This is a genomic window from Microbacterium sp. 22179, from assembly GCF_052045715.1.
Lineage (GTDB): Bacteria > Actinomycetota > Actinomycetes > Actinomycetales > Microbacteriaceae > Microbacterium > Microbacterium galbinum.
This window is the reverse complement of record NZ_JBQEPJ010000004.1, coordinates 55,145-111,230: the sequence shown is the minus strand read 5'-3', so window position 1 is coordinate 111,230 and position 56,086 is coordinate 55,145. Positions and strand designations below refer to the sequence as shown.

The window sequence follows — 56,086 nt, the reverse complement described above, 5'->3', positions numbered from 1 at the left end:
CCTCGAAGAGGTCTGGCGTCGGGACTCACGGCGGCCCGACGACCTTCTCGCCGCCGTCTCCGCGGTGGGCCTGACCGTCGACGACGACGCCCGCATCGCCGCGGTACGGCCGGCTGCACCCTTCCGGTTCCGGCTGGCGGAGGCGGGAGAGGCGACGCTCGAACGCAAGCTGAGAGCTGCCGTCACGAAGCGCCTGGGCAAGGCATCGGGCGACGACCGCGCCTGGAACATCGGCCGCTTCCGTGCCGGACTGATCGCCTCGGCGACGCGCGTGGAGGTACGCCTGTTCGCCGTGTACGCGGTGACCGAGATGCGTGCGGCGGCGGTCGAATGGCTCGAGGGAACGGATGCCGAGGACTGGGCGATCCGCCACCGCTTCATCGATGGCCGCTCGCCGTCGGAGCAGGCGGCCGACGCCTCGCGTGAGCACTTCGTGCCCCGCTCGTACCTCGACCTCGACGACGAGGAGAGCCCGCGTGTCACGCTTCTCCTCCCGGCCACCACGCGTGCGCCCGGCTCCCGTGCGGCCGATGATGCGGGTCGTCTCGCCGACATCGAGAGCTACGTCACGGAGGCGCTCGGCCCCGCCACGGAAGAGGGGCGATGGGCGCGGGGCACCCGCGAGTTCACCCTTCGACCCGGCGCCCCGACGAGTCGACGCCCCTACGTCAATGCGGCGTTCGCCACAGTCGCCACGGCGGGCCCGGTCGCCACGGCGAGCCCGGCGGCGGCGGCGAGCGACGCACCCCCGGCGACCGCGCCGGAGTCCGCCCGACCGAAGGCGCCGGAGTACTCCCCCGACCACCTGCTGACCGCGATCCCTGCTCTGATCGACGACCTCTGGCGACGGGAATCGCGCGACGCCGACGCGATCCTCGCGGCTTTCGAGGCGAACGGCCTGGCCGCCGACGACGTACGACCGGAGCTCTCGTCGCTGCATCCGTACGTCCATCTCGTCTTCACCGCCGAGCCGGATGCCGGCTTCGAGCGGCGTCTGCGCGCCTCGATCACGAAGCGGGTCGGCAAGCCGTCCGGCACCGACAAGCACTGGAATCTCGGGCACCTCACCGCCGCGGTCACCGCCACGAACCGCAGTCTCGGCCTGCGCCTGTCGCCGGAGTACTCGGCGATCGAGCTGCGCGACGCCGCGGCCGACTGGCTCCAGGGCGCGGAGGCCACCGCCTGGGCAGCCCGCCACCGCTACCTCGACGATCGCTCCCCGCTCGACAGGGCCGCCGATTCACCACCGCGCTTCTTCCCCTCGGCGGTGCACGTGTACCTCGACGCGTCGCCCGGCCCGCGCGCAACGTTCTTCATGGCGCCGGGCACGCGCGCGCCGGGCACCCGGCCGGACGATGACGACGCGCGCTTGGCGTCGGTGGAGCAGTACCTGACGGAGGCACTGGGGCCGGCCGAGGGTCCGGGGCGCTGGGTGCGCGAGAACCGTGTCTTCACGATCCGCCGCATGCGCAGCCGCACCCGATCGATCGAGTTCAGAACGCTCTGAGCGGCGGGTGTCCGACCCGACGGATCAGCGGTCCGAGGGTGTGATCCGCCGCGTCAGCGCCGGCGGCAGCGGGTAGGCACGCTCCGGGGGTAGCAGGCGCCGCGCGCGATCGGCCTGACCGCTCTGCACGAGCGTGGCGATCTTGCGGACGGTCGGCGTGAGGTCGTCGATCCCGAGCGTCCACTCGTCGGCGAGCGTGCGGATGAGCCCGCGACCCACGCCGACCTGGATGCTGTAGTGATTGAGTGCCGCACCGCGGATCGAGCGCTCGGGGTCCCACTGCACGTGAACGGCCGCGTCGGCGACGGCATCCGGATGCGAGGTCGTCAGCACCGATCGCGAGAGGGCGGTCTCCCACCCCTCCCTGCTGAGGCGCACCGCCAGGATGCGTTGCTGGCCCGGCTTGCGCGCCCAGTTGCTGCGGTGCATGAGCCAGAGGAACGACGGCTTGATCCACGTCATCCGCGTGAACGAGAAGGGGGCGACGAAGCGGCCGTTCGCGAGCGCCGCATCGGCGATCGCGTCGGAGTACGCCTGGTACATCACGATGCTGTCGGTGTCGTGATCGGCGCGGATGCCGTACATGCGCGGCGACTGAGCCATCGGCCCTGCTCCCCTCCACGGCACGCCGAATGCGTGCGCCCCAGGAAGGAAGACGAGTGAGTGCCCGAAATGTGACGCGGATGCCGTGCCCGACGACGCGAAGAGCCTGGGTCCCTGAGCCTGTCGCAGGAACCCGCACAACTGGGTCCCTGAGCCTGTCGAAGGGATCCGCACAACTGGGTCCCTGAGCCCGTCGAAGGGATCCGCACAACTGGGGCCCTGAGCCCGTCGAAGGGTGCCGCCCGAGACACCCGTCTCCTCACCGATCGGCGAAGACCTCGATGCGGTCGCCGCGCATGATCAGTTCGAGGCCGGTGCCGTCGCCGAAGCGGTCGCGCAGCGCCTGGGGCTGAGCGGACGTGACCTCGATCCGGATCACCGGCGGGAACGACCCGGCGTCACACCCCCACGCCGCGATCTGGAAGCCTCCGGAGTCTCCGAGGAGCTCCTCCGTGTCGATCGCGACGATGCACATCGCGTCCGATTCGTCGAACGACAGCCACTCCACGCCGCGGGCGATCGTCAGACCGGCGAACTCCTCGAACAGCGCCGCGTCGGGCCCCTTCTCGCCGAACGACTCGGGCCACGAGGCATCCGGGTCGACCGAGATCTCGGCCACCAAGCGCGGGTCGGCCGACCGCACGGCCACCGCGATGGCCGCGGATCCGAACGCGGCGAGCGCGATGCACGCCGCGCCCAGCCACAGCCAGGGTGCCGACGGCCGCGGCGTTAAGAGGGTGCGCAGGAGGGAGGGCGACGGATGCTCGGGCTCCGCGTTCTCGGCGTCGATCGCCGGCGGCTCACCGGTGCGAGGGAGTTCGCCGTTGCGGCCGAACTCATCGGGCCCAGCATCCGTCACAGCCTCCTCGACCGGCGGCGCGGGGGCGACCGAAACGACGGGAACCTCACGAACCGGCGCCGTCACGACCAGCGCCGCCGGCGCCGCCTGCGCCTCGAGCGCGCGCAGCCGGGCGATCGCTGCGGGGTCGCCGTCGATGTCGGCATCCCGCCCGTAGGCCCGCGCGCGCAGGGCTCGCAGCTCGTCGTCGATCATGCGTCGGCCCGTCCTCCGAGCACGACGACCGAGTCCGCGCGCGATCGGGCGGCGCGCAGGGCCACCGCCCCCAGCACGCCGGTCGCGACGATCCGGGTGAGCAGGAGGACGTTGGCGACGAGCACGATCGCGTTCATGTCGGTCACCGCGCCCGAGAGCAGGAAGAACTCCATGAGCGAGGCGAGCACGACCGCGGCGAGCACGACCGCCGGGGCGTATCGCCACGGGTCGGGCAGGGTGCTGCGAGTGAAGCCCGCGACGACCACGCCGCTCAGCGCGATCTTGACGATCGCGTCGATGAACACGGGCGCCGAGGAGGACACCCCGAACACGGCGAGCAGCAGGGGCGGCCCGGCGACGATCCAGACGGCCAGAAGACCCAGGGCGACGATCGCGCTCCTGCGCAAACCGACCGACGGATGCCGCACCCCGGCGATCGCCGCGGCGATCAACGCGAGGCCGAACCCCGCCGACGTCGCCACGCTCAGTGCACTGAGCACGCCCCCGTCGAGCGTGCCGGGCAGACTGCGATACGCGGCGAGCAGGGCCGTCAGCAGGAACAGCGCTCCCGAGGCCACCCACCAGCGCGACCAGCGCACCGGTGCACTCTCGACGGCGATCGGCGGGGTCTCCGGTCGGCTCATCGCCCATCACCGTCCTTGGTCATGTGTGCTCGCAGCTCTCTCCCGAGCGTACCGATGCGCCCGGCCTGCGGCTCCCCTCAGAACCCTGCGGCGCCCCTCAGAACCCCTCGGCCTCGCGGGGCGTGTAGGCGCTTTCGAGCGCGTCGATCTCGGCGGGTTCGAGACGGATGCCGACGGCCGCGACCGCGTCGTCGATGTGGGCCGCGCGGGTGGCACCGACGATGGGCGCGGTGACCGCCGACTGCTGCGCGACCCAGGCGAGGGCGATCTGCGCGCGGGAGACGCCCCGATCGGATGCCACGCGGGCGACGGCCTCGACGATCGCCCGGTTGGACTCCTCTTCGCGGTGGTAGAGCGTCGCGCCGAAGGCATCCTTCCCCGTGCGATTCGTCGTCTCGTCCCAGTCGCGGGTCAGGCGTCCCCGCGCGAGCGGCGACCACGGCAGCACTCCGACGCCGGAGTCGAGGCAGAACGGATGCATCTCCCGTTCCTCTTCACGCTGCAGCAGGTTGTACTGGTCCTGCATCGAGACGAACGGGGTCCACCCGTTCTGCACGGCGACGTGCTGCGCCTTCGCGAACTGCCACGCCCACATCGACGAGGCGCCGATGTACCGCGCCTTGCCCGAGCGCACGACGTCGTGCAGCGCCTCCATCGTCTCCTCGATCGGCACCTCGGGGTCCCACCGGTGGATCTGGTACAGGTCGACGTAGTCGGTGCCGAGGCGCCGCAGGCTCGCGTCGATGCCCGAGAGGATGTGCCCGCGGCTGAGGCCGGCCTGGTTCGCGCCGGGTCCCATGCGCCCATGCACCTTGGTGGCGAGCACGATCTCGTCGCGGCGGGCGAAGTCGGCGAGCGCACGGCCGACGAACTCCTCGCTCGTGCCGTCGGAGTAGACGTCGGCGGTGTCGAACGTCGTGATCCCCGCTTCGAGGGCCTGCCGGATGAGGGGTCGGCTCGACTCCTCATCGAGCGACCAGCCGTGCGCGCCACGATCCGGGGCGCCGAAGCTCATGCATCCGAGCACGACGGGCGAGATGCGCAGCCCCGATCGTCCGAGTCGTACGTGGTCACCGGGCTCGATCATGAGTTCTTCCTTCTCGTGGGTGTTCGACGGATGCCGGACGGCGACTACTCGATCTGCCCGATCGGCTCGCGCTTCTCGGCCTGGAACTGGTCCTCGGCGCGACCGCGCGCCCAGTACGCCGAGATCGAGAGCGACTCGCGGGGCACCTCGCGCTGCTTCAGCAGGGCGCGCACCTCCTTGATCGTGCCGCGCTCCCCGTGGGCGAAGACCCCGGGGGTGCCGTCGGCCCAGGGCAGGTCGGCGAGGGCGGTGAGCAGTTCCTCATCGGTGTCGGTCCAGCGCACGTTCACGCCGGAGGGCGCCGCGGGCAGCACCCGGTCCGACGGGTCGGCGACGGTCAGGAGCACGTGGCCGACGGCATCCGCATCCATCGCTTCGATCGCCGAGGAGATCGCCGGCAGCGCCGTGTGGTCGCCGACGAGAAGATGCCAGGGCGTCGACGGCTCGGGTCGATACCCGCCCCCGGCACCGCTCACGACGAGGGTGTCGCCCGGCTGCGCCTGGCGGGCCCACGGTCCCGCGACGCCCTCGTCACCGTGCACGACGAAGTCGATCACGATCAGGCGCGCCTCGGGGTCGGCCGAACGGACCGTGTAGGTGCGCCGCGTCGGGAGCTTCTCGGGGCTCTCCTCGCGCAGCCGCGCCAGATCGTACGGTGGCACGAGGCCGTGACGGGGGTCGGCGAAGAGGATCTTCACGTACTTGTCGGTGTAGACGTTGTCGGTGAAGTCCGCGTAGCCGTCGCCGCCGGCCGTGATGCGGATCAGATCGGGACTGACCTGCTCGACCTCCTGCACGGTGAGGACTGCTTGTGCGGGTGGCTTACGAGGCTGGTCGGTCATCTGCATCTCCCGAAGTATCGAACGTTCCCTCCAGTCTGCCCGGGATGCGAGGGGTGAGGGCGCCCTGACATGATGAGCGGGTGATCTTCCGGCCCCGACGCGGTGTGATGACGGGCGCGGTCCTCCTGGCCGCAGCCGTCGCGCTGAGCGCATGCGCGGCCACGCCCTCGCCCGCAGCCCCGTCGGATGCCCCGGCCGCCGAGACACCGATCACGGCCTCACCTCTCCCGAGCGCAACGCCGTCCGGCGACCTCGGCCCGGTCGAGAGCTTCCTCGCCTGGCTCGAAGCCTCGCGCGCCCCCGACGCCGAAGCGGCGTGCGCCGGCCTTTCCCCCGAACTCGCGGCGCGCATGATCGCCGAGCTCAACGGCAGCGGCGCGTTCACGGTGAGCACCTGCGCCGAGATGATCACCGCCACCGCCGACCTGTATCGCGCGACCGCGCAGAGCAGCGAGGTCGATGTGACGATCCAGGAGCAGACCGAGAACGACGCCACCCTCTTCGTGACCTACCTCGCCTCCGGCGATTGCGGCACGGTCGTCATGACGCGCGAGGCGACCGGTTGGATCATCACCGAGAGATCCGAGGAGTGTGCCGTCTGATCGGTTCGCGCTGATCCGTTCGCGCTGATCCGTTCGCGGCTCACAGCATCGCGGTGAGCACGCCTCCGTCGGCGCGGAGGGCGGCACCGTTCGTCGCCGAGGCGACGGGGCTCGCGAGGTACGTGACGAGGCTCGCGATCTCGGTCGGGTCGAGGAAGCGCTCGAGCAGCGTCGTGGCGTTCTGGCCGATGATCGCCTGCTTCATGGCGTCGGCGGGCAGCGACTGCGCTTCGGCCACCGCCGCCACGGTCGCGGCCACCCCGTCGGAGTACGTGGGTCCGCCGAGCACCGTGTTCACGGTGACCTCGGTGCCGCGGGTGAGCTTGGCGAGGCCGTTGGTGAGGGCGATCATCGCCGCCTTGGTCACGCCGTAGTGCACCATGTCGGCGGGAACGTTCACGCCGGACTCGCTGCTGATCGAGACGATGCGCCCCCACCCGCGCTCGAGCATGCCGCCGAGCACCTGCCGCGACAGGCGCACGGCGCTCATGAGGTTCACGTCGAGGTAGCGCGACCACTCGTCGTCGGAGGTTGCCGAGAAGTCGGCCAAGCCGAACAGTCCGACGTTGTTGACGAGGATGTCGACGTCGCCGAGGTCGGCGAGAAGGCGCGCGACCTCGTCGGGCTTCGCGAAGTCGGCGACGAGACCGTTCGGGTGGGATTCCGGATGCTCCGCCCCGAGCCGCGCGACGGCGCTGTCGAGGCGCTCGGCGTCGCGACCGTTGAGCGTCACCTGCACGCCCTCCGCGGCGAGCGCTGCGGCGATGGCGTAGCCGATCCCCTGGGTCGAGCCGCTGACGAATGCCTTCTTGCCTGCGAGTCGCAGATCCATGTTCGATGCCCTTTCACTTGCTTGAGCAAGTCACGGTACAGGCTTTCACTTGCTCAAGCAAGTCAACTCGGGATAGCCTGGGGCCATGCCGAACACGAACGTTGACCAGGGGCTGAGCTCCGACGAGCTCGCGATCTGGGCCTCGCTCGCCACCCTGCTCGAGCGCCTGCCCACCGCCCTCGACGCGCAGCTGCAGCGCGACAGCGGGCTCACCCACTTCGAGCACGGCATCCTCTTCGCGCTGCACAGCGCCCCCGAGCGCACCCTACGTCTCAGCGTGCTCGCCGCCTACGCGAGCTGCACCCTGTCGCGCCTGTCGCGCGCGGTCTCCCGACTCGAGACGAAGGGGTGGGTGCGTCGCGAGATCGACCCGAGCGACGGACGCTTCACGCTCGGCATCCTCACCGACGCCGGCGCGCAGGTGGTCGCCGAGTCGACCCCGGCCCACCACGCGCTCATCCGCAGCCTCGTGTTCGACACCCTCACGGATGCCCAGGCGCGGCAGCTGGGGGTCATCAGTCGGAAGGTGGCGGAGGCCGCGGGGCCGGGCGGTGTGTGGAGTCCGGGAGCCGACACCTGAGCGAGGAGGTGAAACGGGCGGGGCGCTCCCCAGAACGCCCCGCCCTCCCGCAGACGGATCGGTCGCTCCCCCCGGAGCGCGTCGATACCTCTGCGCGGAGCACCGCACCCTCCGATCCCGATTCAGAAGCCTTGGCACCGCCCACAAGACCCCGTGAGAGGCGGATCGTGACGCGAAACCGTTCGCGCGATCTTGACGTTCATTCACTCGCGCTTTCCGCGTCACGATTGGCCCCGCCCGGTGTCTAGGAGGTGTGGGGTTACGCAAGTCCCCACCGGCATTCCCATCCCATGCCGACGCCTCGCTCTCCTCCCCGAAGCGGGGCGTGCGGGGGAGGAGCGTCCCCATCGCTCCTCCCCCTCCTCGAGGAGGTCTCCATGGTCGCAACTCCGGTGTTCGTGCACATCGAAGACGCACTCGTCACCGTCGCCGCGACCGGTGCCGCCCTCGCCGTGCTCTGCGCAGCCGCCGGCGCCATCGCGCTCGGCCTCCGGGCCACCGGTATCGGGGGAACGCTCGCCATCTCGTGGCTGGCGGGTGTTCTGCTCAGCGTCGTGTCGATCGCGGTGCAGACCTGGTGGCCGCTGGCAGTGGCGGTCGGTGGTGCTGCCATCGCCGTCGCCCTCGGCGCGGTCGCTCACCTCGCACGCACCTTCGTGCTGCGACCGCGGTACCGCCGGACGGGCGTGATTACTGGGCCGTGACAGTGATGGCCGTCCACGGACCGATGTCGCCGGTCGCCGGGTTCGCGAACCGCACGCGGATCGTCTGGGCTCCGACGGGTACTGCGACCCGCTCGTTCCAGGCGCCGTTGCTCGGGGTGCGCAGCGTCTGCACCGCGGTGACGCCCACGATCTCGCGCTGCAGTACGGTTCCGGCGGGCGCCGTGAAGGCGAAGGTGAAGCTCGATGCCGAGACGACCGCTCCGTCGAGAGGGGCGGCGAGCGCGGGTGGCGGCGTCGTCGTGTACGCCATCGCCGCGCTCGAGGGTGACGTGCGCCCCGCGAGGATCTGACGCGCGCGCACGGAGTGCTCACCGCTCTGCCCCTCGGTGATGACGGCGCGCCAGGTGCCGTCGGCGCGAGCGGCGCCCGTTCCCACGACAGCTCCGCCACCGTCGACGAGCTGGATCGACGCCCCGGGGGCTGCGCCGGCCCCGCTCACGCGCGGATACATCCGAGCGTCGGCCTGGGTGAGTGTCGCCGTCGGCGCCGCCAGCGGGGTCTCGGCGGATGGCTGGTCGCCTCCACCGGTCGACGGCTCGGCACTTCCGCCGGGCACGCCGGGGCCGCCAGCCGGCGGCACGGCCGAGCGGGTCGGATCATCGGATGCCGGGGGCGCAACGGCATCCGTATCGGCATCGGTATCGGCATCCGGCGTCGCGACGGGTGTGGGCGTCGGAGTCGCCGTCCCGGTGGGCCGCGGCGTGGGACTCGCCAGCGGCGAGCTCCCGGCCGGAACGGGCTCACCCGCGATCGGCGGTGTCGCGGGGTTGCCGAGGACCAGCGCGACCCCTCCGCCGACCACGAGCAGCAGGAGGAGCAGCAGGGCGGCGGGGAGAAGACCCTTTCGTCGACGCTCGGACTCCTCCTCGACCACCGGCTCCACCCCCATCGCGACGAGTGCCTGCGGCACCGCCGGCGCCCCGAGTTGCGCGGCGTAGCCGGCCGCTCCGGCGACCCCGGCCACGACGGGCAGAAGCACCAGGGTCAGCTGGAACGCATGACGCGCTTCGACGAGCGCGGCCGGGCAGCTCGTGCAGGTCGCCAGATGCGCGTCGACCGCGGCCGTGGCGCGCGCGGAGAGTCCCCCGCGCGCGTAGGCGCCGAGATCGCCGATGACGGGAGCGCAGTCCGGCGTGGTCGCCTTCGCCAGGTGCGCCGAGACCCACGCGTCCTTGAGGCCGCGCTTGGCCCGGATCAGCAGCGCCGAGACGGCGTTGGGCTGGATGCCCAGGTAGCGCGCGATGACGCCGGGCTTGTACCCGTCGACCTCGCTGAACCACAGCACCTCCTGCCACCGCGCGGGCAGGGCTTCGAAGGCCGTGAGCATGACGCTGCTCTCGAAACTCTCGACCGCGCGCACCTCGCCGTTGAGGGTGTCGGAGCCGTGCCGATCGAAGTCGGTGTCGACGAGGGTGGGTTCGCGCACGTACTGCGAGCGGCCCAGATTGCGCACGGCCATCGTGATGTACGGGCGGAACGCCCCCGTCGGGCCCCCTCCGGCACGGATCGCACCGAGCACCTTGGCGAAGGCCTCGGAGACGAGATCGTCGGCATCGAGCGAGGCGAACGATCGCGCGACACCGTACGCGGGGCCGGCATGACGCTGCCACAGCACGGCGTACGCCCCCGACTCACCGCCGCGCACGCGCGCGATGAGCTCCTGGTCGGACTCCTCGTGAAGCGGGAGGGGGGAATCGTTCATGAGATCTCGCGGGGTCGAACGTTCATACGGGGAGGATGACGTTCGCCCGGCTCGGAGGGACCGAGCCGGGCGAGTGCCGCTGGTTCCCGACGGCCGCAGTGGGCCGCCGGGAACCGTGCATCAGATGTCGGCCGTCGTGCCGACCGTATCGCGGCGACGTCGCACCGTGAGCCACAGCCCGAGTGCGAGGAAGGTCGCACCGGCGATGCCCCCGGCCCACCACATCTCCCCACCGGTGATGGCGAGCGGCGGAACGATCCGCGTGAGCGTCACGCAGTCCGGGTCCTCCGACCCGACCGAGCAGTTCGCTCCGCTGCCGTCCGGGGTGACGACCACGTTGCGGATCTCGCCGACCTTCGTCACCGTCACCGAGTAGGTGATGGCCCGCACGTCACCGACGTCCAGGTCACCCGCCCAGCTCAGAACCGGCTCCGAGTACACCGCTCCGCCGGTCGCGTCGCCGTTGTACGTCGCCACCTGCAGTGCCGAGGTGAGGTCATCGGTGAAGGATGCCGGCCGCTCAGCGGTATACGGCACCTGGCCGGTGTTGCTCACCGTGATCGTGAACGTGACGCGGTCGCCGATCGTCGCCTGCTCGGTCGACACCGTCTTGATCACGCGGTAGCTCGCGATCGGGGTGTCGGTCTCGCAGTCGCCGGCCTCCGTGCAGGAACCGCCGGGGCCGGTGGGCAGCACGGTGTTCACCAGTCGGCGATCGCCCGTGCCCGGCTGGTTGACCGTGACCGAGTAGGTGACCGTCACCGTCTCGCCGATGGGCACTGCGCCGCTCCAGTCCAGGGTGTTCCCGGTGACCGTCGCGCCGTTCGAGGCGTCGCCGTTGTAGGTGGCGTCGTCGAGCACGCCCGACAGGTCGTCGGTGAACGTCGCGGGGACGGCGTCCGTGTAGTCGACCTGACCGATGTTCGTCACCGTCACCGAGTAGGTGACGACGCCGCCGAGCACCGTGTCCGCGGCATCCGACGTCTTGTTCACCGTGTACGCCGCGATGGGTGTGTCGATGATGCAGGCCCCCTCGACGCACTCGCCACCGGGCGAGGTCGGCGCCACGACGTTGCGCAGGGTGAAGTCACCCTCCACCGGGTCGTCGACGGTGACCGAGTACGTCACCTGGAGCGACTCGCCCACGGCGAGCGCACCCGACCACGTCAGCGTCGTTCCGCTGACCGCGCCGCCCGGCGACACGTCGCCGTTGTAGGCGGCGTCGTCGAGCACGCGCGACAGGTCGTCGGAGAAGGATGCCGGATCCTCATCGGTGTACGCGACCTCGCCGGTGTTGGTCACCGTCACCGTGTAGGTGACGACGTCTCCGGGCAGGGCGGTCGTCGGGTCGGCGGTCTTCTCGACCGTGTACGAGCCGCTGGGCACGTTCGCGACACAGGCGGGATCGGTCGATCCGGGCTCGCAGTTGCCGCCGACGCCCGGGGGCGTCACGACGGTGTTCTCGAGACGGTCGTCGCCCGTGGCCGGGTCGTTGACGGTCACCGAGTACGTCACCGTCACGGTGTCGCCGATGGCGAGCGGTCCCGACCAGCTCAGCACTGGTGCGGCGTAGGCCGCTCCCGCGCCCGTCGAGCTCGTGGCGTCGCCGTTGTAAGCCGCGTCGTCGAGCACGCCCGAGAGGTCGTCGGTGAAGGATGCCGGTGCGGCATCCGTGTAGTCGACCTGACCGGTGTTGGTGATCGCGATCGTGTACTCGACCACGCCGCCGGGGAGCACCTCGGTCGACTCGGTGCTCTTCACCACGCGCAGCGCGCTGATCGGGGTCTCGGTCTCGCAGACCTCGGCGCACGACCCGCCGGGACCGGTCGGGGTCACCGCGTTCCGCAGCACGAAGTCGCCGGTGACCGGGCTGTCGACCGTCACCGAGTAGGTGACCGTCACCGACTCGCCGGCCGGCAGGGCACCCGACCAGGTGAGCGTCGGTCCGGTGACCGAACCGCCCGCCGAGACGTCGTCGTTGTAGACGGCGTCGTCGAGCACCCCCGAGAGGTCATCGGTGAAGGTCGCAGGCCGTGCGTCGGTGTAGTCGACCTCACTGGTGTTGGTCACCGTCACCGTGTAGGTGATGGTGCCGCCGGGCAGCACGCTCTCGGCGCTCGCCTCCTTCGCGACCGTGTACGAGCCGACGGGGGTGCTGGTCGCGCACTCGCCGTCCGCCGTGCAGGTGCCGCCGGGAGCGGTCGGGATGACCGTGTTGAGCAGGTCCTTGTCTCCCGTGATCGGGTCGTTGACGGTGACGGAGTACGTCACCTCGACGGTCTGGTCGACCGCGAGCGCGCCCGACCAGGTCAGGGTGTTGCCTGTCACCGCGCCGCCGGTCGACACGTCGCCGTTGTAGGTCGCGTCGTCGAGCACGGCGGTCAGGTCATCGGTGAAGGATGCGGGAGCATCCGCGGTGTAGTCGGCGGTGCCGGTGTTGGTCACCGTCACCGTGTAGGTCACGACGTCGCCGGGGAGGGCGGTCGCGACATCTGCGGCCTTCGCCACGGTGAACGAGGCGATCGGCGTCTCGACGATGCACTCGGCCTCGGGGTCGCACTCGCCGCCGGGCACGGTCGGCACCACGGTGTTCGTGAGCACCTGGTCGCCCGTGACGGGGTCGTTGACGGTCACCGAGTAGGTGATCGTGACGGTGGCTCCCACGGCGAGCGGACCCGCCCACGTGAGCGTGTTGCCGGTCACGGAGCCGCCCGCGGTCACGTCGCCGTTGTACACGGCGTCATCGAGCACCTCGGTGAGGTCGTCGGTGAAGGCGACAGGGTCGGCGTCGGTGAAGTCGACCGTTCCCGTGTTGGCGACGGTCACCGTGTAGGTGACGACGCTGCCCGGGTTCGCCACCGCGGTATCCGCCGTCTTCGAGACCGTGTAGCCCTGGATCGGGGTGGACGTGCACTGCCCGTCGGCCGGGTCGCACTCCGCCGGCGGCGTCGTTCCGGGCGGCACCAGGAAGTTGTTCGCGGTGCTGTCACCGCGCTCGGACTGGGCCTTCACGGTCACCGTGTAGGTGATCGTCGCGGTCGCGCCGACGGCGAGGTCGCCGCGGATCGCGAGGATGCCGTCGGTCGGCCCGTCGAGGGTCACCGAGGAGGTGTCGGATGCCGGGGCGGTGGTGAGATCGGCGTCGTCGAGAACATCCGTGAGGTCGTCGTCGCGGACGACGTCGACCACGGCCGCACCGGTGTTGCGCACGGTGATCGTGTAGGTCAGCTCGGTGCCCTCGACGACGGGCGTCTCGGATGCCGCGACCGCCTTCGTGTACGCGACACCGGTGATCGGAGTCGTCGTGCAGTTCGGGAAGTCGGCGTCGGTCGGGACGCACTCGGGATCGGTCGGGGGCTCCTCGCCCGGAGCGAGCAGGAAGTTCGACGCGATGCTGTCGCCGCGCTCGTCATCCGGCAGCACGGTCACCGTATACGTGACGGTGTACCGCTCGCCCGCCGGGACCGTGCCCGTGATCGAGATCTCGGCACCGTTACGCACCACGGTGAGGCCGTCGGCCGAGGTCGGCTCGGTGGTCACCTCCGCGTCATCGAGCACGTGCGTGAGGTCATCGACGGCATCGACCGTCGCACCCGCCTCACCGTCGTTGTCGAAGAACAGCGTGTACGTGATCGTCGACCCGGCCACGACCGGGTTCGACGACGGAGCAGCCGTCTTCCACTGCTGCAACGCCGCACCGGGGATCCGCACCACGTCACACGGCAGGAAGCCCGGCGCGACATCCGACTCGGGAACGCAGGCGCGGTTGCGCAGCACGTTATCGCCGTCACCGGTATAGGTCACGGTGTAGGTGATGGTGGCGGATGCTCCGGCCGCGAGCGGACCGGTCCACGACAGGGTGTCACCCGCCCGCGTCACCGTACCGACATCGGAGGCCAGCGACGCATCATCGAACGTGGCATCGTCGAGCACCTCCGACAGGTCATCCGTCACCGTCGCCGGTGCCGTCACCGAGTAGTCACCCGGGCCCTCGTTCGTCACAACGACCGTGTAGGTCACCTGGTCGCCCACGGCGGGGAGCTCGGTGCGGTCGGCGGACTTGTCGATCGACAGGCGCGGCAGATCGGTCACCGTCGAGGCGCAGTCGCCGACCGCGAAAACTCCGCCGCCACCACCCCCTCCGGCCGAAGTCCCCTGATCCAGGCACGCGACGTTCTCGACGTGACCGTTCCCTCCGCTGACGAGGGTCACGGAGTACGTGAAGGTCGCCGTCTCGCCGGCCTTGAGGGCGCCGCTCCAGGTCAGCTGCGTACCGCTGAGCACGGGCGCGGCTCCTGTCGTGCCGTTCGAGAAGACGACCGTCGCGTCGTCGTTGTAGGTGGCGTCGTCGAGCACGTCGGAGAGGTCGTCGGTCAAGACCGCGGGGAACACGTCGGTGTAGTCCTGCGTCCCGGTGTTCGTCACATCGACGGTGTACTCGATCACGTCACCGGGACGCGAGTCCGCGGTGCCGGTCGACCTCTTGGCGATCTCGAGGTCGGGCTGCGAGTAGAACTCGACGCTCGCGCAGTTCGGAAGGTCGAGACCGACGACGGCCGTGATGTTCGCAGCGCAGTTCGTGTAGGTCTTGGGCGACGGCTCATCGGGCAGCGGCGTACTCGACGTCACGTCGACGGTGACGGTGCACGAGACCTGCCCCGCGGTCAGGGTGCCGTTCGCGATCGAGATCGATGTCGCACCGGCTGCTGCGGTGGTCGTTGCGGCGCAGTTTCCGCCCACGTTCGGAGTGTTCGCGACGACGAGGCCGCTCGGGAGGGAATCGGTGAACGACCAACCCGCCTTCGCGGCGAGCTCCGAGGTGTTCGTCACCGTGAACGTCAACGTCGACACTCCGCCCACGGGCACGCTCGTCGGCGAGAACGACTTGTCGAGCTGCGGGGTTCCGTCGAGGATGCGGATGTTGTCGAAGGCCGCGTCATTGCCGGCGCCCGAACCATTCGCGTTGCGCAGGGAGACGCCGAGGGTCGAGCCGGAGAAGAGGATCGAGCCGTTCGACGAGGAGGTCTTCGCGACGGCCGGAATGGTTCCGGTCCCGCCTCCTGCCGCCGGCACATTGATGACGGTTCCGTCCTGACATGCGTTGATCGTTCCACCGACGGGCAGCTCGGATCCGTCGGATCGGATCAGACTGAACTGGTGCTGCGGCGCCGAGGCGAAGCAGTTGACGGCGGCGGAGTCCACGCTGAACGTGACGTAACGCCCGTTCGCGCTCGGCAGTGAGAGCGACGAGTTCGTCCGGAACTGCACCAGGTTCGCGCCCGGGTTCGCCCCGTGCGTGTAGGCCGCCACCGAGTGGTTGAGCGCCGGATTGGCCGCACCGTTCAGGCTGCCGAGCGCCCACGACAACTCGCGCAAGCGCAGGTAAGCGATATCGCGGCTGAACTGATCGGCATCGACGAAGTTGGTCGGTTCGCAGTTGTTGATCGCCGGGCCGAATTGGTCGGAGTTAGGGGAGGTGTATCGAAGAACAGCTCCGTTACAGTTCTGCAGCCACGCCTGGTTCGCCGAATAGGTCATGCCTGATGCACCCACGTAATTGGTGAGAAGCACAGGAGTACCCGCGACGTTGTTCTCGAAGTTCTCCTCGTAGAGAACGCCGGGATCGGACGGAACCCCCGGCTGTCCGGCGACGAGCGGCATGAAGGATCCACCTCCGGGTGCCGCGGACGCACTTGCGGTGGGCTGAAGCAGACCACCGAAGACGAGCATTCCGGCGATGAGGGCGACCACCGTGGTCGCTCCTCCCCATCGCATCTTCCGAGTACCGAGCATGAGGTTCCTCCCCGTTTACGCGCGTAGAACGCGCTTCCCGCCCAGCCAGACACGACATCCCCCGGAACGTGACGCGAAACATCGGAATATCTTTCGCACGATGCGTGTGGGGGACACCAGCAGGGCGTAGCGGACGCGAACCTCCCGAATCGCGGCCACCACCTCCAACCTACGGATGCCGCGCCACGCGGGCCTGTCCCCGTCGAGGACACTTACCGGCGGCATCCGAACGTCCCGGGGTGAGCACGCGCTTCCCGACCGAACGAAACTGGGCCTTTCAGTACCAGGATGAATCCGGGCGCGCGAGATAACGTTCAGGAGTGCATCCGCCCTCTCCGGCACTCATCGATTTCATCGGTGGCCATCACGACATCACGATCGCCGTGGACCGACGCACGACCATCCTCGCGGCGAGCCCGGCGGCGACAGCCGCGTGGCCCTCTTTTCACGCCGGGCAGAATATCGCTCGCACGGTCTTCCTCGACCCCGAGCTCGACGGCATCGTCGAAGATCTTCCCGACGCGATCGCGCAGACCGTGTCGCTCCTTCGCGAAGGACTCGCGGCCGGGGATCCCGACGCAACCGATATCACTTTCCTCGGTGAGCTCATGAGTCGCAGCTCCGTCTTCGCACGGCTCTGGGCGGCCCCCGAACCGCTGCGGGAGACGGGTACGCTCCAGACGGTCGAGGCCGACTCCTCGTGGACGCACTACCGCTACGTACTGTCCGCCTGGGCGACCGAACCCGGGGTCCGCATCCTCACGTGGAAGCCGACGCCCCCGTAAAAGAGCTCGCCTCCGTCGGAGTGCTCGTGCGGCGCGCGCGTTCGTCACCGATCGTCTGCAGGTAGGCCATCGCCGCCCGCCCCGCCGCGTCGTCGGCGCCGGCGATCGTCACGATGGCGTGATCGCCCGTCGGCAGGAACATCATCTGGCATTCGAGCGGGACCGTGCCGAGCGCGTCCACGACGACCGAGGCGGGGAACCGTCCGGGTTGACGCACGTCGTGACGGGCCCACAACGCCGAGAACGCCGGGCTCGACACCGACAGCGCGCCGACGATCTCCTGGAGACGCGCATCATGGGGATTGCTGATGAAGCGCAGCACCGGAAGCAGGTGCGCGATCACGCGATCCCGCCGCTTCGCCGGTCGCCCCGCGCTCCGGGAGAGCTCGAGGAGCACGTTCCGGCCCTCTCCGACGAGGCCGGGGAACAGCGCCGAAGCGACCGAGTTCATGCTCACGACATCGAGATTCATGTCGAGGAGGAGCACCCCCACGTTCCGTGAGTGACGCACGAAACTCATCGTCGCCGTGTCCGGTGCCGCTACCGGACCGCGCTTCGAGACGTCCTCGAGGTGTCGGGCGAGGCGCCGCAGGTAGGCGACGGCATCCGCATCGAGGCGCAGGGCCTCGGCGAGCGAGGAGAGCACCTGGTGGGAGGGCTGCCGCGCGCGCCCCTGCTCGAGGCGCAGGTAGTACTCCGCGCTGATCCCCGCGAGGCGAGCGACCTCCTCGCGGCGGAGGCCGGTCACGCGCCGCGACGGATCCCGGGCGAGACCCACATCCTCCGGTTGCACGACCGCACGACGGGCCCTCAGGTACTCACCGAAACGTGATCGATTCTGAAGCATCGCCCGCCTCCCCGTGACTGCGCCTCTCCCCCGATGCTAGGGCGTCACGTCGTCCGCACGCGAAAGGCCCGGTTCCACAGAGGAACCGGGCCTTTCAACTCGCTGTGCGCGAGGGGGGACTCGAACCCCCACGCCCGCAAGGACACTGGCACCTGAAGCCAGCGCGTCTACCATTCCGCCACTCGCGCGAGTGTCTCGTTCCGAAGAACTCAACCTCGTAAGGCTATCACGCGTCGCGACCCCACGAGAAACTCCCCCCGTACCCCAGAAAACCCCGGAAATCCGCGACTCCGAGCCCGTCGCGGGGCGGATCTTCAGCACACCTGGCTACGATGTCCCTACCAGTTGGCATGCCAGAGGAGCCCAGTGGGACTACTTGACAGCTTTGAGAAGGGTCTCGAGCGCGCCGTGAACGGCGCGTTCGCGAAGACCTTCCGCAGCGGCATCCAGCCGGTGGAGATCGCTTCGGCGCTGCGGCGCGAGGCCGATACGAAGGCGGCGGTCGTCAGCCGCGACCGCATCATCGCGCCCAACAACTACGTCGTGCGCCTCAGCGCCGACGACGCCGAGCGGATGCGCGGACTCGGCGGCGCTCTGACCGACGAGCTGCACGCCCTGCTCACGAAGCACTCGAAGTCGCAGGGCTACAGCTTCGGCGGCCCGCTCTCGATCGTGCTCGAACCCGACGAGAAGGTGTCGACGGGTACGGTGCGCGTCAGCTCCGGAACGGTCGAGGGCCGTGTGAGCTGGGAGGCCGTGGTCGACGTCGACGGTCGCCGGCACCGCATCACCCGCGCGCGCACCGTCATCGGACGCGGCACGGATGCCGACATCACCATCGCGGATGCCGGATCGAGCCGTAAGCACGCCGAGATCCTCTGGGACGGCGAGCGCGCCATGATGCGCGACCTCGGCTCCACCAACGGCACCAAGGTGAACGGGCAGAAGCTGCGCGAAGCGGCCCTCCCCTCCGACACCACGATCACGATCGGTCGCACCGATCTCGTCTTCCGCGTGGTGCCGCAGACGGTACCGGCGCGTGTCAGCGACGCCACCCGTGCGTTCGGAGGCATCCATGAGTGAACTGGTCCTCCTGCTCCTGCGCATCGGTTTCCTGGTGCTGCTGTGGTTCTTCGTGTTCGGCGTGGTCTACTCGCTGCGCGCCGATCTCTTCGGCGTGAAGGTGCGCAAGCTCCCCGCCGAGGCCGCTGCGGGTGCCCCGGCATCCGGCTCCGCGGCTCCGGCCGCCCCCGTCGCGAAGCCGGCCTCGGCGAAGCCCGCCTCCGCCAAGCCCTCCACGGGTCCGGCGACCGTTGCGACCGCCCAGCGCCTCGTCATCACCTCGGGTCCGAAGGCGGGGCTCGAACTCCCCCTCGGCAACGACACCCTCACGATCGGCCGCTCGAGCGAGTCCGCGCTCGTGATCCGTGACGACTACACGTCCAGTCACCACGCCCGCCTGATCCTCCGCGGCGACGCGTGGGCGGTGCAGGACCTCGACTCCACCAACGGCACGTTCGTCGCGGGCCAGCGCGTCGGCAACTCCCCCGTCTCGCTGTCGCTCGGCACCCCCATCAAGGTGGGCGCCACGACCTTCGAGCTGCGAGCCTGACGCCGGCATGGTCTTCGAGGGCTCGAGCGCCGCGATCTCCCATACGGGCAAGATCCGCTCCAACAACCAGGACTCCGGCTACTCCGGAGCCAACCTGTTCGTCGTCGCCGACGGCATGGGCGGTCACGCCGGCGGAGACGTCGCATCGAGCCTCGCGATCCAGCGCCTCGAACCGCTCGATCAGGCGTACGCCTCGACCGACGACGCACAGGCATCGCTGCAGGCGGCGGCGACGACCGCGGCGGGCGATCTCATTCGTGCCGCGAAGGACCGCCCCGAACTCGCGGGCCTGGGCACCACGGTCAGCGCGATCATCATGGTCGACGAGTACGCGGTCATCGGCCACATCGGCGACTCGCGCATCTACCTGTACCGCGACGACGCCCTGACGCAGATCACGGCCGACCACACCTTCGTGCAGCGGCTCGTCGACTCGGGCCGCATCACGCCCGAGGAGGCGCGCTACCACCCGCGTCGCTCGGTGCTCATGCGCGTACTCAGCGACATGGACTCCGACCCCGAGCTCGACATGTTCGTCATGCCGACGCAGCCGGGCGATCGCTGGCTGCTCTGCTCCGACGGCCTCTCGGGGGTCGTCGACGAGAACCGCATCCTCAAGGCGATGCGCCTGGGCCTCGCGCCGGGGCGCACGGCCGACAACCTCCTCAAGCAGGCCCTCGACGGCGGCGCCCCCGACAACGTCACGATCGTGATCGTCGACGTCGGCGGACAGCATCCGCTCTCCTCCGGAACGCCCACGATCGTCGGCGCGGCCTCGAACCCCTCGGGCATCATCGTGCCGCCCGTGCGCGCCCCGCGCGGCAACTGGCTGCACCCGGTGCGCCAGGCGGCCAACGATCCCACCCACTTCGAACCGGCCGCCGAGTACCTCGAAGAGCTCATCGAGGAGGATCGTCGGCGCGCGACCCGTCGCCGGGTCGGCTGGATCGCCGCGATGCTCCTGGTGCTCGCGATGCTCGGCTTCGCGGCGTTCGCGGCCTACAGCTGGACGCAGACCCGCTACTTCATCGGCGCCGACGACGACAGCGTGGTGATCTTCCAGGGCGTGCAGCAGAACATCGGCCCGATCACCCTGTCGACGCCTGTCGAAGACACCGACATCCTGCTCGCGAACCTGCCGGAGTACCAGCGCGCGTCGGTCGAGCGCACGATCACGGCCCGCTCGCTGTCGGATGCCATGGCCATCGTCGACCGTCTACGGGCGGGTGCCGATGCCAACGCGCTGCCGACCCCGCTCCCCACACCGACGCCGACTCCTTCCGAGACTCCCGCCGAGGACGGAGGTGACGGATGAGCACCGACGTCTCCGCCGACACCGCGGTCCTCAAGGCGCTCAAGCGCATCCGCACCCCGCAGAAGCAGCGCAACCGTGAGTTCTGGCTGCTCCTGTTCGCCGTGCTGATCGCGGGCTCCGCGCTCACTCTCGTGCAGCTCGGCGCCCTCGGCACCGTCGACCCCGTCATCCTCGCGATCGGCGGCGGCCTGGCCGTGCTCGCGTTCGCCCTGCACATCGTGCTGCGGGTCGTGGCGTCGGATGCCGATCCCTTCGTCGTCCCGATCGCGACCCTGCTCACGGGGCTCGGCATCGCGATGATCTACCGGATCGACATCGCCAAGTCGTTCACCGGGTGGGATGCCTATTCGACGAAGCAGCTCGCCTGGACCGGCATCTCGTTGGCGGGCGCGATCGCCGCGGTGATCCTGCTGCGCAACTACCGCGTTCTCTTCCGCTACACGTACATCTTCGGCTTCGCGGGCATCGTGTTCCTGCTGCTGCCGTTCGTGCCCGGCCTGCGCATCCCCGACGCGAATGCGGCCGTGTGGGTGTCGCTCGGCGGGGCGTTCGCCTTCCAGCCGGGTGAGATCGCGAAGATCTGCCTCGCGATCTTCTTCGCGGGCTACCTCGTGCGCACGCGCGAGAGCCTCACCTCGGTCGGCACGCGCTTCCTCGGCATGACCTGGCCGCGCATGCGCGAGCTCGGTCCGGTGCTGGTGGTGTGGCTGATCTCGCTCGGCATCATCGTGCTGCAGCGCGATCTCGGTACCGGAACCCTGATCTTCGGCATGTTCGTGGCGATGCTGTACGTCGCCACCGGCAAGACCAGCTGGGTCGTCATCGGCCTCGGGCTCGTGGCCGCGGGCGTCGCGCTCGCGACCCAGATCCTCAGCTACGTGCGCGGGCGCTTCATCAACTGGCTGTTCCTGTTCGACCCGAACCAGGTCGACCCCGAACGTGCCGGCTACCAGCCCATGCAGGGGCTCTTCGGTCTCGCGCACGGCGGGATGCTCGGAACCGGTTGGGGACAGGGCCGCCCCTGGGTCACTCCCCTGGCCCACAGCGACTACATCATCACCAGCCTCGGTGAGGAGATCGGCCTGATCGGCCTGTTCGCGATCCTCTGCCTGTACATGGTGTTCGTGAGCCGCGGGGTGCGCATCGGTCTCGCCGGTCAGGACGACTTCGGCAAGCTGCTCGCGATCGGGTTCTCGTTCACGATCGCGCTCCAGGTCTTCATCATGGTCGGCGGTGTCACCCGCCTCATCCCGCTGACGGGTCTGACCACGCCGTTCCTCGCCGCGGGCGGTTCGTCGCTCGTCGCCAACTGGCTCATCGTGGCACTGCTGCTGCGCATCTCCGACGGCGTACGCCGCCAACCGAGGGTGGTGATCGGATGACCCGTGAGTTGCGTCGCCTGAGCATCGTGATGCTCTTCATGTTCATCGCGCTGTTCGCCGCCACCAGCTGGATCCAGGTCGTCGACGCCGATGCGCTGGCCCAGAACGACAACAACCAGCGCACGCGCCTCGACAGCTACGAGATCCAGCGCGGCTCGATCATCATCGACGGCACGAACGTCGCCACCTCCGTGCCGTCCGACGATCGCTACCAGTTCCAGCGCGTGTATGCCGACGCCGGCATGTGGGCGCCCGTCACCGGATACTTCAACGCCGCCCTCGATTCCCGCACCGGCATCGAGCAGGCGATGAACGCCGATCTCTCGGGAACCGGATCGAGCGCGTTCTTCTCCGAGATCGAGCGCATCCTCTCCGGGCAGCCGCAGACCGGCTTCAGCGTCGAGCTCTCGCTCGATGCCGCGGCCCAGAAGGCTGCCTACGATGCGCTCGGCGGGCTGCAGGGCGCGGTCGTCGCGATCGAACCCAGCACGGGCCGCATCCTGGCGATGGTCTCGACGCCCGGTTTCGACACAAACCTGCTCGCCACGCACGATGCGGATGCCGCGAACGCGACATACGACCAGCTGGTGCAGGATCCGCTCAAGCCGCTCTCCAACCGCGCGATCGCCGGCGACCTCAACCCGCCGGGCTCGACGTTCAAGCTCGTCGTAGCGGCCGCGGCCTACGCGAGCGGCGACTTCACGCCCGACTCCACGCTCCCGAACCCCGCGTCGTACACGCTTCCCGGATCGAGCAACCGCGTCTCGAACGCATGGGGAGGCACCTGCGGCGGTGGCGAGACCGTCACGATCGCCGAGGCGATCCGCCTGAGCTGCAACATCCCCATGGCCGAGCTCGCGGTGAAGCTCGGAGACGACGCGATCCGTGAGATGGCGGAGAAGTTCGGCTACAACCAGAGCTTCGAGACCCCGCTCGAGTCGACCGCCTCGAGCTACCCGCGCGCGCTCGACGACGCGCAGACCGCTCTCTCCGGATTCGGACAGGGACAGGTCACGGCGACGCCGTTGCAGGTCGCGATGATCTCGGCCGGAATCGCGAACGACGGGCTCGTGATGAACCCGCGGATGGTCGACCAGGTGATCGGCAACGACCTCTCGGTCGTGCGTTCCTACGACGACACCGAGTTCGGCCGTGCGCTCGAGCCCGACATCGCCGACGAGGTGACGGATGCCATGGTCGCGAGCGTCTCAACGGGCGCTGCGCAGGGTGCAAGAATAGACGGGATCGACGTGGCCGGTAAGACCGGCACCGCTGAGAACGGAAACAAGCCGCACACGTTGTGGTTCACCGGCTTCGCGCCGGCGGACGACCCCGCTGTGGCGGTGGCAGTCGTCGTCGAAGACGGCGGAGGACAGGGTCAATCCGGATCCGGCGACACGATCGCCGCTCCGATTGCGAAGAAGGTCATAGAGGCGGTGCTGGGCAGATGAGACCGACGCAGGGTGTGTCGTTCGGTGGTCGTTACGAGCTGCAGTCGCGTATCGCGATCGGTGGCATGGGCGAGGTCTGGGAGGCGACGGATCACGTCATCGGACGTACCGTCGCGATCAAGATCCTCAAGGACGAGTACATGGGTGACCCCGGGTTCCTCGAGCGCTTCCGCGCCGAGGCCCGTCACGCCGCACTCGTCAACCATGAGGGCATCGCGAGCGTGTTCGACTACGGCGAGGAGAACGGCAGCGCCTATCTCGTCATGGAGCTCGTGCCCGGCGAGGCGCTGTCGACCGTGCTCGAGCGCGACGGCGCGCTGAGCGCCGACAAGACTCTCGACATCGTCGCCCAGACGGCATCCGCTCTGCAGGCCGCGCACGCGGCCGGTCTCGTGCACCGCGACATCAAGCCGGGAAACCTGCTGATCACGCCCGACGGCCGCGTCAAGATCACCGACTTCGGCATCGCGCGCATCGCCGACCAGGTGCCGCTCACGGCCACCGGTCAGGTCATGGGAACCGTGCAGTACCTGTCGCCCGAGCAGGCGTCGGGTCATCCGGCCTCCCCCGCGACCGACACCTACTCGCTCGGCATCGTGGCTTACGAATGCCTCGCAGGCAAGCGCCCCTTCACGGGCGAGTCGCAGGTCGCGATCGCGATGGCGCAGATCAACGAGCAGCCGCCGCCGCTGCCGCCGACCGTGCCGATCCCCGTGCAGAACCTCGTCATGGCGATGATCGCGAAGAAGCCGAGCGACCGTCCATCGTCGTCGGCCACCGTCGCACGCGCCGCCCAGGCACTGCGCCGCGGCGACCTGAACTCCGCGGCGATCGCCGTGCCCGCCATCGCGACGGGCGGCGTCGCCGACGACGCGACGCGCATCCTCACCGCGAGCGGCGACGACGGGGCGACCCGCGTGCTGCCGACCACGGCGCAGCTCCCCACCGGAGCCGGCGACGACGAGGCGACCGACGGCAAGAAGAAGAAGCGCAGCCCGTGGACGTGGCCGCTGGTCGCTCTGATCGCCCTGCTGGTGATCGTGCTCGGCGGAACCGTCTTCGCGCTCATGAACCAGGGCGACAGCGACGCCGACCCGACGCCGAGCGCGTCGACCTCGCGCACCCCCACTCCGTCGTCGACTCCCACTCCGACCGAAGCACCCGAGCCGGAACCGGTCGACGTCGATGCCCTGCAGTTGCCGGGCATGACGTGTGACGCGGCCATGCAGGTCGCGCGCGACGCTGGCCTGGTACCCCGATGCGCCGATGGCACGACCGTCGCCCCGTCCGCCGACCTCCAGGGTGCCGTGGAGCGCGTCGACCCGCGCGGTTCGATCGACGTCGGCTCCGAGATCACCCTGATTCTCTACGCGAACCAGGCCGAGGTCGGAGCTCCGACCAACGCGCCGACGTTCTCGGGCACTTTCGTCGAGGGCGGCGGGGCGACGATCAACTGGACGGCTTTCTCCTGCCCGAACGGCACGGGAACCCTCTCGTCGTACGAGGTCACCATCACGAACGCATCCTTCGCCGCTCCCGGCCAGCCGGCCGTGACCACGAAGAGCTTCGGACCCGGTGAATCGGGTGCGGCGATCTCGATCAACACCGGCACGGCCGGGCAGGTCGTGACCGGCACCTACAAGGCCTTCTGCGGCGATCGCGAGTCCGGTGTCTCCCCCCAGGGACAGTCGACCGCCATCCAGGGAGCGGCCGTCGACCCGGGCAACGGCGACGACGGCGGAGACGGCGGGACCGGCGGGAACTCAGGCAACTGAGGGTAGCCTTTACTCCACCACACATCACGTCCAGTTGTCCCAGGGGGGTCATCCGTGTCCACAGAGCCACGCGTTCTCGCGGGTAGGTACCGCGTCGACGAGCTCATCGGCCACGGCGGCATGGCGAAGGTCTACCGCGGGTACGACCTGACCCTCGGGCGCGAGGTCGCGATCAAGATCCTCGACCCCGACCTGGCGCGCGACACCGCGTTCCGCACCCGGTTCCGGCTCGAGGCGCAGGCGGCGTCGCGCATGTCGCACCCCTCGATCGTGCGCGTCTTCGACGCGGGCGACTCGGCGGCGGATGCCTCGTCCGACGACCCGCCCTACATCGTGATGGAGCTCGTCAAGGGCACGCTGCTCAAAGACATCATCGCGGCCGGCCCCGTGCCCATCGACGACACGATCCGCTACGTCGACGGCATCCTCGAGGCGCTGAACTACTCGCACCGTGCCGGCGTCGTGCACCGCGACATCAAGCCGGGCAACGTCATGGTCACGCCCGACGGCAAGGTCAAGGTGATGGACTTCGGCATCGCCCGTGCCGTTTCCGACTCCTCGTCGACGGTCGCCGAGACCACGCAAATCATCGGCACGGCCGCGTACTTCTCACCCGAGCAGGCCAAGGGCGAGCCCGTCGACGCCCGCGCCGACCTCTACTCCACCGGCGTGGTGCTCTACGAGCTGCTCACCGGTCGTCAGCCCTTCCGCGGCGAATCGCCCGTGGCGGTCGCCTACCAGCACGTCAGCGAGACCCCGGTGCCGCCGACCGAGCTCAACGAGGACTCCCCGGGTGCGCTCGATCCGATCGTGCTGCGCGCTCTCGCCAAGGACCCGTACCAGCGATACCCGGATGCCGCGCACTTCCGCTCGGCTCTCGACGCCGCGGTCGCGGGCGAGGCTCCGACGCGCAAGCAACTGGGCGCACTGACGAGCGAGCTCTACGGTGCCAACCCGCGCCAGGCGCAGGAGACGGCTCGATCGCTGCGCCAGCTCAGCACCGACACGACGATGGCGCGCACGCAGTCCGGCCCGCCCGTGGCGTGGATCTGGGCCGGTGTGGCCCTCCTCGCCGTGCTCATCGCCTCGGTGCTGTTCTGGGTGGTCACGATGCGTCCCCCCGAGGTGCCGCAGACCGCTCGCGTGGTGCCCGACCTGGTCGACGTCGCCTCCGACCGCGCCCAGGCCGATCTCGCCGAACTCGATCTCGAGGCGAAACTGGTGCTCGAGACGAGCTCCGACATCGCCGAGGGCAACGTCACGCGCACCGATCCGCAGGCCGGTGTCGCGGTCGCGAAGGGCGACCTCGTCACCATCTACGTCTCGACGGGTCAGGAGACGGTCACCGTCCCGGCCATCGAGGGAATGGCGCTCGATGCCGCCCGCCAGGCGCTGACGGATGCCGGACTCGAACTCGGCACGGTGATCCAGAGGAACGAACCCGAGATCGCGGGCGACACGGTCATCGAGTCGAGCCAGCCCGCCGACGCCGAGGTCGCTCCCGGAACCGTGGTCAACCTCGTCGTCGCGAGCGGCAAGGTCACGCTGCGCAACCTCAGCGGCTTCACGATCGAAGCCGCGACGGCCGAGCTCGAGGGTCTCAAGCTCATCGCGAGTCCGATCGACCAGGGGCAGTGCGCCGCGGGTGTCGCGCCGAACACGGTGATCTCGATGTCGGCAGCGCCCGGTGACGTGCCGGTCGGCTCGACGGTCGAGCTGCGCTTCTGCTCGACCGCCCCCGCCGGCTGACTCCGCCTGCTGACCCCGCTGGCTGACTCCGGGAGTCACACCAGGGGGTGGAGGCCCGCCGACCGCGCCACGGCATCCGTGTCACCGGCGAGGGCGAGCCAGTTCGCCAGCAGGCGATAGCCGCTCTCGGTGAGCACGCTCTCGGGGTGGAACTGCACGCCGACGATCGGCAGGTCGCGGTGCGCGATGCCCATGACGGTGCCCGACGCCGTGTGCGAGGTCACGCGCAGTGCCTCGGGCAGATCGGATGCCGCGACCCCGAGCGAGTGATACCGCCCGACGTCGAAGGGGGAGCGGATGCCGTCGAACAGCGCCGACCCGTCGTGCACGACCGCCGACACCATGCCGTGCATGAGCTCGGGCGCAGCGGTCACCGGAGCGCCGAAGGCCTCGCCGATGGCCTGGTGCCCGAGGCAGACGCCGAGCAGCGGCATCCGCCGTTCGGCCGCGAGTCGTACGGCATCCACCGACACTCCGGCGTCCGCCGGGGTGCCGGGGCCGGGGGAGAGGAGCAGGGCGTCGAACTCCGGAAGGAGCGCGTCGAGTTCGGCGGCGTCGACGGCGTCCGCCTCGATCATCGAGGTCTCGGCGCCGAGCTCGTGGAGGTAGCCGACCAGGGTGTGCACGAAGCTGTCGTGGTTGTCGACCACGAGCACCCGGATCATTCGAGGTCGACCTCGCCGGGGTTGATGATGGGGCTGATCCACGGGAAGACGTACCAGAAGAGCCCGTAGAGGATCGCGGCGACGACGACGAGCACGATGAGCAGGCGGATCCACCAGGGGCCGGGCAGCAGGCGCCAGATTGCGGCGTACATGTTTCTCCTCGCGCCTCTAGATGGACGGTGCGGCCGGGGGCGGCGGCGGGTCGGTCAGTGCCGGGGGCGGACCCTCGGCACGGGGCTGGAAGCTCTCGAACACCCCGTAGGCGACGATGCGCTCGGCCAGCGAGTACAGGGGAGAGCACGCGGTGAGGGTGATGTAGCGCTCACCGGTCGCGACCTCGGGCATCTGCGGCACGTCGGCGAGCACGTCGGTCTGCGTCGGCTTGACGTACTCGAGGGTGCGGAAGCGGTAGGTGAACCAACCGTCCTTCGTCTCGACGACGATCGCGTCGTTGATCTGGAGCTTGTCGAGCTGGTTGAACGGCTTGCCCCAGGTCGTGCGGTGCCCGGCCATCGCGAAGTTGCCGACCTCGCCGGGCATCTTCGAGTTGGTGTAGACGCCGATGCCGAGGTTGTCGAGCGTGCGGGCACGCGTCGTGCCGCCGTAGATGCCGTAGTTGTAGTCGGCACCGAAGCGCGGGATGTGCATCTGACCGAGCTGCTCGGTGTCGGCGGGTGCGGCGGGGATCACCGGCTCGTAGTACGTCGACCCGTCATCGCCCTCGACGAGTGGCGGAAGCTCGGGCGCGGGACCTGCGGCCCACTCGGCCGAGACGGCCGCGCCCTCTTCGTTCTTCTGGGCGGCGATGATGATGTCGCCGATCCACATCTGCCACGCGACGAACAGCAGAACGAGTACGCCGGCGGTGAGCAGGAGCTCCCCGAGAACGCTCGCGAACGTGGCGCGCGAACGTCGACGGGACCGTCGCGCGCGTCGCCCCCCAGGCACGACGGATGCAGTCATGGCGTGATCTTATCCCGTCACGCTGTGGGAGCGCCGCGATCGTCGAGGAGCGCCTGGGCATCCGCACTCGGGATCATCACTCGATTTCGGTACAATGCTGGAATGGCACGAGACCGAAAGACCGAAGAACCCGCTGTCGAGCGCGCCGAAGGCGACGCCGCTCCCAACGCCGTGTGGTTCAAGCCGGTGATGATCGGCTTCATGCTGCTGGGCCTCGCGTGGATCCTCGTGTTCTACATCTCGGGCCAGCAGTTCCCGATCCCGGGTCTCGGCAACTGGAACCTCGGCATCGGCCTGGGCATCGCGCTGATCGGTTTCCTCATGACCACGCGCTGGCGCTGACCTCAGCGTCCACGATTTCCGAAGGCCCCTCGCTCCAGCGAGGGGCCTTCGCCGTTCCGAGCGGGGCTGTATCCCCAGGAACTCACAAGCCGCCCACAGAGTTATCCACAGGTCTATCCACACCTGGGGAGAATTACACGGGTGTTATTCACAGCTGTTAACAGAGTTGTTAACAACCCCTCATCAAGCCCAACTCGCGATGTAGAGCGGCGGGACGAAGGCGACGATCACCAGCAGGGCGACGACGACCCCGACGAGAGCCGCGATCTGCAGTCTCCGCTGCGCGCGCTCCTTCGTCTTGATGAAGATGAAGGAGACGAGAGCGCCCACGAGCAGACCGCCGAGGTGCGCCTGCCAGGAGATCCCGCCGACGAAGAGCCCGTAGACGAAGTTGATCCCGAGGATCACGAGCAGGCCGGTGACGTTCGCCCCGATGTGGCGGCCGATGATGAGCAGCGCGGCCATCATGCCGAAGAGCGCTCCGGATGCGCCGACCACGGGAACCATCGGATTGCCGATGAGCGCGACCATCACGGACCCGCCGAGCCCGCTGATCAGATAGAGGGCGAGGTAGCGGGCACGCCCGAGCATGGCCTCGAGGTTCTGACCGATGAGCCAGAGCGCGAGCATGTTCAGCGCGAGATGGATGAAGCCGCCGTGCGCGAACACCGAGGTGAGGAGGCGCCAGGGTTCGAACGGGAATCCCCAGATCTGGGGATAGAGGTACGGCGTTGCGAACTGGAGGATGTTCTTGAGCTGCACCCCGACGTCGGGGATGAGCATCAGCAGCCCGATGAACGACGTGATCGCGAGGAGCGTGTACGTCACGACCGGGCGCCCGCTGCGGGTGATCGCCATGGCCGGTCCTCGGCCGCCGCTTCCCCAGCGGCGCTCGGCGCGCTTCTGTGCGGGGGTGCGGTTCTTGCGCTCGGCCTTCATGCACTCGGGGCAGATCACCCCGACCGCGGCGGGCGTCTGGCATTCGCCGCAGATCGTGCGCAGGCAGCGCTGGCAGAGCACGAAGCTCTGCCGATCCGGATGCCGGTAACAGAAGTTGTCGCGATTGCTCGCGAACTCAGGCGTCGTCATCCGGATCGGCGATCGCTGTCGTCAGGCCGCGACGATGTCGATCGACTGGAGCACGACGGGCTCGATCGGGCGGTCGCCGGCAGCGGTGGGAACCGAGCCGATCTTGTCGACGACGGCCTTCGAGGCGTCATCGGCGACCTCGCCGAAGATCGTGTGCTTGCCCTTGAGCCACGGGGTCGGGTCGGTGGTGATGAAGAACTGCGAGCCGTTCGTGCCCTCGACCTCGCCCGTGATGGCGTTGCGGCGCAGGCCGGCGTTCGCCATCGCGAGGATGTACGGCTGGTCGAAGTTGAGCTCGGCGTTGATCTCGTCGTTGAAGTTGTAGCCGGGACCGCCGACGCCCTGACCGAGCGGGTCGCCGCCCTGGATCATGAAGTTCGGGATGATGCGGTGGAAGATGACGTCCTTGTAGAGGGGACCCTCGCCCGGCTTACCGGTCGCGGGGTGCGTCCACTCCTGGGTGCCGTCGGCGAGGCCGACGAAGTTCTTTACCGTCTTCGGGGCCTGGTCGCCGAAGAGGTTGATGACGATGTCACCGTGGTTGGTGTGCAGGGTTGCGACATGGGAAGCGTGAGGCATACCTCTATTCTCGCAGAGCTTCCGGTGTGTTCGCCGGGTTCTCCTGCACATCTCGGGATAAGTCAAGGGGTGGGCGATTCCCTCCCCCCGTACAGACTTGTCTGGCAGGATGGGGAACCCGTACTCCACATCGACAGGAGAGCATCGTGAGCCTCAGCCGCAAGCGGAAGAAGCAACTGCGTCGTCTTCAGAAGGACGCGAACCAGCTCTGGGAGGCGCAGCAGGAGCTCGTCGGGCACGCTGCCGGCGTCGCCCGAGAGGCCAGCCACCAGCTCGGACACTCCTACCGGGAGCAGGTCGTGCCGGTCGTGCAGGACGCCTACAACCGTCGCGTCGCCCCCGTGGTCGACCGCGGCGTGAAGATCGGCAAGCACGTCGTCGACGACAAGGTCGTGCCGATCGTCGGAGGCGTCGTGGGCACGGCCCTCAGCGCGTGGGACGTCGCCAACAACAAGCGTCACGGCATCGTCGCCCCGGTCTCGAAGAAGATCAAGAAGGCCCAGAAGGCCCACCAGAAGAAGCAGCAGAAGAACTCGGGCCTCGGCTCGATCGTCGCGCTGATCCTCGGTGCCGCCGCGGCCGCCGCTGTGCTCTACGCCGCATGGACGGCTCTGCGTGCGGACGATGAGCTCTGGGTCGCCGACGACCCGCTCTCCGCGCCCGACGCGTGAGCGCCGAACACTCCACCGACCCGCATGCGCGGGTCACCGACGCCGCCGCCGCTCGCGGTCTCGACATCGAGATCCGCGAGCGGCCGGAGGCGCGGAGCCTCTTCGAGGCAGCCGAGCTCCTGGGGCTCGACCCGTCCGGCATCGTGAAGACCCTCGTGGTCAAGCGCGCCGACGACACCTACCTGTTCGCCCTGATCCCGGGTGGACGCTCGATCTCGTGGCCCAAGCTGCGCGCCGTCGTGGGCGTGAACAAGCTGCGGCTCCCCGAGGCCGACCTGGCACTCGCCGCGACCGGTTACGAGCGGGGCACCATCGTGCCGATCGGCAGCACGACCGACTGGCCCGTCTTCGCCGACGAGTCGATCGTCGGACAGCGCATCGCCATGGGAGCGGGAGCGCACGGATACAGCCTGTTCGTCGAGGCCGACGACCTCATCGCCGCCTACGGCGCCACCGTCGCCGACATCTCGGTTCCCGAGGAACCCCGGGCCTGAGCATCCGCTCGCTCGTCGCCCGGTGAGGCAGCTCGCGGTCAGAAGATCCCGGCCATGCGCAGCGAGATGTCGACGAGCTTGACCCGCTGAAGCTCCGCGACCGCCGAGCGCGTGAACCATCCCGCCATGTCGGTCGACCCGTCGGTCTCGTAGCGCAGCTTGCCGCCCGTCACGGTCGCCCGGTAGACGATGCGGAGAGTATGCAGAGGCTGATCGGCCTTGTGCACGCGCTGGCTCGCGGGGATGACCCGGGAGTGGATGCCGAGCAGCTCGCCGACCTTCACGGTGTACCCGGTCTCCTCGCGGAGCTCGCGGCGCACGGCGTCTTCGGGAGACTCCCCGGCCTCGAGACCTCCACCGGGCATCGTCCACGCGACGCGGCGGCCCTCGATCCAGCGCGCGAGGAGCAGGCGGTCGTCGTCGTCCGTGACGACCGCGTATGCCGCCACACGCAGGTCCATTCCCCCACACTAACCGGCGCTCACCGGGGGATCTCCGCGTATGACGGATGCCGCAGACGATCGATCACGAATCGAGAAGCCACGCGGCCCCCGGCATCCTTACGCTGAGATCACGCACCGATGAGAGGAGTCGTCATGGCCGACGACAAGAAGACCGACACGAAGAACTTCACCGCCGAAGAACGCGAAGCCATGCAGGCCGCCGCCCAGGAGGCCAAGGCGAAGCGCTCCCGCGCGAAGAAGACCCCCGAGGAGCAGCGCGCGGCAGGGGAGGCCGACCTGCAGGAGGCGATCGCCAAGCTGCCCGACGAGAACGACAAGAAGCTCGCCACCGCGCTGCACGAACTCGTCATGGAGGTCGCGCCCGACCTCATGCCCCGCACGTATTACGGCATGCCCGGGTGGGGGAAGGACGGCAAGGTGCTGTGCTTCTTCCAGCCCGCGAGCAAGTTCAAGGTGCGTTACGGCACGTTCGGCTTCGAGCCCATCTCGAACCTCGACGAGGGCACGATGTGGCCGACCGCCTATGCACTGCTCGAACTGACGGCGGCGAACCGCAGGCTTCTCACCGAGCGCATCCGTCTCGCCATCAGTTGAGGCCCGCGGCGGAGTAGCGTGGGCGGGGTGAGCACTCCGCCCTTCTCCTCCTCCGTGTACTCCGCCCGTCTCGAGCGGGCATCCGCTCTCGCCGCCGAGGCGGGGCTCGACGCCGTCATCGTCGGCCCCGGTCCCGACCTGCAGTACCTGGTCGGGGTCGAGGGAGACACGATCGAGCGGTTGACCGCTCTCGTGACCGGGCCCGGTGTCGCGCCGACCGTGGTCGTGCCCCGCATGGAACTCGCGAAGGTGCGCAGCACGGCGGTCGGCACGCTCGGCCTCGCGGTGTCGGACTGGGTCGACGGCGAGAACCCGTACGACCTGGTCGCGGGCGCCATCGGATCAGTGGCCGTCGGATCGGTGGCGCGGGTCGGGGTGTCGGATGCTCTGCCCGCCCTACACGTGATCCCGATCGGCGAGCGCCTGGGCGTGCGTCTCGAGCTCGCGACGCCCGTGCTGCGCGAGGGTCGCATGATCAAGGATGCCGCCGAGGTCGCCGAGCTGCGTCGGGCGGGCGACGCGATCGACGCCGTGCACCGCCGCGTGCCCGAGTGGCTGCGCGCCGGTCGCACCGAACGCGAGGTCGCCGCCGACATCGCCCGGGCCATCGTCGCCGAGGGTCACGAGACCGTCGAGTTCGTGATCGTCGGGTCGGGGCCGAACGGCGCGGACCCGCATCATGAGGTGTCGGATCGCGTGATCGAAGACGGCGACATCGTGGTCGTCGACATCGGGGGAGCGGTGCCCAGCGGCTACAACTCCGACAGCACGCGCACCTATGCGGTCGGCGCCCCCGATCCGGAGGCGGCCGAGCGCATCGCCGTACTCGTGCGCGCGCAGCAGGCCGCAGTGGACGCCGCACGGCCCGGTGTGACGGCATCCGAGGTCGACGCCGCCGCCCGGCAGGTGCTCGCGGATGCCGGGCTGGGCGAGGCCTTCCTGCACCGCACGGGTCACGGCATCGGCGTCTCCGTGCACGAGGAGCCCTACATCGCGCCCGGAAACGACCTGGTGCTGCGTGAGGGCATGGCCTTCAGCATCGAGCCGGGCATCTACTTCTCGGGGGAGTGGGGCGCCCGCATCGAGGACATCGTCGTGCTCACCGCCGACGGCTGCGAGCGCCTCAACACCTCCGAGCACTCCCTGCGCTCGGTCTGAGCGCTCGCTGCCCCGTGAGGGGTCACAACACGCCGCGAACGGATGCCGCGGCACGGCGTTTCTTGACCCCTCACCGCAGGAACTGGGTCCCTGAGCCTGTCGAAGGGCCTCACACGAGAGCTCAGACGACGAGTGGGTGCCAGTGGCGTTCGGTCAGCGTCGCGAGATCGACCCAGGTGCCGTCGATGATCGGGGCGTCCGGTGACGCCCACACGCCGAAGTGGGCGCGCGGAGTCGGCCAGGGGTAGTCGTCCACCGGACGCTCGACGACGTTGCGCACGGCACCGACGAACGTGAGATCGGCACCGAGACCCGCCACCTCCGCGGCGAGCGCGCGGACCGCGACCGATCCGTCGAGGTCGTTCGCAGCCGTCAGTCGCGTCGGGAGGTCGAGCTTTTCCGTCCCCGAGCGGGGTACGCAGAACACCTCGTCACCGCGGCGAAGGAGCAGCCTCACCATCGACATCGGGCTCGGCGGACCGTCCCGTCGCACGACTTCGGCCCGGCCACCCGGCGGGAGCCACGGGGCATCCGACGTCACGCGGACGAGGGTCTCGTGCTCGGCATCCATCCCGTGAGCGTACCGGGCGGTCACGTGGTGGGACGCTTCGACAGGCTCAGCGACCCAGCGGACGTGCCCTGACCCAGCGGGTGTGCCCTGACCCAGCGGACATGCCCTGACCCGTGAGGGGTCACAACACGCCGCGAGCGGATGCCGCGGCACGGCATGTCTTGACCCCTCACCGCAGGAACTGGGTCCCTGAGCCTGTCGAAGGGCCCGCCACGAGAAGGGCGAAGCCGCCCTCCCCCGGGGGCGGGGAGGGCGGCTTCTGTGGGGAGTGGAGCGGGGGTTAGGACTCCACGCGGCGCCGGCGCAGCACCAGCACGCCACCGGCGGCGAGCAGGAGCAGCAGCACCGCGATCGCGGCGATCGGGACGGTTCCGCCGGTTCCGGCGAGCCCGTCGCCGCCACCACCGCCACCGACCGGTGCGGCAGTGATCGTGAGAGCGCCTTCCGCGGTCAGACCGGAGTCTGCTCCGACGGCGATCAGCGTGTGGGCGCCGACCTCCGCGTTCGTCGGGATCGTCACCTGGAGTCGGAATGCTCCGGACTCGTCGGCGACGGCATCCGTCAGGTGGATCGGCTCGGAGTGCAGCGTCAGCGACACGACCTCACCCGAGGCGAACCCGCGACCGGTCACCTGGACCGTGCCACCCTGCTGCACGGTCGACGCTCCGATCACGAGCTCGGCCTCGAGCACCGGGGTGTCTCGCACGTCGATCGAGAGCGGCGCCGACTCCGAGGCACGGAACGCCGTGTCGTCGGACGGCACGAACCGGGCGATGTAGGTGTGCGCACCCGAGGTCGCGATGGTGACGTCGGCCGTGGCCGTGCCACCGGTGACCTCCGCCGAGCCGACGATCTCGTCGCCCTCGAAGAAGTCGACCTTGCCGGCGGCGCCCGCGGGCTTCACCGTCGCGATCAGCGGGATCGACTCGCCCGCGACCGGGTCGTCCGATCCGGCCGACAGCGAGACCGACGTGTTGCGCGGGGCGGCCGGGTCGACGGCCACCTGCACCGCTCCGCGAGCCTCGACCTTCGAGACGTCGCCGAGCGCCACCACCGGGTGCGCGCCGTCGATGGCATCGACCGGAACCGTGATCTCGGCACTGATCGCACCGTTCCCATCGGCCTTCACGACCACCGGGGTCTCCGAGTCGATGCGCACCGACACGTTCTCTCCGGCGGCGAAGCCCGAACCCGTGACGGTCACCCGGTCACCCGGGGCGACCGTGCCCTCGGGCACCTGGATCTCGGGGGCGTACTCGGGCTCGGGGTCGACGACCCCGATCTCGAGCTGCGCATCCGCCGACCGCACGCCGTCGTCGGCCGTGACCGTCACCGTGTAGGTGCCGGCGGTGGCGTAGGTGTGCGTTCCCGTGACCGCGCCGTCGGCGATCGTCACCTCGGCGACGGGAGTTCCGTCGCCCCAGTTGACGAGTGCCGACGTCTCGCCCTGGCCACCGGCGATCGTCGCGAGCGTCGCGTCGAACTCCTCGCCCGCGATCTGACCGTCGACCGTTCCGGCCGTGACGCTCAGGGGAGCTGCTGCCGTGCGGTCGCCGTCCGAGGCGAGAGCGAAGATGTGCACGCGTCCGTCGTTGAGCGAACCCGCCTCCTTCGGCATCGTGAGCGACTCGACCACCTTCGGCGCACCGTCTCCGTCGACCGCCAGCGGAATGCCGGCGGTGGCGTAGATGGCGGTGTTCTTGACCGAACCCTCGGGACCCGTGCCCGAGAGGCGGCCCTCCGAGATCGTCAGCACCGTGTTGCCCTTGTAGGGGTTGCCGGATGCGCCGACCCAGTCGCCCAGGCTGATCGTCACCTGCTGCGTCGTGCCATCGGTGAAGTGCAGCGTCGCGACCGAGTCGCGGTTGCTCTCGGTGGCGGTTCCGATGAACGCGATCTGCGTGGCACCGGTGCCGAGCGACACCTTGACCGTCTGACCCTCGCCCGTGATGTTGTCGGGCTGGCCGGCCGGGATCGCCGGCAGGTCGTAGGTCAGCGTCGTGTTCGGGACGGTCAGGGTCTGACCCTGCACGAAGCCGTCGGCGTTGATCTTGTCGCGGAAGTACCCGTGGCCCTGCGAGTCGCAGTTCGCGGCCGTGACGTTGAGGTCACCGATGCAGACGTTGTTGAAGGCGCCGACCAGCGTCTCGTCGCGGAACGCGGTCACCGTCGCCGTGGTCTGCGCCACCGCTCCGGCCGAGTCCCGCACCGTGATCGCTGCCGAGTACGTGCCCGGCTTCGTGAAGGTGTGCGGTGCGCTCACCTTCCAGCCACCCAGGTCGTCGCGCGTCAGCGTCACGTCGGTCACCGCGACACCGTCGCCGTAGTCGACCGTGACGGTGTAGCCGGAGGCATCCGTCTCGGTCCCGACGATGGTGGCGAGGGTTCCCGTGAACTCGGTGTCGACCGCGACCCGCTGCGGCGATCCGGCCGAGATGGCGAGACCGTCGGCGGCGGATGCCGAGGCGAACAGTTCGACCTCCGAGATCGCGAGCGTCGGGGCATCCGTCTTCAGCGTCAGCTTCACGCTCGTGAAGCCGTCCTGGTTCGCGGTCGTGAACGGTCGCGTCTGCGTGTCCCAGGTGAAGGACTGCGCTGTGCGGCTGTCGATCTCGGTCCAGGTGGTGCCGTCGACCGAGCCCTCGAGCGTCCAGCTCGACGGCGCGTTCGCCCTGTTCGCACTCGTGAGCGTGTACTGGCCGATCGAGACCGGACCGGACTGCGACGTCCAGACGAGTTCGGCGGTGTCGCCCGTGAACGCCACGTTGGAGCTCATGTTGTCGTCGACGAGCGACCCGACGGGGGTTCCGTCGGTGGCCGTCAGCACGCCGCGTCCGGCCTTCGTCGCGTCGACCAGGGTCGCGGGCACGTCGAGCTCCTCACCGAGGTCCTTCGCACCCCACGCCGAGGGCGTGTCGCTCATCGTGAAGTCGAGCGTTCCGTCTGCGCGGACGAGGTCTCCGTCGAAGGTGGTCTCGGTGATCGGGGTGCCGTTGATGCTGACGCCCGCCACGTAGTCCTTGCCCGCGGACGCGCCGGGGGCGTTGATGACGAGCTTCTTGCCGCCGATGTTCAGCGTCGCGCTGTCGAACAGCGGCGTACCGATCGTGTAGTCGCCGGAGCCGACCTCGAGCGGGTAGAAGCCGAGCGCCGAGAAGACGTACCAGGCCGAGAACTCGCCGTTGTCCTCATCGCCCGGGTAGCCCTGGCCGATGTCGTCGCCGATGAAGAGGCGGTCCTGGATGTCGCGGATCAGCTCCTGCGCACCCGAGGGGTCGCCCGCCTCGGCGAGCACGTAGGGGATGTGGTGCGCGATCTGGTTCGACATGCCGAGCATGCCCAGTCGCACGTCACGCGCCTCGCGCGCCTCGTGGATGCCGGAGTAATCGGCCTTCTCGCGCACGGTGAGGAAGTCGTGCATCACGTCGACCAGGCCCTGGCGTCCGCCGTAGAGCGCGGCCAGGCCGTCGACGTCGTGCGGCGCGTGGAAGCCGAAGGTCCAGGCGCTCGCCTCGGTGAAGGCACCGCCCCACGCCTTCTTGTCGAAGTCGGCGCCCGAGGTCCACGAGCCGTCGGCGTTGCGCGAGGTGAACGTGCCCGCCTCCGGGTTGAACATCTCGCCGTAGTGCTCCGCGCGCGCCTCGAAGTACGTCGCCTCCTCCTTCAGCTGCGCGACGCGGTCGGCGGGGGTGTTCGGGTCCTCCGACAGGGCCTTCGCCATCTCGGCGATACCGAAGTCGTTGATGTAGCCCTCGAGACCCCACGATGCGCTCTCGTGGGTGGTGGCCTCGGTGTAACCGAGGAAGATCGACTGTCCGAGCCCCTTGCGGCCGACGGCGTTGGATGCCGGCAGCACGGTCGCGTTCTTGACCGCGGCGTCATAGGCCTCGAGTGCCGTGTCGGTCGAGAGGGCGCCCGCGAGGTACGCCTCGGCGAACGCGACGTCGGAGCTCGTGCCGGTCATCAGGTCGGCGTAGCCGGGAGACGACCAACGCGCGATCCATCCGCTGTCGCGATACTGCTGCACGAAGCCGTCGACGAGCTCTTCGGTCACGTCGGGGTAGAGCATCGAGTACAGCGGCCAGGCGGTGCGGTACGTGTCCCAGAAGCCGTTGTTGACGTAGATCTTGCCGTCGACGATCTTGGCGTTGGTCTGGGTGTCGCTCGCCGAGCCGGTCGTGCCGGCCACGGGGCTCGCGTACTTGTAGACCGGGTCGGCCTCGGTGCCCGTGTTCTCGAACTGCGAGTTCGGGTACAGGTTGAGCCGGTACAGGCTCGAGTAGAGGGTGATGAGCTGGGTGTCGGTCGCACCCTGCACGTCGTCGACGACGGCGAGGCGCTCGTTCCAGGCATCCTTCACCGCGGCGTGGGCGTCGTCGAACGAGACGTCCTTCAGTTCGAAGTCGTGGTTCTTCTTCGCCTGGTCCTGCGAGATGAACGACGACGAGATGCGCAGCTCGACCGAGCGGTCACCGGTCGTGTCGAACGAGGCGAAGCGGGCCGTGCCGTTGCGGTCGCCGACGGTCGTGGGGCCGGCCGTCGCGGGTGCGCGGTCGAAGGTGCCGTAGACGAACATGCGGGTGCGTCCGGGCCAGCCGGAGCCGCCGTCGACCCAGCCGCTGACCGTGTCACCCGAGATCGAGAGCTTCGACGAGTTCACGAGCTGATCGATGAGGATCGAGCTCGCGTCGCCAGCGAACTCGAAGCGGTAGATCGCGCCGTGGTCGGTGGCGGTCACCTCGGTGCGGATGCCGTTGTCGAAGGTGACGTCGTAGATGTCGGGCCGCGCGATCTCGTTCTCGTGCGTGAACGTGAGCTTGCGGTCGTTCAGGTTCGAGGTCGGGTTGGCGTTCGCGGCGGGGAGCACGGCGAGCTGGTTGCGGTCGCCCATCCAGATGCTCGGCTGGTGCGAGAAGCCGATGCCGTTGAGCCCCGGCTTGTTCTGCGCATTGTTGGCGCGCTGGTACTGGTAGATCGTTCCGACGTTGTCGGCGTTCGTCATCGGGGTGATGAAGTTGAAGCCGTTGGGCCATGCCGTCGCGGGCAGGTTGTTGCCGCGGGAGAAGCCACCGGTCGAGTTCGTGCCACGGCGGGTGTCGACGTACGACACGAGTCCGTCGGAGTCATCGAGCGGAGTCGCGGCGTCGATCTCGACGTCGTCGAGCCAGCCGGTGAACGCGGTGGCCGCGGTCGGCGCCTCGATGTTCTTCACGTCCGCGCCCGGGTGGGAGTAGGTGAAGCGGATGTCTTCGACGGTGCGACCCTCGAAGGCTCCGAGGTCGACGGTGACCTTGTTCCACTGGTTGGGCCAGAGCCTATTCGAGCGGCCCTGCTCGGTGGCGGTGACGGGGTAACCGTACGAGTCGGTCACGCCGGGGGTCGCGGCGAGGGTGGTGCCGTCGTCGAAGGCGAGATCGACGGCCACGAAGGTGGCCGCGTAGGTCTGCTCACCGTCGAGCACGGGGAAGACGAGGTACGACAGCTGGCTGTCGCCGTCGACGGTCACATCGACGTTCTCGTAGAGGGTCGTGGTCGACGATGCGGCGCCGGCGTCGAGGTGGCGCCCGGAGTACTGCAGCGCCTTGGTGCCGGTGAAGCCGACGCCGGTTTTGGCGGTGTCGGACGCCGTGGGGCCGTTCCCGACGACGACACGCAGGTCGCTCGCGGTCGGGGCGCCGTCGCTCACCGCGATGGGCTCGAAGTCGGCGAGCTGGATGAGGTTGGTGGTGGGCGTGCGGTTCTCGGTGATGTCGAGACGGTAGTAGAGGAACGGCGCGCTCGGCGCCGCCAGTTCGAACGTGCGGGTCTGACCGCGCGCGGTGAACATCTCCCCGGTCCGCTCGTCGACCGGGGTCCAGTCGGTGCCGTTGTTCGAGCCCAGCACGCGGAAGTTCTTGGGGTCGCGCTCCTGCGCGTCGCCACCCGAGGTGAGCGTGTACTTCTGCAGCGGCTGTGCAGCGGTGAGCTGGTACTGCAGCCACCCCTTGTTGACGAAGGCGAGCCACTTGGTCGAGGCGTTGGCGTCGGCGGCGAACACGGCGGCTTCGTTCGGCGCGTTCTGCGCCGAGGCCGTGACACCGTTCGGCGCGATCCCGGGCAGCATGCTGCCGGGCGCGAAGCGGTCGCCGGTGATGTTGACGGCTTCACCGGTGCCCGCGAGTGCGGGCACGGCATCCGTCGATTCGAAGGACGACGAGAACGTCCCTCCTGCTGCAGCCGCCGCGGGGAGCGGCGTCAGCATGGCCAGGGTCACCGTCACGGCGGCGCCGGCGGCCGCCCAGATGCGACCTGCGGGTCGTGCGTTCCTCTTACGGGGAACAGTCATGGTTGCTCCTCAAACTCCACTGCGGTGTGTCGTTCGCCTGTCGCAGATACCGGGGGGCGGGCTGCGCGACGTTTATGACATCGCTGTCATAGATCGAGACACTAACACAGCGGATGCCGTGGGCGGAAGATGCATCCCCCATCGGATGACCCGTCATAATGAGCAGATCGCTCGAGGCGGTAGAGGAACAGATGACACCACACGAAGACGGGGCCGCACCCCGCCCCACGCTCGCGCAGGTCGCCGCACGCGCCGGCGTGAGCCTGAAGACGGCATCGCGTGCACTCGGAGGCGAGTCGTACGTCAGCGAGAAGACCCTCACGAGCGTGCTCGCCGCGGCCGCCGAGCTCGACTACCAGCGCAACGCCGCCGCGAGCCTCCTCGCCAGCGGTCGTCTCGCGGATTCGCTCGGACTCATCACCGGAGACTTCACCAACCCGTTCTACTCGGCTCTCGCCCAGGCCGTCGAAGACGAGATCCGCCCGCGCGGCATGCACCTGTCGGTGGCGAACTCCCGCGAGTCCGCCGAGCAGGAGAAGCGCGTCGCGCACGACCTCGCCGACCGGCAGACCAAGGCGGTCATCACGGTCTCGGCGATGACCGACCACGCAGACTACGCGACGCTGCAGGCCCGCGGCATCCCGGTCGTCTTCGTCGACCGCCCGGCCGAGAATCTCGCCGCCGACTCCGTCGTGTTCGACAACCGCGAGGGCGGGCGCCTCGTCGCCCAGCATCTGATCGATCGCGGACACCGGCGCATCGCGTTCATCGGCGACTACGCCTGGCTGCCCACCTACCGCGCCCGCCTCGCCGGCATGGGCGACGTGCTCGACGGCTCACCGGTCGCCTGGCGCGAGCTGCTGCGCACCGACGCGCACGACGTCGCGTCGTCACGGGAGTGCGTGCGCGAACTGCTCGCTCTCGACGAACCTCCGACCGCGATCGTCGCCGGCAACAACCGCGTGCTGCTCGGCGTCATGGAGGAGATCGCGACGACGGATGCCCCGCCCGCCGTGATCGGCTTCGACGACCCGGAGTGGGCGACGGTGCTCGGCATCAGCGTCGTGACCGGCGACGTCGAAGAGCTCGGGCGGTCGGCCGCACGCCTGGCGCTCGCCCGCCTCGGCGACCGCACCCGCGAACCCGAGAGCGTGGTGGTGCCGATGCGCCTGATCGAACGGACGTCGACCTCGCTGTGATTCCGTGAGGGGTCAAGACACGCCGCACTCCCGGGTCGGGTCGCGGCGTGTTCTGACCCCTCAACGTCGGGTTCAGACGAGCGCGGACGCCCGCCGGATCTCCTGCTCGCGCAGGGCGTTCTCGACCGCCTCGACGTCGCGCACCGCGCCTCGGTCGGCCGAGGTCGCCATGGCCGCGTAGGCGCGCAGCGCCAGGGAGACGGGGCGCTGACGCTCAACGGGGCGGTACCCACCGGTGTCCAGCAGGCGCGCGCGGCGCTGCTCGAGCTCGGCCTCGCTGACCTCGAGGGTCATGCCGCGGGTGGGGATGTCGATCGAGATGATGTCACCGTCCTCGACGAGCGCGATGACGCCGCCGGATGCCGCCTCGGGCGAGACGTGCCCGATCGACAGACCCGAGGTGCCGCCCGAGAAGCGGCCATCGGTGATCAGGGCGCACACCTTGCCCAGTCCGCGGCCCTTGAGGAACGACGTCGGGTGCAGCATCTCCTGCATGCCCGGGCCGCCCTTGGGACCCTCGTAACGGATGACGACCACGTCGCCCGGCTGGATCTTCTTGCCGAGGATCTTCGAGACCGCCTCCTCCTGCGACTCGCACACCACCGCCGGGCCCGAGAAGACCAGGATCGACGGGTCGACGCCCGCGGTCTTCACCACGGCGCCGTCGACGGCCAGGTTGCCCCGCAGCACGGCCAGACCGCCGTCGACCGAGTAGGCGTGGTCGACATCGCGGATGCATCCGTTCTCGCCGTCCTCGTCGAGAGCCGCCCAGCGCTCCGACTGCGAGAACGCGCTCGACGAGCGCACGCCACCGGGAGCCGCGAACCACAGATCCTTCGCGACGTCGGTCGCCTTTCCGCCACGGATGTCCCAGTCGTCGAGCCAGGCCGCGAACGACTCCGAATGGATGGTGCTCACGTCCTCCTTCAGCAGACCGCCCCGACGCAACTCGCCGAGCACGGCGGGGATGCCGCCCGCGCGGTGCACGTCCTCCATGTAGTACATGCGGCCGTAGGCCGGGTTCGGGGCGATCTTGGCGAGGCAGGGCACGCGACGCGAGATCGCATCGATCTCGTCGAGGCCGAAGTCGATCCCGGCCTCGTGGGCGGCGGCGAGCAGGTGCAGGATCGTGTTCGTCGATCCGCCCATCGCGATGTCGAGCGCCATCGCGTTCTCGAACGCGGCGAAGCTCGCGACCTCGCGCGGCAGCACCGAACGGTCGTCCTCGTCGTAGAAGCGACGGGTGATCTGCACGGCGACCTCGCCGGCCTTCTCGTACAGCGCGCGACGAGCGGTGTGGGTGGCGAGCACCGAACCGTTGCCCGGCAGGGCGAGGCCCAGCGCCTCGACGAGGCAGTTCATCGAGTTGGCGGTGAACATGCCCGAGCACGATCCGCAGGTCGGGCAGGCGTTCTCCTCGATGCGCTGGATGTCGGCATCCGACACCGTGTCGTTCGCCGCCTCGGAGATCGCGTCGACCAGGTCGAGAGTGCGCACCGATCCGTCGACCAGCGTCGCGCGACCGGCCTCCATCGGACCGCCCGACACGAACACCGTCGGGATGTTCAGACGCAGCGCGGCCATGAGCATGCCGGGGGTGATCTTGTCGCAGTTCGAGATGCACACGAGCGCGTCGGCCTGATGCGCGTTGACCATGTACTCGACCGAGTCGGCGATCAGGTCGCGCGAGGGCAGCGAGTAGAGCATGCCGCCGTGACCCATGGCGATGCCATCGTCGACGGCGATCGTGTTGAACTCGCGGGGGATGCCGCCCGCCGCCGAGATCGCGTCGGAGACGATGCGTCCGACCGGCTGCAGGTGCGTGTGGCCGGGCACGAACTCGGTGAAGCTGTTCGCCACGGCGATCATCGGCTTGCCGAAGTCGGCGGCGTTGACACCCGCGGCGCGGAAGAGGGCGCGGGCTCCGGCGGCGTTGCGGCCATGCGTGACGGTGCGGGAACGAAGAGGGGTGGGCATGGTTCCACTTTCGCGGGACGGGACGGATGCCGGAAGACGGCGCTGACACTAGTAGTGAGAGCACTAGGTTTGTTCTGTGGCCGTGGACGAGGAGCAGCGCAGAGAACTGGGCGCATTCCTCCGTGCCCGGCGCGAGCAGCTCGACCGCGGCGCCTACGGACTCCCTCCCGCGGGACGCGGGCGCACCGTCGGTCTGCGCCGCGAGGAGATCTCGTACCTCTCGGGTGTCAGCGTCACCTGGTACACCTGGCTCGAGCAGGGGCGCGACATCAATCCCTCGCGGCAGGTGCTGGATGCCGTCGCCACGGCGCTGCACCTGACCGTGGCCGAGCACGACTACGCGCTGCGCCTGGCCGGCTTCGCACCCGCACGACCCGGCACGGGTGAGGCTGTCGAGACCGCACCGGCCCACGTTCAGCGGTTCCTCGATGCACTGGAGGAGCACCCGGCCTACGCGCTCGCGCCCGACTGGGGCGTCGCCGGGTGGAACGCCGCTTACGAGGCGCTCTATCCGAACGTCGCCACCACCCCGCCCGAGAAGCGCAACCTGCTCTGGCTGATCTTCACCGACCCCGCCGTGCGCGACCTGCTCGACGACTGGGACGACACCAGCCGCCGCTTCCTCGCCGAGTTCCGCGCCGAGGCAGGGCCGCGACTCGGTGACCCGCGCTATCGCGACCTCGTCGGGCGGCTGATGGAGGCGAGCCCGGAGTTCCGCGAACGCTGGGAGAGCCACGACGTGCGGGGGTTCGAATCGCGCGAACGCGTGTTCCGGCATCCGTCACTGGGCAGGCTCGTGTTCGAGCATCACCAGCTGCGGCCGTCCGACCAGACCGACATCCAGCTGGTCGTCTACACCCCGGCGGATGCCGCCGCCCGCGCGAGGTTCTTCCGCCGGAGGGACTGAGTTCCTATCGGTGAGGAGTCAAGACACGCCGTGCCCAGCCTCACGCTCGGGGCGTGTCTTGACCCCTCACGATCAGGAGTCGATCCGCTTGCCCAGCAACCCGTGCTTCTCCTCGATCTCGACCTGCTCGTAGAGGCCGGCGTAGTTCTCGCGGTGGTCGGGGTCGTCGGTGAGGTTCTCGCGGAGGTGCATCTCCCACACCACGTTCTCGAAATCCGTCTCGAGCATCTCCTCCACGCGGCGGTGCAATTCGTCGAAGACCTCGGGCGGGGCGAGGAATCCGATCGAGAGCTCGGCCAGCTCGAAGGTGCTCGCGTCGGTCAGGTCGCTGTTCTCGGTCATGCGCGCCAGGTTAGTCGCGGTACCTGCGTGTCGTCCTCGCGAGGGGTCAGAACACGCCGTGCCCAAGCGGAAGATGACGGCGTGTCTTGACCCCTCAGGTGGTGCACGGTTCTGCTCCCGCGCGTCAAGTCCCTTCATCTCCGAGGGAACCGCGCGCAGAGTGGCTCCATGTCCACCTCCACCGACCACCGCACCGAGCCCGAGCGCACGCCGGACGGCCACCACTTCGTGATCGACGGACGGCGTTGGCGGGCGACGGATCCGTCGATCCCCGACTCGTTCCGCCAGGAGCTGGTCGACGAACTGATGGCCGCGCGCCGCGCCGTGAAGGACGGGGAAGCGGATGCTCGGGGGCGCGTCCAGGACGCGAAGGTCGCTCTCGGAGAGCGCGGACACCCGTGGTGGGAGCAGCGAACCGGCAGCGGATTCGACGAGAGGATCGCCGCCGCCATCCGCACTCTCACGCGTCGACGGGAGGGGTCGTCGATCTGTCCGAGCGACGTCGCCCGCACCGTGGGAGGCGACACGTGGCGGGATTCGATGGACGACGTGCGCCGGATCGTTGGTGCCCTCGCGGCACAGGGCGACGTCGTCGTCACGCAGAAGGGCGAGCCCGTGCGCATCGATCACGCACGCGGACCGGTGCGCATCAGCGCCATTCGTAGGTGACGAGAGCCACGATCGCGCGCACGGCCGCGGGTGAGATATCGGGGTGCTCACGTGCCACGCGGGCGCCGACCACCCGTCCCCACTCCCCGAGATCGCGTGAATCCGGCCGCTCCGCGTCCGCTGCTCTCACAACCCTCAGAACCCGTTCCCGGAGCGAGACGTCGACGATGCGGTCGGGATGACGTCCGGGGATCGAGGCATCCGTATCCCAGCCGACGAAGGCGACGATCGCGTCGCTCAACGCATCATCCATCTCACTCGACCCGCTGGAGGGCGACGGCGTAGATGGTGGGGGCTCCGTCGAGATCGAGCGTCACGCTCATCCCGGTGCCGGTGGTGGTGAGGTCGAAGGCGATGGTGGCGTTCGTGCACTCGATCGGTTCGGTGCTCGGGTCGCTGTCGAGCTCTCCCGCCTGGAGGGTGATGGTGCCGTCACCGCGGCAGGCGATCTGCCCCTGGTACGTGGCTGCGGGCACCGACGAGAAGCTAGTCAGGTGGTGCGCGGAGGTGTGCTCACTCAGCCACCCCGAGAACGTACCGGTGCCCTGGGCGTCGTCGGCCCAGGTGATGGCGGTGTCCGCCCAGTCCTTGATGTCGTCGACGGGAATCGGCAGGAGGGCCGCGTCGGCGTCGGCATCCGCGGTCGGGGTGGGCGTCGGGGTGGGAGCGGGCGAAGCGGATGCCGAGGGCGCAGGCGTCTCGACATCCGTCGGCGCACCCGTGCACCCGGTGAGGGCGATGCCGACCGCCAGCACCGCCCCGATGGTGAGTCCTCGTCTGATGTCCATACGTCCCACGCTACGGAGGCCGACCCACGGGATCGAGTCGATCGCCCGCACTCGGAGGAGGTACGGAGGTTCGGTCCGACGCTCAGGGTGCGGGCGGAGGCGGGAAGAGCGGCGGCCGCGGGCGCGCCGGAGCGGGGTCGCCGTCGCGAGCGGCAGCCAGGTCGCGCACGTTCTTCTGCACCGCGACGACGGCGAAGAGACTCATCGCGAAGCCGATCCCGTAGAAGCCCTTCTCGGAGAGCAGCAGATCGGCGTTCCAGAGCCCCGCGGTCATGAGGATCAGCGAGGCGAGAAGCATGCTCCACGAGACGCCGAGGTAGACGCCCGTGACGGGGATCTCTTCGGCGCGGTCGCGCACCGCCTTCTGCACCGAGACGGCGGCGAAGACACCGAGAAGGAAGACGGCGAAGTAGAAGCCCTTCTCCGAGAGCAGCATGTGTGCGTTGTAGAGCCCGATGAAGAAGAGCGAGGCGCCGATTCCGAGTGCGACCCACGATGCCCCGACGAACGCGGCGGTCGGGCGCGCGGGCGCCGGTTGCTTCTGCTGTTCCATGAGAATCCCCCTCCGGTGATCGCCCGATACGCGGACGAGCCGCCCGCTCTGCACGGTCGGCACCCGAAGTCTTCCATGTGGAAATCCCTGATCAGAGGTTATCCACATGGAACATCGGTGTACTCAGAAACCGGCAGCAGACGCCCGAAAGTTCTTAACAGAGTTGTTAACACCTGTGGAAACGAGAAGGCCCCGCACTCGGCGGGGCCTTCTCGAACTGTCTCAACACAGTGTGGAGCCTAGGAGATTCGAACTCCTGACATCCTGCTTGCAAAGCAGGCGCTCTACCAACTGAGCTAAGGCCCCGAGGGGTATTTCTTGAGTTGATGTGTGGGCCCACCAGGACTTGAACCTGGGACCTCTTCATTATCAGTGAAGCGCTCTAACCACCTGAGCTATGGGCCCGTCAACCTCCGAAACTTTACCGGAGATTCGCCGAAACTCCCAATCGAGCGCGGGGACCCGGGCGAGTCCCCGCGCTCATGGGCGATCAGCGGCCCGGACGGATCGTCACGCCACCGGCCGAGAGCGAGACCTCGATGCTGCGTCGGGCGCTCGCGGACTGCTCGACCCGAGCATCGAGGGACCCGGCGTCGACGCTCTGGGTGATGTCGTACGCGACATCCGGCACCGTGAGATCGACCGAGCCCGCGCTCACCTCGACCGTCGTCCGCGTCGGGGCGGTTCCGGTCAATTCGACATTGAGTTCTCCGGCCGAGACGCTCAGCAACGCGTCGTCGACGTCGGCGAGGACGATGTCGGCACGGCCCGCGCTCATGTCGACCGCCAGCGCGGTCGCCGATCCGTCGACATCGAGCGCCCCCGCGCTCACGTCGATGTCGAGAGCACCGAAGTCACCGACGACGTCGAGGCTTCCGGCGTCGAGCGTCAGGTCGGCGTCGATCGCGTCGGTGCGGAGAGCCTCCGGCAGGGTCAGCACGGCGACCTCGCCCTCACGGCCCCAGTCGCCGAACCACCAGTCCCAGCGATTGTCGGGACTGCGCACCACCAGTTCGTCACCGTCACGCTCGATGGTCCAGTCCGGGCCACGGCGGTTCGAGATGGAGAGTTCCGCCTGATCGACGTCGCCGAACTCCAGACGCATGCTGCTGGCATCGGCGTCGACGGTGAGCGAGTCGATGCCGTCGACGTCGATGCCCTGCACGGTGTCACCACCCGCGTTGCTCGCGACACTGACGTTGCTCATCGCCCCGATCGCCGCCGTTCCCGCCGTACCGACGAGGGCGATTCCGCCGACCACCGCGGTGACGATCGCGATCGCGGTCACCCCGCCCGATCGTGCACCGGTACCGGCCGGCCCGCCGGACGCGGTCGGCGGAGGCGTGGGCGGAACGGATGCCGTCGGCTGGGGCGGCGCGGACGCCGGCGGGGGAGTGAGCGGGGTGTGTCCGCCCTGGGGGTCGTTCTGGTCGGTGCTCATCGCGCCGCTCCGTTCTGGGTGGCCGGCGGGATGGGACCGCCGGTGTTCTCGATGTGGGCGAGGGCGGCGAGCACGCGGCGGTTTCCCGACTCGTCCTGCTCGAACCCGAGTTTCTGGAAGATGGAGGTGATGTGCTTCTCGACGCTCGCCTCCGAGACGAAGAGGAGTCCGGCGATCGCCTGGTTCGACTTGCCCTCCGCGATCAACGCCAGCACGGTGCGTTCGCGCTCGGTGAGCCGCAGCATCCGATCGTCGCGATTGCGCCGCGTGAGCAGCTGCGCCACCACCTCGGGGTCGAGCACGGTCGCGCCCTCGGCGATGCGCTGCACCGACTGCAGGAACTCGGCGACATCGGCGACCCGGTCCTTGAGCAGGTAGCCCAGCGGGCCGCCCTGCGCGGCGATCAGGTCGGAGGCGTAGCGCTCCTCGACGTACTGCGAGAGCACGAGGAGGGCGAGCGACGGATGCGTCGACCGCAGTCCGAGCGCCGCACGGATGCCCTCGTCGGTGAACGTCGGGGGCAGGCGCACGTCGAGGATGCAGAGTTCCGGCTCCGTCGTGGCGACCGTCTCGGTGAGTCCCGCGGTGTCGGGGAGCGCCGCGACGACCTCATGGCCGGCGTCCTCGAGCAGACGCACGAGACCTTCGCGCAGCAGGACCGAGTCCTCGCAGATCAGGATGCGCATGGCACGTTCACCTCCAGGCTGGTCGGGCCGCCCTGCGGGCTCTCGAGGCGGAAGGTCCCTCCCGCGGCCAACACACGGTTGGCGATCCCGTCGAGTCCGCCACCGGGCTGCACCTGCGCGCCGCCCATGCCGTTGTCCTCGACGCGGGCCCAGAGCGTGTTGCCCTCGCGGATCCGCACCGTCACGCGCGCTTCGCTGGCCCGCGAGTGCTTCGCGGCGTTGGTCAGCGACTCGGCGATCGAGAAGTACACGGCCGCTTCCGCCTCACGACTGCAACGACCGTCCATGCGGACGTCGAGCGAGACCGGGATGTGCGAGCGACCGGCGAGTGCCGACAGGGCCGCGTCGAGTCCCCGGTCGTCGAGCACCGAGGCGTGGATGCCGCGGGCGAGCTGTCGGAGTTCGGTGATGGCGGCCTTCGTGGAGGTGTGCGCCTCGGCGATCAGTTCCTTCGCCGCATCGGGATCGGTCTCGATCTTCTGCTGGGCGAGCCCGAGCGTCATGCCGACCGAGACGAGTCGCGGCTGGACGCCGTCGTGCAGGTCGCGTTCGATGCGGGTGCGTTCGACGTCGGCGGCGCGCACGGCTCCCTCACGCTGCGCGGTGGTCGTGCGCACCTGCTCGGTGAGCTCGGCCTCACGGCTGCGCACCACGATCGCGAGCGACAGCGTGCGGTGGAGAAGGGCGAGACCGATCATGCCGGCGACCGATGCGGCGATCCCGAGGATGCCGACGAGCGGTGCCCAGGCGACGAGCAGTGCGCCACCGCCGAACGGGCCGACCACCGATTCCGCGGAGGTGAGGGGAGCGAACGAGATCACGACCGACCACGCGAACGCGGCGGCGAGACGCAGCACGATGAAGCCCAGCACCACGGCGATCGCGAAGTTCGCGAGCGCCCGCCACATGCGTCCGTCGATCGTCTGGCGGCCGAGAGCACGGAGCCACCCGCCGAAGCCGGGCCGTTCGCGCGGCCGCAGACGCAGCGGCGCGATCGGTGTGCGGTAGAGCGCGCTCACCCGGGCGACCTCGAACCAACCGACGCCGAAGAGCGCGTAGACCAGGCCGACGAGGAAGACCACGCCGATGCCGAAGGCGAAGAGCAGCCCGAGGCCGGTTCCGAGTATCCCGATGAGGGTCGCGTTGATGATGCCGCCGATGACGCCCACTCCGGCGAGATGCAGGATGGTGAGCGGGATCCTCAGCGGCGGCTTCACGGCCGCCGCCTGCGGCGGGGTCGCAGTCTGTGTCGTCATGATTCCAAGGTACGGGCGCGCAGATCGCGCCGACACCGAGGAACCCGGACACCTGTGTTCGGGTTTTCCCTACCCCCGTGAACGACGAAGGGGCGGATGCCGCAGCATCCGCCCCTCCATGAAGATCGGTCAGTTCGACATGAAGCCGACGAGCAGGCCGCCGGTGACCTTCACCGCGAGGTTGTAGATACCCGCGATCACGGCGCCGAGCACCGTGAAGACGATGAGGTTGAGGATCGCCACGACGGCAGCGAAGGCCATCACCTGCGGAAGTCCGACGACCTCGGTGAGCTTGAACGCGTTGTCGGTGATGCCCGCGAGGAACGAATCGGCCGTGGTCAGCACGTTCGTCGCCTGCAGCACGAGGTAGATCAGGAAGAACGACACCATCGTGACGACCGCGAGGGCCACAGCTCCGAGGAAGGAGAGCTTCACGGCCGACCAGAAGTCGACGTAGACCAGGCGCAGGCGAACCTGCTTGCCACCGGTCTTACGGGTGGATTTCTTCGCGAGCTTGTCGGCTACCGTGCTCATGCGTCCGTGCTCTCCTCGGGGGTCTCTGTCGTCTCGGTGACGTCTGCTGCGGCATCCGCCTCATCCGTGTCGTCTTCGTCGGAGAGGCCACGTTCGCCGTTGCGGGCGATCGCGAGGATCCGGTCGGCTTCCGTCGTCCGGGCGAACACCACTCCCATGGTGTCTCGGCCCTTGGCGGGCACCTCGGCCACGGCAGAGCGTACCACCTTGCCGCTGGACAGAACCACAAGGACCTCGTCGTCTGCGGAGACGATCAGACCACCCGCGAGAGTGCCTCGATCGTCGTGCAGCTTGGCCACCTTGATGCCGAATCCGCCGCGTCCCTGGACGCGGTACTCCTCGACGGCCGTGCGCTTCGCGTACCCGCCGTCGGTGACGACGAACACGAATCGGCCGGGGGCGGCGACGGATGCCGAGAGCAGACTGTCGCCCTCGCGGAACTTCATGCCCTTCACACCCGCGGTCGCTCGACCCATCGGACGCAGCGCCTCATCGGTGGCCTGGAAGCGCACCGACATGCCCTTGCGGCTGATGAGGAGGATGTCGTCCTCGGCATCGACCAGCAGAGCGCCGACCAGTGCATCGTCGTCGTTCAGGCGGATCGCGATGACGCCGCCCTGACGGTTGGTGTCGTACGCCTCGAGGCGGGTCTTCTTGACGAGACCGTTGTGCGTGGCGAGCACCAGGTACTCGGCGACCGCGTAGTCGCGGATGTCGAGGATCTGAGCGATGCTCTCGTCGGGCTGCATCGCCAGCAGGTTCGCGACGTGCGTGCCCTTCGCGTCGCGGCCGGCCTCGGGCACCTCGTAGGTCTTGGCGCGGTACACGCGACCCTTGTCCGTGAAGAACAGCAGCCAGTGGTGCGTCGTCGTGACGAAGAAATGCTCGACGATGTCATCCGCTCGCAGCTGGGCACCCTTGATGCCCTTTCCGCCGCGGTGCTGGGAGCGGTAGTTGTCGCTGCGCGTGCGCTTGATGTAGCCGTCGCGCGTGACGGTGACGACCATCTCCTCCTCGGCGATGAGGTCTTCCATCGAGACGTCGCCGTCGTAGCCGTGCAGGATGTGCGTGCGGCGCTCGTCACCGAACTTGTCGACGATGCCGGTGAGCTCTTCGCGGATGATCGTGCGCTGACGGCCCTCGTCGGCGAGGATCGCCTTGTAGTCGGTGATGAGCGCTTCGAGCTCGTTCGCCTGATCGATGATCTTCTGACGCTCGAGCGCGGCGAGGCGGCGCAGCTGCATCTGCAGGATCGCCTCGGCCTGGATCTCATCGATGTCGAGGAGCTTCTGGAGTCCCTCGTTCGCCTCCTGCGTGGTCTGCGACCGGCGGATGAGCGCGATGACCTCGTCGAGAGCGTCGAGCGCCTTCAGATATCCGCGCAGGATGTGCATCCGCTTCTCGGCCTCGTTGAGGCGGAACTGCGTGCGACGCACGATCACTTCGATCTGGTGCGCGATCCAGTGGCTGATGAAACCGTCGATCGCGAGGGTGCGGGGCACGCCGTCGACGATCGCGAGCATGTTCGCGCCGAAGTTCTCCTGCAGCTGCGTGTGCTTGTACAGGTTGTTGAGCACGACCTTGGCGACGGCATCGCGCTTGAGCACGACGACCAGTCGCTGACCCGTGCGGTCGGAGGACTCGTCGCGGATGTCGGCGATGCCCGTGATCTTGCCGTCGCGGGCGAGGTCGCCGATCTTGACCGCGACGTTGTCGGGGTTCACCTGATACGGCAGCTCGGTGATGACCAGGCAGGTACGACCCTGGATCTCCTCGACGTTGACGACGGCGCGCATCGTGATCGATCCGCGGCCGGTGCGGTACGCCTCGTGGATGCCCTTGGTGCCGAGGATCTGCGCTCCGGTCGGGAAGTCCGGGCCGGGAACGCGCTGGATCAGGCCGTCGAGCAGCTCTTCGCGGGTGATGCCGGGGTTGTCGAGGGCCCAGAGCGCGGCCTCCGACACCTCGCGCAGGTTGTGCGGCGGGATGTTCGTCGCCATACCGACCGCGATACCGACCGAGCCGTTGACGAGGAGGTTCGGGAACCGGGCCGGGAGGACCGTCGGCTCCTGGGTCTGACCGTCGTAGTTGTCGGTGAAGTCGACCGTGTCCTCTTCGATGTCGCGCACCATCTCGAGCGCGAGCGGGGCCATCTTGGTCTCGGTGTATCGCGGGGCGGCGGCTCCCATGTTGCCGGGCGACCCGAAGTTGCCCTGGCCGAGTGCCAGCGGGTACCGCAGCGACCACGGCTGCACGAGACGGACGAGGGCGTCGTAGATCGCCGAGTCGCCGTGCGGGTGGTACTGACCCATGACCTCGCCGACGACACGGGCGCACTTCGAGAACGACTTGTCGGGGCGGAAACCGCCGTCGTACATGCCGTAGATCACGCGGCGGTGCACCGGCTTGAGGCCGTCGCGCACATCCGGCAGCGCGCGGCCGACGATCACGGCCATCGCGTAGTCGAGGTAGCTGCGCTGCATCTCCGACTGCAGGTCGACCTGGTCGATCCGGCCGTGGTCGTGCTCGGGGACGGGGCGTTCTTCGTCAGTCATGTGGTTTTCGATTCCGGTCGTTCAGTCTTGTCGAAGCATCCGGGACCCTTCGACAAGCTCAGGGACCCAGGGTGGCGTCAGATGTCGAGGAAGCGGACGTCCTTGGCGTTGCGCTGGATGAAGGTACGGCGCGATTCGACGTCCTCACCCATCAGCACGCTGAAGATCTCATCGGCGGCCGCGGCATCCTCGATCGTCACCTGACGGAGGGTGCGGGTGGAGTGATCCATCGTGGTCTCCCACAGCTCCTTGGCGTTCATCTCGCCGAGACCCTTGTAGCGCTGGATGCCCGCATCCTTCGGGATGCGCTTGCCGTTGTCGAGGCCGTACTTGAGCAGCGCGTCGCGCTCGTCATCGCTGAACACGTACTCGTGCGGCGAGTTCGACCACTTCAGGCGGTACAGCGGCGGCATCGCGAGGTACACGAAGCCGGCCTCGATGAGTCCGCGCATGTAGCGGAACAGCAGGGTGAGCAGCAGCGTCGTGATGTGCTGGCCGTCGACGTCGGCATCCGCCATCAGGACGATCTTGTGATAGCGGGCCTTCTCGATGTCGAAGTCCTCGCCGATGCCCGTGCCGAAGGCCTGGATCATCGCCTGGACCTCTTTGTTGCCGAGGGCCTTGTCGAGGCGCGCGCGCTCGACGTTCAGGATCTTGCCGCGGAGCGCCAGGATCGCCTGCGTGTGCGGGTCGCGACCCTGCACCGCGGAACCGCCGGCCGAGTCACCCTCGACGAGGAAGATCTCGCTGATCGACGGGTCCTTGCTCGTGCAGTCCTTGAGCTTGTCGGGCATCGCGGCCGACTCGAAGACGCTCTTGCGACGCGCGGTCTCCCGCGCCTTTCGAGCCGCCAGGCGCGCGGTCGCCGCATCGATCGCCTTGCGGATGACGTTCTTCGCCTGGCTCGGATTGCGCTCGAACCAGTCGCCGAGCTGATCGCCGACGACCTTCTGCACGAACGCCTTCGCCTCGGTGTTGCCGAGCTTGGTCTTGGTCTGTCCCTCGAACTGGGGCTCGCCGAGCTTGATCGAGATGACGGCGGTCAGTCCCTCGCGCACGTCATCGCCCGAGAGGTTGTCGTCCTTCTCCTTGAGCAGGTTGTTCGCGCGCGCGTACTTGTTGACCAGGGTCGTCAGTGCGGCGCGGAAGCCCTCTTCGTGCGTTCCACCCTCGTGCGTGTTGATGGTGTTCGCGTAGGTGAAGACGTTCTCGGTGTACGAGGTGGTCCACTGCATCGCGACCTCGAGCGAGATCTTGCGCTCGGTGTCCTCGGACTCGAACGCGATGATCTCCTCGGTGACGACCTCGGCGTGACGCACCTTGTTGAGGTACTCGACGTAGTCGACGAGTCCGCGCTCGTAGAAGAAGACGTCGCCGGGCTGCTTCTCGATCGTCTGCCCGTTCTCCTCGATCTCGTAGGTCGAGGACGGACGCTCGTCGCTCAGCTCGATGCGGAGTCCCTTGTTGAGGAACGCCATCTGCTGGAAGCGCGTGCGCAGGGTGTCGTAGTCGTACTCGGTCGTCTCGGTGAAGATCGATCCGTCGGCCCAGAAGGTGATCGCGGTTCCGGTCTCGTCGGTCGCCTCGCCCTTCTCGAGCTGCTGCTGCGGGGCGCCGCCGTCGGCGAAGCTGTGCCGCCAGACGAAGCCCTTCTGCTTGACCTCGACCTCGAAGCGCGTCGACAGCGCGTTCACGACCGAGGAGCCGACGCCGTGCAGACCGCCCGAGACGGCGTAGGCGCCGCCGCCGAACTTGCCACCGGCGTGCAGGATCGTGAGCACGACCTCGACGGTCGACTTGGTCGGGTCGGAGGAGTGCGGATCGACGGGAATGCCGCGGCCGTTGTCGACCACGCGCACGCCGCCGTCGGCGAGGAGGGTCACCAGGATCGTGTCGGCGTAGCCGGCCAACGCCTCATCGACCGAGTTGTCGACGATCTCGTAGACCAGGTGGTGCAGACCGCGCGGACCGGTGGACCCGATGTACATGCCGGGGCGCTTGCGCACGGCCTCGAGGCCCTCGAGGATCTGGATCGAGTCGGCCCCGTATTCGGGGAGGTCGCCCGCGGGTGCGTTCGATGTTCCTCCGGTCGCACCCGTCGAAGGGTCGGGGGTTCCCCCGGTGGTCGATTCGGACTCGTCGGCGGGGGATTCAGGCGTCATCAGAAGACATTCTCCACATCGATATTGCGAACTCCCAGTCTAGCCGGGTTTTCTCTCGAAATATCGCTCAACGGCCGCGTGTGGGCCTCTGAGAGGTTTTACCCCCTTGCATGGTGCCCTACCCGTAGGTATCGCGCGGGCCCCGCCCTGGAACGACTCTGGGACCCCATTTCCAGGAGGGGACGTCCGGTCCGATGAAGCGGAGGTTCTCGACG

The 56,086-nt window shown here is 68.9% G+C and carries 49 protein-coding genes and 3 tRNA genes (2 of these 52 cut by a window edge); 20 read left to right on the top strand and 32 right to left on the bottom strand.

All coding sequences use genetic code 11. The features are described from left to right. Positions 1 to 1,507 carry the 3' portion of a hypothetical protein gene (locus ACTJKK_RS10405; RefSeq protein WP_440747923.1) on the top strand. The gene continues 74 nt to the left of window position 1, outside the view, so 1,507 of the gene's 1,581 nt are visible here — the last part of the coding sequence; its start codon lies beyond the left edge, outside the window; its stop codon occupies positions 1,505 to 1,507. Positions 1,508 to 1,531: 24 nt separating this feature from the next. Here the strand turns inward: ACTJKK_RS10405 and ACTJKK_RS10400 are convergent, their stop codons facing one another. From ACTJKK_RS10400 to ACTJKK_RS10380, 5 genes are all read right to left on the bottom strand, one after another. Beyond that, on the bottom strand, positions 1,532 to 2,110 hold the full coding sequence (locus ACTJKK_RS10400; RefSeq protein ID WP_440747922.1) for a DUF4291 domain-containing protein: 579 nt from the start codon (positions 2,108 to 2,110) through the stop codon (positions 1,532 to 1,534). Positions 2,111 to 2,369: 259 nt separating this feature from the next. Next, complete coding sequence (locus ACTJKK_RS10395) at positions 2,370 to 3,164, bottom strand: hypothetical protein (RefSeq protein ID WP_440747921.1); 795 nt, start codon at positions 3,162 to 3,164, stop codon at positions 2,370 to 2,372. After that, positions 3,161 to 3,808: a hypothetical protein gene (locus tag ACTJKK_RS10390; RefSeq protein WP_440747920.1), complete on the bottom strand. Its 648-nt coding sequence runs from the start codon at positions 3,806 to 3,808 to the stop codon at positions 3,161 to 3,163. The genes ACTJKK_RS10395 and ACTJKK_RS10390 overlap by 4 nt, the downstream gene beginning before the upstream one ends. Before the next feature lie 97 nt (positions 3,809 to 3,905). Then, positions 3,906 to 4,895 carry an aldo/keto reductase gene (locus tag ACTJKK_RS10385; protein ID WP_247633383.1) on the bottom strand — a complete coding sequence of 330 codons (990 nt, stop codon included), beginning with the start codon at positions 4,893 to 4,895 and terminating at the stop codon, positions 3,906 to 3,908. A 44-nt stretch (positions 4,896 to 4,939) separates the two neighbouring features. Further along, on the bottom strand, positions 4,940 to 5,737 hold the full coding sequence (locus ACTJKK_RS10380; RefSeq protein WP_440747919.1) for a siderophore-interacting protein: 798 nt from the start codon (positions 5,735 to 5,737) through the stop codon (positions 4,940 to 4,942). Between the two features lie 107 nt (positions 5,738 to 5,844). On the opposite strand from ACTJKK_RS10380, the gene ACTJKK_RS10375 reads away from it, so the two are divergent. Beyond that, entirely contained in the window at positions 5,845 to 6,339 is a 495-nt protein-coding gene (locus ACTJKK_RS10375; protein ID WP_440747918.1) for a hypothetical protein, read from the top strand. A gap of 40 nt (positions 6,340 to 6,379) precedes the next feature. Here ACTJKK_RS10375 and ACTJKK_RS10370 read toward each other — a convergent pair whose 3' ends face one another. Then, a complete protein-coding gene (locus ACTJKK_RS10370) occupies positions 6,380 to 7,171 on the bottom strand; it encodes an SDR family NAD(P)-dependent oxidoreductase (protein ID WP_247957286.1) in 792 nt (263 codons plus the stop codon). 85 nt (positions 7,172 to 7,256) lie between these two features. On the opposite strand from ACTJKK_RS10370, the gene ACTJKK_RS10365 reads away from it, so the two are divergent. Next, entirely contained in the window at positions 7,257 to 7,751 is a 495-nt protein-coding gene (locus tag ACTJKK_RS10365) for a MarR family winged helix-turn-helix transcriptional regulator (protein WP_440747917.1), read from the top strand. 377 nt (positions 7,752 to 8,128) lie between these two features. Further along, positions 8,129 to 8,455, top strand: coding sequence for a hypothetical protein (locus tag ACTJKK_RS10360; RefSeq protein ID WP_404596953.1), 327 nt, complete (start codon positions 8,129 to 8,131; stop codon positions 8,453 to 8,455). Here the strand turns inward: ACTJKK_RS10360 and ACTJKK_RS10355 are convergent. Continuing rightward, positions 8,442 to 10,178 carry a sigma-70 family RNA polymerase sigma factor gene (locus tag ACTJKK_RS10355; RefSeq protein WP_440747916.1) on the bottom strand — a complete coding sequence of 579 codons (1,737 nt, stop codon included), beginning with the start codon at positions 10,176 to 10,178 and terminating at the stop codon, positions 8,442 to 8,444. The genes ACTJKK_RS10360 and ACTJKK_RS10355 overlap by 14 nt on opposite strands. A gap of 120 nt (positions 10,179 to 10,298) precedes the next feature. Beyond that, positions 10,299 to 15,971 carry an LPXTG cell wall anchor domain-containing protein gene (locus ACTJKK_RS10350; protein ID WP_440747915.1) on the bottom strand — a complete coding sequence of 1,891 codons (5,673 nt, stop codon included), beginning with the start codon at positions 15,969 to 15,971 and terminating at the stop codon, positions 10,299 to 10,301. 320 nt (positions 15,972 to 16,291) lie between these two features. Here ACTJKK_RS10350 and ACTJKK_RS10345 point away from each other — a divergent pair, with 320 nt between their 5' ends. Continuing rightward, on the top strand, positions 16,292 to 16,756 hold the full coding sequence (locus ACTJKK_RS10345) for an MmyB family transcriptional regulator (protein WP_440747914.1): 465 nt from the start codon (positions 16,292 to 16,294) through the stop codon (positions 16,754 to 16,756). Here ACTJKK_RS10345 and ACTJKK_RS10340 read toward each other — a convergent pair. Together ACTJKK_RS10340 and ACTJKK_RS10335 are read right to left on the bottom strand one after the other, a co-directional pair. Beyond that, complete coding sequence (locus ACTJKK_RS10340) at positions 16,731 to 17,603, bottom strand: MmyB family transcriptional regulator (protein ID WP_440747913.1); 873 nt, start codon at positions 17,601 to 17,603, stop codon at positions 16,731 to 16,733. The genes ACTJKK_RS10345 and ACTJKK_RS10340 overlap by 26 nt on opposite strands. 105 nt (positions 17,604 to 17,708) lie before the next feature. Beyond that, a tRNA-Leu gene (locus ACTJKK_RS10335) sits at positions 17,709 to 17,791 on the bottom strand. Positions 17,792 to 17,969: 178 nt separating this feature from the next. Here ACTJKK_RS10335 and ACTJKK_RS10330 point away from each other — a divergent pair. Genes ACTJKK_RS10330 through pknB form a run of 7 tightly spaced genes read left to right on the top strand, consistent with a single transcriptional unit; the run spans position 17,970 to position 26,887 of the window. Continuing rightward, entirely contained in the window at positions 17,970 to 18,686 is a 717-nt protein-coding gene (locus tag ACTJKK_RS10330; protein WP_247624019.1) for an FhaA domain-containing protein, read from the top strand. Continuing rightward, the gene (locus ACTJKK_RS10325) at positions 18,679 to 19,215 is read left to right on the top strand and encodes an FHA domain-containing protein FhaB/FipA (RefSeq protein ID WP_247624020.1); all 537 of its coding nucleotides are present in this window, start codon (positions 18,679 to 18,681) and stop codon (positions 19,213 to 19,215) included. Before ACTJKK_RS10330 ends, ACTJKK_RS10325 begins: the two co-directional genes overlap by 8 nt. Before the next feature lie 7 nt (positions 19,216 to 19,222). Continuing rightward, positions 19,223 to 20,530 carry a PP2C family protein-serine/threonine phosphatase gene (locus ACTJKK_RS10320; RefSeq protein ID WP_247633389.1) on the top strand — a complete coding sequence of 436 codons (1,308 nt, stop codon included), beginning with the start codon at positions 19,223 to 19,225 and terminating at the stop codon, positions 20,528 to 20,530. Continuing rightward, on the top strand, positions 20,527 to 21,912 hold the full coding sequence (locus tag ACTJKK_RS10315; RefSeq protein WP_247624022.1) for an FtsW/RodA/SpoVE family cell cycle protein: 1,386 nt from the start codon (positions 20,527 to 20,529) through the stop codon (positions 21,910 to 21,912). Before ACTJKK_RS10320 ends, ACTJKK_RS10315 begins: the two co-directional genes overlap by 4 nt. Further along, positions 21,909 to 23,363 (top strand): penicillin-binding transpeptidase domain-containing protein, encoded by a 1,455-nt coding sequence (locus ACTJKK_RS10310; RefSeq protein WP_247633391.1) that lies wholly within the window; start codon positions 21,909 to 21,911, stop codon positions 23,361 to 23,363. Before ACTJKK_RS10315 ends, ACTJKK_RS10310 begins: the two co-directional genes overlap by 4 nt. Beyond that, the gene (locus ACTJKK_RS10305; RefSeq protein ID WP_440747912.1) at positions 23,360 to 25,138 is read left to right on the top strand and encodes a protein kinase domain-containing protein; all 1,779 of its coding nucleotides are present in this window, start codon (positions 23,360 to 23,362) and stop codon (positions 25,136 to 25,138) included. Before ACTJKK_RS10310 ends, ACTJKK_RS10305 begins: the two co-directional genes overlap by 4 nt. Before the next feature lie 54 nt (positions 25,139 to 25,192). Then, complete coding sequence (gene pknB / locus ACTJKK_RS10300; RefSeq protein WP_440747911.1) at positions 25,193 to 26,887, top strand: Stk1 family PASTA domain-containing Ser/Thr kinase; 1,695 nt, start codon at positions 25,193 to 25,195, stop codon at positions 26,885 to 26,887. 35 nt (positions 26,888 to 26,922) lie between these two features. On the opposite strand, the gene ACTJKK_RS10295 is transcribed toward pknB, so the two are convergent. From ACTJKK_RS10295 to ACTJKK_RS10285, 3 genes are read right to left on the bottom strand one after another with little or no spacing between them, the layout of a single operon-like run. Beyond that, the gene (locus ACTJKK_RS10295) at positions 26,923 to 27,552 is read right to left on the bottom strand and encodes an anthranilate synthase component II (RefSeq protein WP_440747910.1); all 630 of its coding nucleotides are present in this window, start codon (positions 27,550 to 27,552) and stop codon (positions 26,923 to 26,925) included. Continuing rightward, positions 27,549 to 27,704 carry a hypothetical protein gene (locus ACTJKK_RS10290; RefSeq protein WP_247633394.1) on the bottom strand — a complete coding sequence of 52 codons (156 nt, stop codon included), beginning with the start codon at positions 27,702 to 27,704 and terminating at the stop codon, positions 27,549 to 27,551. Before ACTJKK_RS10290 ends, ACTJKK_RS10295 begins: the two co-directional genes overlap by 4 nt. 16 nt (positions 27,705 to 27,720) lie before the next feature. Beyond that, complete coding sequence (locus tag ACTJKK_RS10285) at positions 27,721 to 28,515, bottom strand: class E sortase (RefSeq protein ID WP_440747909.1); 795 nt, start codon at positions 28,513 to 28,515, stop codon at positions 27,721 to 27,723. A 102-nt stretch (positions 28,516 to 28,617) separates the two neighbouring features. Here ACTJKK_RS10285 and ACTJKK_RS10280 point away from each other — a divergent pair, with 102 nt between their 5' ends. Continuing rightward, a complete protein-coding gene (locus ACTJKK_RS10280) occupies positions 28,618 to 28,857 on the top strand; it encodes a cell division protein CrgA (RefSeq protein ID WP_247624028.1) in 240 nt (79 codons plus the stop codon). Positions 28,858 to 29,040: 183 nt separating this feature from the next. On the opposite strand, the gene ACTJKK_RS10275 is transcribed toward ACTJKK_RS10280, so the two are convergent. After that, positions 29,041 to 29,946 carry a rhomboid family intramembrane serine protease gene (locus tag ACTJKK_RS10275; RefSeq protein ID WP_440747908.1) on the bottom strand — a complete coding sequence of 302 codons (906 nt, stop codon included), beginning with the start codon at positions 29,944 to 29,946 and terminating at the stop codon, positions 29,041 to 29,043. A 21-nt stretch (positions 29,947 to 29,967) separates the two neighbouring features. Beyond that, positions 29,968 to 30,525, bottom strand: a complete 558-nt coding sequence (locus ACTJKK_RS10270; protein ID WP_247633396.1) for a peptidylprolyl isomerase — start codon at positions 30,523 to 30,525, stop codon at positions 29,968 to 29,970. Positions 30,526 to 30,671: 146 nt separating this feature from the next. On the opposite strand from ACTJKK_RS10270, the gene ACTJKK_RS10265 reads away from it, so the two are divergent. Next, on the top strand, positions 30,672 to 31,196 hold the full coding sequence (locus tag ACTJKK_RS10265; protein ID WP_247957276.1) for a DNA helicase: 525 nt from the start codon (positions 30,672 to 30,674) through the stop codon (positions 31,194 to 31,196). 65 nt (positions 31,197 to 31,261) lie between these two features. Continuing rightward, entirely contained in the window at positions 31,262 to 31,690 is a 429-nt protein-coding gene (locus ACTJKK_RS10260) for an aminoacyl-tRNA deacylase (protein WP_336641871.1), read from the top strand. A 38-nt stretch (positions 31,691 to 31,728) separates the two neighbouring features. On the opposite strand, the gene ACTJKK_RS10255 is transcribed toward ACTJKK_RS10260, so the two are convergent. After that, the gene (locus tag ACTJKK_RS10255) at positions 31,729 to 32,151 is read right to left on the bottom strand and encodes an NUDIX hydrolase (RefSeq protein WP_247624032.1); all 423 of its coding nucleotides are present in this window, start codon (positions 32,149 to 32,151) and stop codon (positions 31,729 to 31,731) included. Between the two features lie 135 nt (positions 32,152 to 32,286). Between ACTJKK_RS10255 and ACTJKK_RS10250 the strand changes: the two genes are divergently transcribed. After that, complete coding sequence (locus ACTJKK_RS10250) at positions 32,287 to 32,748, top strand: hypothetical protein (protein ID WP_440747907.1); 462 nt, start codon at positions 32,287 to 32,289, stop codon at positions 32,746 to 32,748. Positions 32,749 to 32,775: 27 nt separating this feature from the next. Further along, positions 32,776 to 33,906: a M24 family metallopeptidase gene (locus tag ACTJKK_RS10245; RefSeq protein ID WP_440747906.1), complete on the top strand. Its 1,131-nt coding sequence runs from the start codon at positions 32,776 to 32,778 to the stop codon at positions 33,904 to 33,906. Positions 33,907 to 34,027: 121 nt separating this feature from the next. Here the strand turns inward: ACTJKK_RS10245 and ACTJKK_RS10240 are convergent, their stop codons facing one another. Together ACTJKK_RS10240 and ACTJKK_RS10235 are read right to left on the bottom strand one after the other, a co-directional pair. Next, positions 34,028 to 34,477, bottom strand: coding sequence for an NUDIX hydrolase (locus ACTJKK_RS10240; protein ID WP_440747905.1), 450 nt, complete (start codon positions 34,475 to 34,477; stop codon positions 34,028 to 34,030). Between the two features lie 280 nt (positions 34,478 to 34,757). Continuing rightward, positions 34,758 to 40,802: a GH92 family glycosyl hydrolase gene (locus tag ACTJKK_RS10235; protein ID WP_440747904.1), complete on the bottom strand. Its 6,045-nt coding sequence runs from the start codon at positions 40,800 to 40,802 to the stop codon at positions 34,758 to 34,760. 191 nt (positions 40,803 to 40,993) lie between these two features. On the opposite strand from ACTJKK_RS10235, the gene ACTJKK_RS10230 reads away from it, so the two are divergent. Continuing rightward, positions 40,994 to 42,001 (top strand): LacI family DNA-binding transcriptional regulator, encoded by a 1,008-nt coding sequence (locus ACTJKK_RS10230; protein ID WP_440747903.1) that lies wholly within the window; start codon positions 40,994 to 40,996, stop codon positions 41,999 to 42,001. A gap of 72 nt (positions 42,002 to 42,073) precedes the next feature. Here ACTJKK_RS10230 and ilvD read toward each other — a convergent pair whose 3' ends face one another. Then, entirely contained in the window at positions 42,074 to 43,978 is a 1,905-nt protein-coding gene (ilvD, locus tag ACTJKK_RS10225) for a dihydroxy-acid dehydratase (protein WP_440747902.1), read from the bottom strand. An 82-nt stretch (positions 43,979 to 44,060) separates the two neighbouring features. Here ilvD and ACTJKK_RS10220 point away from each other — a divergent pair, with 82 nt between their 5' ends. After that, positions 44,061 to 44,885: a helix-turn-helix transcriptional regulator gene (locus ACTJKK_RS10220; protein WP_440748134.1), complete on the top strand. Its 825-nt coding sequence runs from the start codon at positions 44,061 to 44,063 to the stop codon at positions 44,883 to 44,885. Between the two features lie 72 nt (positions 44,886 to 44,957). Here ACTJKK_RS10220 and ACTJKK_RS10215 read toward each other — a convergent pair whose 3' ends face one another. Continuing rightward, complete coding sequence (locus ACTJKK_RS10215) at positions 44,958 to 45,227, bottom strand: hypothetical protein (protein WP_440747901.1); 270 nt, start codon at positions 45,225 to 45,227, stop codon at positions 44,958 to 44,960. A gap of 168 nt (positions 45,228 to 45,395) precedes the next feature. Here ACTJKK_RS10215 and ACTJKK_RS10210 point away from each other — a divergent pair, with 168 nt between their 5' ends. After that, a complete protein-coding gene (locus tag ACTJKK_RS10210; protein ID WP_440747900.1) occupies positions 45,396 to 45,896 on the top strand; it encodes a DUF3253 domain-containing protein in 501 nt (166 codons plus the stop codon). Here ACTJKK_RS10210 and ACTJKK_RS10205 read toward each other — a convergent pair. From ACTJKK_RS10205 to ACTJKK_RS10150, 12 genes are all read right to left on the bottom strand, one after another. Beyond that, complete coding sequence (locus tag ACTJKK_RS10205) at positions 45,877 to 46,149, bottom strand: hypothetical protein (RefSeq protein ID WP_440747899.1); 273 nt, start codon at positions 46,147 to 46,149, stop codon at positions 45,877 to 45,879. The genes ACTJKK_RS10210 and ACTJKK_RS10205 overlap by 20 nt on opposite strands. Position 46,150: 1 nt before the next feature. Next, positions 46,151 to 46,684: a hypothetical protein gene (locus ACTJKK_RS10200; RefSeq protein ID WP_440747898.1), complete on the bottom strand. Its 534-nt coding sequence runs from the start codon at positions 46,682 to 46,684 to the stop codon at positions 46,151 to 46,153. 82 nt (positions 46,685 to 46,766) lie between these two features. After that, a complete protein-coding gene (gene yiaA, locus ACTJKK_RS10195; RefSeq protein ID WP_440747897.1) occupies positions 46,767 to 47,237 on the bottom strand; it encodes an inner membrane protein YiaA in 471 nt (156 codons plus the stop codon). Between the two features lie 233 nt (positions 47,238 to 47,470). After that, positions 47,471 to 47,543, bottom strand: a tRNA-Ala gene (locus ACTJKK_RS10190). A 25-nt stretch (positions 47,544 to 47,568) separates the two neighbouring features. Next, a tRNA-Ile gene (locus ACTJKK_RS10185) sits at positions 47,569 to 47,642 on the bottom strand. Between the two features lie 85 nt (positions 47,643 to 47,727). Further along, positions 47,728 to 48,678, bottom strand: coding sequence for a hypothetical protein (locus ACTJKK_RS10180; protein ID WP_440747896.1), 951 nt, complete (start codon positions 48,676 to 48,678; stop codon positions 47,728 to 47,730). Next, the gene (locus tag ACTJKK_RS10175; RefSeq protein WP_440747895.1) at positions 48,675 to 49,364 is read right to left on the bottom strand and encodes a LuxR C-terminal-related transcriptional regulator; all 690 of its coding nucleotides are present in this window, start codon (positions 49,362 to 49,364) and stop codon (positions 48,675 to 48,677) included. Before ACTJKK_RS10175 ends, ACTJKK_RS10180 begins: the two co-directional genes overlap by 4 nt. Then, positions 49,352 to 50,620, bottom strand: a complete 1,269-nt coding sequence (locus ACTJKK_RS10170; protein ID WP_440747894.1) for a histidine kinase — start codon at positions 50,618 to 50,620, stop codon at positions 49,352 to 49,354. Before ACTJKK_RS10170 ends, ACTJKK_RS10175 begins: the two co-directional genes overlap by 13 nt. Positions 50,621 to 50,749: 129 nt before the next feature. Further along, positions 50,750 to 51,154, bottom strand: a complete 405-nt coding sequence (locus ACTJKK_RS10165) for a DUF3566 domain-containing protein (RefSeq protein ID WP_247624045.1) — start codon at positions 51,152 to 51,154, stop codon at positions 50,750 to 50,752. Continuing rightward, the gene (gene gyrA, locus ACTJKK_RS10160) at positions 51,151 to 53,709 is read right to left on the bottom strand and encodes a DNA gyrase subunit A (RefSeq protein ID WP_247624046.1); all 2,559 of its coding nucleotides are present in this window, start codon (positions 53,707 to 53,709) and stop codon (positions 51,151 to 51,153) included. The genes ACTJKK_RS10165 and gyrA overlap by 4 nt, the downstream gene beginning before the upstream one ends. Before the next feature lie 77 nt (positions 53,710 to 53,786). After that, complete coding sequence (gene gyrB, locus ACTJKK_RS10155; protein ID WP_247957262.1) at positions 53,787 to 55,871, bottom strand: DNA topoisomerase (ATP-hydrolyzing) subunit B; 2,085 nt, start codon at positions 55,869 to 55,871, stop codon at positions 53,787 to 53,789. Positions 55,872 to 55,989: 118 nt separating this feature from the next. Further along, a protein-coding gene (locus ACTJKK_RS10150) for a DUF721 domain-containing protein (RefSeq protein WP_440747893.1) crosses the window boundary here: on the bottom strand, positions 55,990 to 56,086 show its 3' end. 431 nt of this gene lie beyond the right edge of the window; 97 of the gene's 528 nt are visible here — the last part of the coding sequence; its start codon lies beyond the right edge, outside the window — the gene reads right to left on this strand; its stop codon occupies positions 55,990 to 55,992.

What these genes read in the sequence shown, in the direction of transcription:
- ACTJKK_RS10400 (WP_440747922.1), bottom strand. Translation starts at nt 2,110, where the DNA reads ATGGCTCAGTCGCCGCGCATGTACGGCATCCGCGCCGATCACGACACC.
- ACTJKK_RS10395 (WP_440747921.1), bottom strand. Translation starts at nt 3,164, where the DNA reads ATGATCGACGACGAGCTGCGAGCCCTGCGCGCGCGGGCCTACGGGCGG.
- ACTJKK_RS10390 (WP_440747920.1), bottom strand. Translation starts at nt 3,808, where the DNA reads ATGAGCCGACCGGAGACCCCGCCGATCGCCGTCGAGAGTGCACCGGTG.
- ACTJKK_RS10385 (WP_247633383.1), bottom strand. Translation starts at nt 4,895, where the DNA reads ATGATCGAGCCCGGTGACCACGTACGACTCGGACGATCGGGGCTGCGC.
- ACTJKK_RS10380 (WP_440747919.1), bottom strand. Translation starts at nt 5,737, where the DNA reads ATGACCGACCAGCCTCGTAAGCCACCCGCACAAGCAGTCCTCACCGTG.
- ACTJKK_RS10375 (WP_440747918.1), top strand. Translation starts at nt 5,845, where the DNA reads ATGACGGGCGCGGTCCTCCTGGCCGCAGCCGTCGCGCTGAGCGCATGC.
- ACTJKK_RS10370 (WP_247957286.1), bottom strand. Translation starts at nt 7,171, where the DNA reads ATGGATCTGCGACTCGCAGGCAAGAAGGCATTCGTCAGCGGCTCGACC.
- ACTJKK_RS10365 (WP_440747917.1), top strand. Translation starts at nt 7,257, where the DNA reads ATGCCGAACACGAACGTTGACCAGGGGCTGAGCTCCGACGAGCTCGCG.
- ACTJKK_RS10360 (WP_404596953.1), top strand. Translation starts at nt 8,129, where the DNA reads ATGGTCGCAACTCCGGTGTTCGTGCACATCGAAGACGCACTCGTCACC.
- ACTJKK_RS10355 (WP_440747916.1), bottom strand. Translation starts at nt 10,178, where the DNA reads ATGAACGATTCCCCCCTCCCGCTTCACGAGGAGTCCGACCAGGAGCTC.
- ACTJKK_RS10350 (WP_440747915.1), bottom strand. Translation starts at nt 15,971, where the DNA reads ATGCTCGGTACTCGGAAGATGCGATGGGGAGGAGCGACCACGGTGGTC.
- ACTJKK_RS10340 (WP_440747913.1), bottom strand. Translation starts at nt 17,603, where the DNA reads ATGCTTCAGAATCGATCACGTTTCGGTGAGTACCTGAGGGCCCGTCGT.
- ACTJKK_RS10325 (WP_247624020.1), top strand. Translation starts at nt 18,679, where the DNA reads ATGAGTGAACTGGTCCTCCTGCTCCTGCGCATCGGTTTCCTGGTGCTG.
- ACTJKK_RS10320 (WP_247633389.1), top strand. Translation starts at nt 19,223, where the DNA reads ATGGTCTTCGAGGGCTCGAGCGCCGCGATCTCCCATACGGGCAAGATC.
- ACTJKK_RS10315 (WP_247624022.1), top strand. Translation starts at nt 20,527, where the DNA reads ATGAGCACCGACGTCTCCGCCGACACCGCGGTCCTCAAGGCGCTCAAG.
- ACTJKK_RS10310 (WP_247633391.1), top strand. Translation starts at nt 21,909, where the DNA reads ATGACCCGTGAGTTGCGTCGCCTGAGCATCGTGATGCTCTTCATGTTC.
- ACTJKK_RS10305 (WP_440747912.1), top strand. Translation starts at nt 23,360, where the DNA reads ATGAGACCGACGCAGGGTGTGTCGTTCGGTGGTCGTTACGAGCTGCAG.
- ACTJKK_RS10295 (WP_440747910.1), bottom strand. Translation starts at nt 27,552, where the DNA reads ATGATCCGGGTGCTCGTGGTCGACAACCACGACAGCTTCGTGCACACC.
- ACTJKK_RS10290 (WP_247633394.1), bottom strand. Translation starts at nt 27,704, where the DNA reads ATGTACGCCGCAATCTGGCGCCTGCTGCCCGGCCCCTGGTGGATCCGC.
- ACTJKK_RS10285 (WP_440747909.1), bottom strand. Translation starts at nt 28,515, where the DNA reads ATGACTGCATCCGTCGTGCCTGGGGGGCGACGCGCGCGACGGTCCCGT.
- ACTJKK_RS10280 (WP_247624028.1), top strand. Translation starts at nt 28,618, where the DNA reads ATGGCACGAGACCGAAAGACCGAAGAACCCGCTGTCGAGCGCGCCGAA.
- ACTJKK_RS10275 (WP_440747908.1), bottom strand. Translation starts at nt 29,946, where the DNA reads ATGACGACGCCTGAGTTCGCGAGCAATCGCGACAACTTCTGTTACCGG.
- ACTJKK_RS10270 (WP_247633396.1), bottom strand. Translation starts at nt 30,525, where the DNA reads ATGCCTCACGCTTCCCATGTCGCAACCCTGCACACCAACCACGGTGAC.
- ACTJKK_RS10255 (WP_247624032.1), bottom strand. Translation starts at nt 32,151, where the DNA reads ATGGACCTGCGTGTGGCGGCATACGCGGTCGTCACGGACGACGACGAC.
- ACTJKK_RS10250 (WP_440747907.1), top strand. Translation starts at nt 32,287, where the DNA reads ATGGCCGACGACAAGAAGACCGACACGAAGAACTTCACCGCCGAAGAA.
- ACTJKK_RS10240 (WP_440747905.1), bottom strand. Translation starts at nt 34,477, where the DNA reads ATGGATGCCGAGCACGAGACCCTCGTCCGCGTGACGTCGGATGCCCCG.
- ACTJKK_RS10235 (WP_440747904.1), bottom strand. Translation starts at nt 40,802, where the DNA reads ATGACTGTTCCCCGTAAGAGGAACGCACGACCCGCAGGTCGCATCTGG.
- ACTJKK_RS10230 (WP_440747903.1), top strand. Translation starts at nt 40,994, where the DNA reads ATGACACCACACGAAGACGGGGCCGCACCCCGCCCCACGCTCGCGCAG.
- ilvD (WP_440747902.1), bottom strand. Translation starts at nt 43,978, where the DNA reads ATGCCCACCCCTCTTCGTTCCCGCACCGTCACGCATGGCCGCAACGCC.
- ACTJKK_RS10215 (WP_440747901.1), bottom strand. Translation starts at nt 45,227, where the DNA reads ATGACCGAGAACAGCGACCTGACCGACGCGAGCACCTTCGAGCTGGCC.
- ACTJKK_RS10210 (WP_440747900.1), top strand. Translation starts at nt 45,396, where the DNA reads ATGTCCACCTCCACCGACCACCGCACCGAGCCCGAGCGCACGCCGGAC.
- ACTJKK_RS10205 (WP_440747899.1), bottom strand. Translation starts at nt 46,149, where the DNA reads ATGGATGATGCGTTGAGCGACGCGATCGTCGCCTTCGTCGGCTGGGAT.
- ACTJKK_RS10200 (WP_440747898.1), bottom strand. Translation starts at nt 46,684, where the DNA reads ATGGACATCAGACGAGGACTCACCATCGGGGCGGTGCTGGCGGTCGGC.
- yiaA (WP_440747897.1), bottom strand. Translation starts at nt 47,237, where the DNA reads ATGGAACAGCAGAAGCAACCGGCGCCCGCGCGCCCGACCGCCGCGTTC.
- ACTJKK_RS10180 (WP_440747896.1), bottom strand. Translation starts at nt 48,678, where the DNA reads ATGAGCACCGACCAGAACGACCCCCAGGGCGGACACACCCCGCTCACT.
- ACTJKK_RS10175 (WP_440747895.1), bottom strand. Translation starts at nt 49,364, where the DNA reads ATGCGCATCCTGATCTGCGAGGACTCGGTCCTGCTGCGCGAAGGTCTC.
- ACTJKK_RS10170 (WP_440747894.1), bottom strand. Translation starts at nt 50,620, where the DNA reads ATGACGACACAGACTGCGACCCCGCCGCAGGCGGCGGCCGTGAAGCCG.
- ACTJKK_RS10165 (WP_247624045.1), bottom strand. Translation starts at nt 51,154, where the DNA reads ATGAGCACGGTAGCCGACAAGCTCGCGAAGAAATCCACCCGTAAGACC.
- gyrA (WP_247624046.1), bottom strand. Translation starts at nt 53,709, where the DNA reads ATGACTGACGAAGAACGCCCCGTCCCCGAGCACGACCACGGCCGGATC.
- gyrB (WP_247957262.1), bottom strand. Translation starts at nt 55,871, where the DNA reads ATGACGCCTGAATCCCCCGCCGACGAGTCCGAATCGACCACCGGGGGA.